At 63.1% G+C, this 57,070-nt stretch carries 51 protein-coding genes (1 of these 51 only partly in view); 33 read left to right on the top strand and 18 right to left on the bottom strand.

Going from position 1 to position 57,070, the window contains the following annotated elements; all coding sequences use genetic code 11:
* Positions 1 to 243 precede the first annotated feature (243 nt).
* The 5 genes from cyoA to cysS all read left to right on the top strand — a co-directional run bounded on the left by cyoA (position 244) and on the right by cysS (position 5,777).
* Positions 244 to 1,143 carry a ubiquinol oxidase subunit II gene (gene cyoA, locus ACQKRQ_RS07355; protein ID WP_427476004.1) on the top strand — a complete coding sequence of 300 codons (900 nt, stop codon included), beginning with the start codon at positions 244 to 246 and terminating at the stop codon, positions 1,141 to 1,143.
* A 3-nt stretch (positions 1,144 to 1,146) separates the two neighbouring features.
* The gene (cyoB, locus tag ACQKRQ_RS07350; protein WP_408179120.1) at positions 1,147 to 3,135 is read left to right on the top strand and encodes a cytochrome o ubiquinol oxidase subunit I; all 1,989 of its coding nucleotides are present in this window, start codon (positions 1,147 to 1,149) and stop codon (positions 3,133 to 3,135) included.
* Positions 3,135 to 3,740, top strand: coding sequence for a cytochrome o ubiquinol oxidase subunit III (cyoC, locus tag ACQKRQ_RS07345; protein WP_427476002.1), 606 nt, complete (start codon positions 3,135 to 3,137; stop codon positions 3,738 to 3,740). The genes cyoB and cyoC overlap by 1 nt, the downstream gene beginning before the upstream one ends.
* Entirely contained in the window at positions 3,741 to 4,073 is a 333-nt protein-coding gene (gene cyoD / locus ACQKRQ_RS07340) for a cytochrome o ubiquinol oxidase subunit IV (RefSeq protein ID WP_408179122.1), read from the top strand.
* 315 nt (positions 4,074 to 4,388) lie between these two features.
* Positions 4,389 to 5,777, top strand: a complete 1,389-nt coding sequence (gene cysS / locus ACQKRQ_RS07335; RefSeq protein ID WP_427476000.1) for a cysteine--tRNA ligase — start codon at positions 4,389 to 4,391, stop codon at positions 5,775 to 5,777.
* A 112-nt stretch (positions 5,778 to 5,889) separates the two neighbouring features.
* Here cysS and ACQKRQ_RS07330 read toward each other — a convergent pair whose 3' ends face one another.
* On the bottom strand, positions 5,890 to 6,138 hold the full coding sequence (locus ACQKRQ_RS07330) for a hypothetical protein (protein WP_132377062.1): 249 nt from the start codon (positions 6,136 to 6,138) through the stop codon (positions 5,890 to 5,892).
* Positions 6,139 to 6,457: 319 nt separating this feature from the next.
* On the opposite strand from ACQKRQ_RS07330, the gene ACQKRQ_RS07325 reads away from it, so the two are divergent.
* Positions 6,458 to 6,850: a carboxymuconolactone decarboxylase family protein gene (locus tag ACQKRQ_RS07325; RefSeq protein ID WP_132377063.1), complete on the top strand. Its 393-nt coding sequence runs from the start codon at positions 6,458 to 6,460 to the stop codon at positions 6,848 to 6,850.
* A gap of 69 nt (positions 6,851 to 6,919) precedes the next feature.
* Here ACQKRQ_RS07325 and ACQKRQ_RS07320 read toward each other — a convergent pair whose 3' ends face one another.
* The 3 genes from ACQKRQ_RS07320 to ACQKRQ_RS07310 form a co-directional block, all read right to left on the bottom strand.
* Positions 6,920 to 7,612: an HAD family hydrolase gene (locus ACQKRQ_RS07320; protein ID WP_408433934.1), complete on the bottom strand. Its 693-nt coding sequence runs from the start codon at positions 7,610 to 7,612 to the stop codon at positions 6,920 to 6,922.
* A 106-nt stretch (positions 7,613 to 7,718) separates the two neighbouring features.
* Positions 7,719 to 9,161 (bottom strand): cytochrome-c peroxidase, encoded by a 1,443-nt coding sequence (locus tag ACQKRQ_RS07315; RefSeq protein WP_427475997.1) that lies wholly within the window; start codon positions 9,159 to 9,161, stop codon positions 7,719 to 7,721.
* Positions 9,162 to 9,360: 199 nt separating this feature from the next.
* Positions 9,361 to 11,127, bottom strand: a complete 1,767-nt coding sequence (locus tag ACQKRQ_RS07310) for a phospholipase C (protein ID WP_427475995.1) — start codon at positions 11,125 to 11,127, stop codon at positions 9,361 to 9,363.
* 401 nt (positions 11,128 to 11,528) lie between these two features.
* Between ACQKRQ_RS07310 and ACQKRQ_RS07305 the strand changes: the two genes are divergently transcribed.
* From ACQKRQ_RS07305 to ACQKRQ_RS07275, 7 genes are all read left to right on the top strand, one after another.
* Positions 11,529 to 11,849, top strand: coding sequence for a YXWGXW repeat-containing protein (locus ACQKRQ_RS07305; protein WP_132377067.1), 321 nt, complete (start codon positions 11,529 to 11,531; stop codon positions 11,847 to 11,849).
* Between the two features lie 301 nt (positions 11,850 to 12,150).
* Positions 12,151 to 12,753, top strand: coding sequence for an RNA polymerase sigma factor (locus ACQKRQ_RS07300; RefSeq protein ID WP_427476111.1), 603 nt, complete (start codon positions 12,151 to 12,153; stop codon positions 12,751 to 12,753).
* Entirely contained in the window at positions 12,750 to 13,178 is a 429-nt protein-coding gene (locus ACQKRQ_RS07295; RefSeq protein ID WP_427475993.1) for a hypothetical protein, read from the top strand. Before ACQKRQ_RS07300 ends, ACQKRQ_RS07295 begins: the two co-directional genes overlap by 4 nt.
* Positions 13,175 to 13,693 (top strand): periplasmic heavy metal sensor, encoded by a 519-nt coding sequence (locus tag ACQKRQ_RS07290; RefSeq protein ID WP_427475992.1) that lies wholly within the window; start codon positions 13,175 to 13,177, stop codon positions 13,691 to 13,693. The genes ACQKRQ_RS07295 and ACQKRQ_RS07290 overlap by 4 nt, the downstream gene beginning before the upstream one ends.
* Before the next feature lie 72 nt (positions 13,694 to 13,765).
* On the top strand, positions 13,766 to 15,394 hold the full coding sequence (locus ACQKRQ_RS07285) for a DUF1800 domain-containing protein (RefSeq protein WP_427475990.1): 1,629 nt from the start codon (positions 13,766 to 13,768) through the stop codon (positions 15,392 to 15,394).
* Between the two features lie 5 nt (positions 15,395 to 15,399).
* On the top strand, positions 15,400 to 16,548 hold the full coding sequence (locus ACQKRQ_RS07280) for a DUF1501 domain-containing protein (protein ID WP_427475988.1): 1,149 nt from the start codon (positions 15,400 to 15,402) through the stop codon (positions 16,546 to 16,548).
* Between the two features lie 100 nt (positions 16,549 to 16,648).
* Complete coding sequence (locus ACQKRQ_RS07275; RefSeq protein ID WP_427475986.1) at positions 16,649 to 16,864, top strand: YXWGXW repeat-containing protein; 216 nt, start codon at positions 16,649 to 16,651, stop codon at positions 16,862 to 16,864.
* 12 nt (positions 16,865 to 16,876) lie between these two features.
* Here the strand turns inward: ACQKRQ_RS07275 and ACQKRQ_RS07270 are convergent, their stop codons facing one another.
* The 3 genes from ACQKRQ_RS07270 to ACQKRQ_RS07260 form a co-directional block, all read right to left on the bottom strand.
* Positions 16,877 to 18,079, bottom strand: a complete 1,203-nt coding sequence (locus ACQKRQ_RS07270) for an MFS transporter (RefSeq protein ID WP_427475983.1) — start codon at positions 18,077 to 18,079, stop codon at positions 16,877 to 16,879.
* A 68-nt stretch (positions 18,080 to 18,147) separates the two neighbouring features.
* Entirely contained in the window at positions 18,148 to 18,693 is a 546-nt protein-coding gene (locus ACQKRQ_RS07265; protein ID WP_132377074.1) for a flavin reductase, read from the bottom strand.
* Between the two features lie 92 nt (positions 18,694 to 18,785).
* Positions 18,786 to 20,177 (bottom strand): LLM class flavin-dependent oxidoreductase, encoded by a 1,392-nt coding sequence (locus ACQKRQ_RS07260; protein WP_427475982.1) that lies wholly within the window; start codon positions 20,175 to 20,177, stop codon positions 18,786 to 18,788.
* A 243-nt stretch (positions 20,178 to 20,420) separates the two neighbouring features.
* Here ACQKRQ_RS07260 and ACQKRQ_RS07255 point away from each other — a divergent pair, with 243 nt between their 5' ends.
* Positions 20,421 to 20,990 carry a helix-turn-helix domain-containing protein gene (locus ACQKRQ_RS07255; RefSeq protein ID WP_132377076.1) on the top strand — a complete coding sequence of 190 codons (570 nt, stop codon included), beginning with the start codon at positions 20,421 to 20,423 and terminating at the stop codon, positions 20,988 to 20,990.
* A gap of 138 nt (positions 20,991 to 21,128) precedes the next feature.
* Here ACQKRQ_RS07255 and ACQKRQ_RS07250 read toward each other — a convergent pair whose 3' ends face one another.
* On the bottom strand, positions 21,129 to 21,491 hold the full coding sequence (locus tag ACQKRQ_RS07250) for a BON domain-containing protein (RefSeq protein ID WP_132377077.1): 363 nt from the start codon (positions 21,489 to 21,491) through the stop codon (positions 21,129 to 21,131).
* A 285-nt stretch (positions 21,492 to 21,776) separates the two neighbouring features.
* Positions 21,777 to 23,582, bottom strand: coding sequence for an acyl-CoA dehydrogenase (locus ACQKRQ_RS07245; protein ID WP_427475979.1), 1,806 nt, complete (start codon positions 23,580 to 23,582; stop codon positions 21,777 to 21,779).
* A gap of 268 nt (positions 23,583 to 23,850) precedes the next feature.
* On the opposite strand from ACQKRQ_RS07245, the gene ACQKRQ_RS07240 reads away from it, so the two are divergent.
* From ACQKRQ_RS07240 to ACQKRQ_RS07210, 7 genes are all read left to right on the top strand, one after another.
* Complete coding sequence (locus ACQKRQ_RS07240; protein WP_427475977.1) at positions 23,851 to 24,624, top strand: SDR family oxidoreductase; 774 nt, start codon at positions 23,851 to 23,853, stop codon at positions 24,622 to 24,624.
* Between the two features lie 86 nt (positions 24,625 to 24,710).
* A complete protein-coding gene (locus ACQKRQ_RS07235; RefSeq protein ID WP_408179138.1) occupies positions 24,711 to 26,393 on the top strand; it encodes a long-chain fatty acid--CoA ligase in 1,683 nt (560 codons plus the stop codon).
* A gap of 176 nt (positions 26,394 to 26,569) precedes the next feature.
* Positions 26,570 to 26,884, top strand: coding sequence for a hypothetical protein (locus tag ACQKRQ_RS07230; protein ID WP_408315133.1), 315 nt, complete (start codon positions 26,570 to 26,572; stop codon positions 26,882 to 26,884).
* A 1,173-nt stretch (positions 26,885 to 28,057) separates the two neighbouring features.
* A complete protein-coding gene (locus ACQKRQ_RS07225) occupies positions 28,058 to 29,236 on the top strand; it encodes a quaternary amine ABC transporter ATP-binding protein (RefSeq protein ID WP_132377082.1) in 1,179 nt (392 codons plus the stop codon).
* On the top strand, positions 29,229 to 30,131 hold the full coding sequence (gene choW / locus ACQKRQ_RS07220; protein ID WP_427475974.1) for a choline ABC transporter permease subunit: 903 nt from the start codon (positions 29,229 to 29,231) through the stop codon (positions 30,129 to 30,131). The genes ACQKRQ_RS07225 and choW overlap by 8 nt, the downstream gene beginning before the upstream one ends.
* A 7-nt stretch (positions 30,132 to 30,138) precedes the next feature.
* Positions 30,139 to 31,137, top strand: a complete 999-nt coding sequence (locus tag ACQKRQ_RS07215) for a GlxA family transcriptional regulator (RefSeq protein ID WP_427475973.1) — start codon at positions 30,139 to 30,141, stop codon at positions 31,135 to 31,137.
* A gap of 65 nt (positions 31,138 to 31,202) precedes the next feature.
* Entirely contained in the window at positions 31,203 to 32,138 is a 936-nt protein-coding gene (locus ACQKRQ_RS07210) for a choline ABC transporter substrate-binding protein (protein ID WP_427475971.1), read from the top strand.
* An 86-nt stretch (positions 32,139 to 32,224) separates the two neighbouring features.
* Here ACQKRQ_RS07210 and ACQKRQ_RS07205 read toward each other — a convergent pair whose 3' ends face one another.
* The 3 genes from ACQKRQ_RS07205 to ACQKRQ_RS07195 all read right to left on the bottom strand — a co-directional run bounded on the left by ACQKRQ_RS07205 (position 32,225) and on the right by ACQKRQ_RS07195 (position 35,411).
* On the bottom strand, positions 32,225 to 32,755 hold the full coding sequence (locus ACQKRQ_RS07205; RefSeq protein ID WP_427475970.1) for a hypothetical protein: 531 nt from the start codon (positions 32,753 to 32,755) through the stop codon (positions 32,225 to 32,227).
* Positions 32,752 to 34,002: a DUF6402 family protein gene (locus ACQKRQ_RS07200; RefSeq protein ID WP_427475968.1), complete on the bottom strand. Its 1,251-nt coding sequence runs from the start codon at positions 34,000 to 34,002 to the stop codon at positions 32,752 to 32,754. Before ACQKRQ_RS07200 ends, ACQKRQ_RS07205 begins: the two co-directional genes overlap by 4 nt.
* Positions 34,003 to 34,328: 326 nt before the next feature.
* Complete coding sequence (locus tag ACQKRQ_RS07195) at positions 34,329 to 35,411, bottom strand: GlxA family transcriptional regulator (protein WP_427475966.1); 1,083 nt, start codon at positions 35,409 to 35,411, stop codon at positions 34,329 to 34,331.
* A 302-nt stretch (positions 35,412 to 35,713) separates the two neighbouring features.
* Between ACQKRQ_RS07195 and ACQKRQ_RS07190 the strand changes: the two genes are divergently transcribed.
* From ACQKRQ_RS07190 to ACQKRQ_RS07160, 7 genes are all read left to right on the top strand, one after another.
* Positions 35,714 to 37,108: an L-serine ammonia-lyase gene (locus ACQKRQ_RS07190; protein ID WP_427475964.1), complete on the top strand. Its 1,395-nt coding sequence runs from the start codon at positions 35,714 to 35,716 to the stop codon at positions 37,106 to 37,108.
* A gap of 56 nt (positions 37,109 to 37,164) precedes the next feature.
* Positions 37,165 to 38,409, top strand: coding sequence for a sarcosine oxidase subunit beta family protein (locus ACQKRQ_RS07185; protein ID WP_427475963.1), 1,245 nt, complete (start codon positions 37,165 to 37,167; stop codon positions 38,407 to 38,409).
* 27 nt (positions 38,410 to 38,436) lie between these two features.
* Positions 38,437 to 38,763: a sarcosine oxidase subunit delta gene (locus tag ACQKRQ_RS07180; protein ID WP_132377090.1), complete on the top strand. Its 327-nt coding sequence runs from the start codon at positions 38,437 to 38,439 to the stop codon at positions 38,761 to 38,763.
* Positions 38,760 to 41,762, top strand: a complete 3,003-nt coding sequence (locus ACQKRQ_RS07175) for a sarcosine oxidase subunit alpha family protein (protein WP_427475961.1) — start codon at positions 38,760 to 38,762, stop codon at positions 41,760 to 41,762. Before ACQKRQ_RS07180 ends, ACQKRQ_RS07175 begins: the two co-directional genes overlap by 4 nt.
* Positions 41,752 to 42,408, top strand: coding sequence for a sarcosine oxidase subunit gamma (locus ACQKRQ_RS07170; RefSeq protein WP_427475959.1), 657 nt, complete (start codon positions 41,752 to 41,754; stop codon positions 42,406 to 42,408). Before ACQKRQ_RS07175 ends, ACQKRQ_RS07170 begins: the two co-directional genes overlap by 11 nt.
* Positions 42,409 to 42,464: 56 nt before the next feature.
* Complete coding sequence (locus tag ACQKRQ_RS07165) at positions 42,465 to 42,728, top strand: hypothetical protein (RefSeq protein WP_132377093.1); 264 nt, start codon at positions 42,465 to 42,467, stop codon at positions 42,726 to 42,728.
* A 142-nt stretch (positions 42,729 to 42,870) separates the two neighbouring features.
* Positions 42,871 to 44,289: an MFS transporter gene (locus tag ACQKRQ_RS07160; RefSeq protein ID WP_427475956.1), complete on the top strand. Its 1,419-nt coding sequence runs from the start codon at positions 42,871 to 42,873 to the stop codon at positions 44,287 to 44,289.
* Between the two features lie 58 nt (positions 44,290 to 44,347).
* On the opposite strand, the gene ACQKRQ_RS07155 is transcribed toward ACQKRQ_RS07160, so the two are convergent.
* The 5 genes from ACQKRQ_RS07155 to betI form a co-directional block, all read right to left on the bottom strand.
* A complete protein-coding gene (locus ACQKRQ_RS07155) occupies positions 44,348 to 44,749 on the bottom strand; it encodes a cupin domain-containing protein (protein WP_427475954.1) in 402 nt (133 codons plus the stop codon).
* Between the two features lie 17 nt (positions 44,750 to 44,766).
* Complete coding sequence (gene ampC / locus ACQKRQ_RS07150) at positions 44,767 to 45,933, bottom strand: class C beta-lactamase (RefSeq protein ID WP_427475952.1); 1,167 nt, start codon at positions 45,931 to 45,933, stop codon at positions 44,767 to 44,769.
* A gap of 146 nt (positions 45,934 to 46,079) precedes the next feature.
* Entirely contained in the window at positions 46,080 to 47,765 is a 1,686-nt protein-coding gene (gene betA, locus ACQKRQ_RS07145) for a choline dehydrogenase (protein WP_427475950.1), read from the bottom strand.
* Positions 47,766 to 47,776: 11 nt separating this feature from the next.
* Entirely contained in the window at positions 47,777 to 49,246 is a 1,470-nt protein-coding gene (gene betB, locus ACQKRQ_RS07140; RefSeq protein WP_427475949.1) for a betaine-aldehyde dehydrogenase, read from the bottom strand.
* Positions 49,247 to 49,288: 42 nt separating this feature from the next.
* The gene (gene betI / locus ACQKRQ_RS07135) at positions 49,289 to 49,876 is read right to left on the bottom strand and encodes a transcriptional regulator BetI (protein ID WP_408179217.1); all 588 of its coding nucleotides are present in this window, start codon (positions 49,874 to 49,876) and stop codon (positions 49,289 to 49,291) included.
* Between the two features lie 281 nt (positions 49,877 to 50,157).
* Between betI and fdhA the strand changes: the two genes are divergently transcribed.
* The gene (gene fdhA / locus ACQKRQ_RS07130; RefSeq protein WP_427475947.1) at positions 50,158 to 51,357 is read left to right on the top strand and encodes a formaldehyde dehydrogenase, glutathione-independent; all 1,200 of its coding nucleotides are present in this window, start codon (positions 50,158 to 50,160) and stop codon (positions 51,355 to 51,357) included.
* A gap of 183 nt (positions 51,358 to 51,540) precedes the next feature.
* Here the strand turns inward: fdhA and ACQKRQ_RS07125 are convergent, their stop codons facing one another.
* Entirely contained in the window at positions 51,541 to 52,536 is a 996-nt protein-coding gene (locus ACQKRQ_RS07125; protein WP_106280835.1) for a GlxA family transcriptional regulator, read from the bottom strand.
* A gap of 443 nt (positions 52,537 to 52,979) precedes the next feature.
* Here ACQKRQ_RS07125 and ACQKRQ_RS07120 point away from each other — a divergent pair, with 443 nt between their 5' ends.
* The 4 genes in view from ACQKRQ_RS07120 to ACQKRQ_RS07105 are tightly spaced (at most 53 nt apart) and all read left to right on the top strand, a layout consistent with a single transcriptional unit that may run on beyond the window.
* The gene (locus tag ACQKRQ_RS07120; protein ID WP_427475945.1) at positions 52,980 to 54,254 is read left to right on the top strand and encodes a serine hydroxymethyltransferase; all 1,275 of its coding nucleotides are present in this window, start codon (positions 52,980 to 52,982) and stop codon (positions 54,252 to 54,254) included.
* Positions 54,255 to 54,272: 18 nt separating this feature from the next.
* Positions 54,273 to 55,244, top strand: coding sequence for a dipeptidase (locus ACQKRQ_RS07115; RefSeq protein ID WP_106280831.1), 972 nt, complete (start codon positions 54,273 to 54,275; stop codon positions 55,242 to 55,244).
* 53 nt (positions 55,245 to 55,297) lie between these two features.
* Positions 55,298 to 55,834, top strand: coding sequence for a DUF5943 domain-containing protein (locus tag ACQKRQ_RS07110; protein WP_408224254.1), 537 nt, complete (start codon positions 55,298 to 55,300; stop codon positions 55,832 to 55,834).
* 48 nt (positions 55,835 to 55,882) lie between these two features.
* Positions 55,883 to 57,070: the 5' portion of an FAD-dependent oxidoreductase gene (locus ACQKRQ_RS07105; RefSeq protein WP_427475942.1), read on the top strand. It continues 876 nt past the right edge of the window; the window shows 1,188 of its 2,064 coding nt (coding positions 1–1,188); its start codon is at positions 55,883 to 55,885; the stop codon falls past the right edge of the window.

Raw genomic sequence — 57,070 nt, 5'->3', positions numbered from 1 at the left:
GTTTTCGCGCTTGTTTAAAGGGGTTTTCGCGTTTCGCCGGCATTTCAATACTCGGCAAGAGGGCGCCGCAGACGCCCACCTGCGCGCAGCCATGCGGCAACGTGTCGCACGGTGCTGCGACGCAATAGATCGTTGCTAAATCGAGTGTTTATTACGGCGGAACGTCCCCCTATTATGCGAGCGCTTACTATTGGAGAGCGGTCGAATGACGTTCGTGGAAGACGTAAAAAAGAGGCAATGGATATGAAAGGAAAGACTCTACGAGGGTCGCTTAGTTTCCTTTCCGGCAGCCTCGTGTTGTTGCTCGCGGGTTGCAGCAACCTCGATATTCTGAATCCGAAGGGGAGTGTGGGTCTGGCGGAACGTGAGCTCATTGCCACGTCCACCTGGGCCATGCTGATCGTGGTCGTGCCGGTTATCGCGCTCACGCTGCTGTTCGCGTGGCGTTACCGCGCGTCGAACAGGAGCGCCGACTATCGTCCGGGCTGGGTGCATTCGACCGGTATCGAAATCGCCATCTGGACGATTCCGACGCTGATCATTCTGTTCCTCGCCGTGTTGACGTGGAAGACCACGCACGAACTCGATCCGTACAAGCCGCTCGAGTCGCAGGTCAAGCCGATCAACGTCGAAGTCGTCGCGCTCGACTGGAAATGGCTGTTCATCTATCCGGACCTCGGCATTGCGTCGGTGAACCAGCTCGCGTTCCCGGTCGGCACGCCGGTGAACTTCACGATCACGTCGGACACGGTGATGAACTCGTTCTTCATTCCACAACTCGGCGGCCAGATCTACGCGATGGCGGGCATGCAAACGCGCCTGCATCTGATCGCGGATGAAGCCGGCAACTACGCGGGCGCCTCGGCGAATTTCAGCGGCAAGGGCTTCTCGGACATGAAGTTCCGCGCGCTCGCCACCTCGCCTGAAGAGTTCAACGCATGGGTTGCGAAAGTGCGCGCTTCGTCGGACAACCTCAGCATGGACCGTTATCACACGGTATCCGCGCCGACCGAGAAGGAGCCGGTGCGCTACTTCTCGAGCGTCGATCCGAAGCTCTTTCACAACATCATTGCCCGATACAACAACGGTAACGTCCTCGACAACATGAAGGACGCCAACTGTGCGCCAAAGGGCAAGGGGTAACACATGTTCGGCAAACTCTCACTAGACTCGATTCCGTACCACGAGCCGATCATCATGGTCACGGCCGTGATGATCGCTCTCGGCGGTGCGACGGTCCTGGGTCTGATCACCTATTTCGGCAAGTGGCGCTATCTGTGGACCGAATGGCTCACGTCGGTGGACCACAAGAAGCTGGGCGTGATGTACATCGTCGTTGCGCTGATCATGCTGTTCCGCGGCTTCGCGGACGCGATCATGATGCGTCTGCAGCAGGCGCTCGCTTACGCGAACCCGGGCTACCTGCCGCCGCATCACTACGACCAGGTGTTTACGGCGCACGGCGTCATCATGATTTTCTTCATGGCGATGGCGTTCATGATCGGCCTGATGAACATCATCGTGCCGCTGCAAATTGGCGCACGCGACGTCGCGTTCCCGTTCATCAACTCGCTCTCCTTCTGGATGACCGCAGTCAGCGCGATCCTGATCAACATCTCGCTGGTGATCGGTGAATTCGCGCAGACCGGCTGGCTGGCTTATCCGCCGCTCTCCGAATTGCAGTTCAGTCCGGGTGTCGGGGTCGACTATTACCTGTGGAGCTTGCAGCTCTCCGGTATCGGCACCTTGCTGACCGGCGTGAACTTCTTCGCGACCATCGTGAAGATGCGCGCGCCGGGCATGACGTTCATGAAGATGCCGGTGTTCACGTGGACGGCGCTCTGCACCAACGTGCTGATCATGGCGTCGTTCCCGATCCTGACCGTGACGCTCGCGCTGCTGGGTCTGGACCGTTACCTCGGCATGCACTTCTTCACGAACGATGGCGGCGGCAACGCCATGATGTACCTGAACCTGATCTGGGCATGGGGTCACCCCGAGGTGTACATCCTGATCCTGCCGGCGTTCGGTATCTTCTCGGAAGTCGTGGCGACCTTCGCCAAGAAGCCGCTGTTCGGCTACAAGACGATGGTGTGGGCGACCTGCGCGATCATGGTGCTGTCGTTCCTCGTGTGGCTGCATCACTTCTTCACGATGGGTTCGGGCGCTGACGTCAATGCATTCTTCGGTATCGCCACGATGGTGATCGCGATTCCGACCGGCGTGAAGGTGTTCAACTGGCTGTTCACGATCTACAAGGGCCGCCTGACGTTTACCCCGCCGATCCTGTGGACCATCGGGTTCATGATTACTTTCACGATCGGCGGCATGACCGGCGTAATGATGGCGATCCCGGGCGCGGACTTCGTGCTGCACAACAGCCTGTTCCTGATTGCTCACTTCCACAACGTGATCATCGGTGGCGTGCTGTTCGGCTATCTGGCCGGCTTCAACTACTGGTTCCCGAAGGCGTTCGGCTTCAAGCTGAACGAAAAGCTGGGCAAGGCATCGTTCTGGTTCTGGCAGATCGGTTTCTGGGTGGCATTCACGCCGCTGTACGTGCTGGGCTTTATGGGCATGACGCGCCGTATCAACCACTATGACAACCCGCTGTGGCACCCGTGGCTGATCCTGGCCGCAGGCGGTGCGGCGCTCATCGCTATCGGTATCGCGCTCCAGGTGGCGCAGATCATCGTCAGCATTCGCGATCGCAATCTGCCGCAAAATCGCGACGTCACGGGCGATCCGTGGGACGGCCACACGCTGGAATGGGCAATCAGCTCGCCGCCGCCGGTGTACAACTTCGCGATCATCCCGACGGTGCACAAGCTCGACGCGTTCTCCGACATGAAGTCGCGCAAGGGCACGCAAGCGAAGCCTGTGTATCGCGACATTCACATGCCGTCGAATACGTCCGCGGGTGTGATTGCAGGTGTGTTCTCGCTGGTGCTCGGTTTCGCCGCTGTCTGGCACATCTGGTGGCTGGCAATCGTCGGCCTGGTCGGCGCGGTCGGCACCGTGATCGTCTACAGCTTCCAGAAGAACGAAGGCTATTACATCCCGGCCGCCACGGTCGCGGAGATTGAAGAGAAACGCTCCGGCGTTGGTGCGCAGGTCGCGTTGGAGGTGGATTGATGATAACCAGGACTATTGACGCCGGCTCGCATCACGACGCGGACCACGTACCGTCGCAATCGGTGTTCGGCTTCTGGCTGTACCTGATGACCGACTGCATCATCTTCGCGGCGCTGTTCGCCGTGTTCGCGGTGATGGGCCATCAGTTCGCAGGCGGCCCGAGCGGCAAGGATCTGTTCGAGATTCCAGGCGTCGCGCTCGAAACGACGATGCTGCTCCTGAGCAGCATCACGTACGGCTTCGCGATGCTCGGCGCGCACAAGAAGAAGAAGGGCGTGCTGCTGTTCTGGCTCGGCGTGACCTTCCTGCTCGGTCTCGCGTTTCTCGTGCTGGAACTGCGCGAGTTTTCGCACCTGATCGCCGAAGGCGCCGGCCCGAGCCGTAGCGCGTTCCTGTCGTCGTTCTTCACGCTGGTCGGCACGCACGGTCTGCACGTCACGTGCGGCCTGATCTGGATGGTGGTGCTCGCCATTCAGGTGATCGGCCATCGCGACCTGACCGAACGCGACATGATTCGCCTGACGTGCCTGAGCCTTTTCTGGCACTTTCTGGACGTCGTGTGGATCGGCGTCTTCACCTTTGTCTATCTCGCGAGCGTGATCTAAATGGACCATAGCCATAACGCCCACGCAGGTGAAAGTCACGGCAGCATCGGCAGCTATACGACGGGCTTCATTCTCTCCGTCATTCTGACCGTCGCCGCTTTCGGCCTCGTCATGACCGGCACGTTGACGGGCGAGAACGCGTTGCTCGCGATCGCGGGCCTCGCGCTCGTGCAGATCGTCGTGCACCTGATTTTCTTCCTGCATCTGAATACGTCGTCGGAGCAGCGCTGGAATGTGATGGCATTTGCCTTCACGCTGCTGACCGCCGTCATCGTGATCGGCGGCACGTTGTGGGTCATGCACAACGTCAGCATGCACATGATGTCGCGCTAGACGAACGACCATTCGTTCGAAACGAAGCCCCGCAAGGCGAGAGTCTTGCGGGGCTTTTTTCGTGCGTCGACCGCAAGCGCGTGGCCTGCACCGAAGTGCGTCGGCGATTGACCGAACCGGCGAACCCGCGTTAGGATCGTTTCCATGACCGCTTCTAACCTTTCCCGTCCGCATTCTTTGCGCGCATGCTGTCACAGCCTGCCGAGGGGAGCTTGCGTCTAGCGTTCGATCTGCATACGTCCGCATCCCTGAGGCCACCCGTCACGCGACCGGTGGCCTTTTTGCTTTTGAACACCCAGCGCCTGGAGACATGACATGCCGCTTCGCCTCTACGACACCTGGTCGCGCGCCGTGCGCGAATTCACGCCGATTCACGCGGATCAGGTCGGCCTGTATTGCTGCGGCCCGACGGTGTACGACCACGCGCATATCGGCAATCTTCGGACCTATGTGTTCGAAGACGTGCTGCGGCGCGCCCTGGTGTTGAACGGATACGACGTGCGGCACGTGGTGAACATTACCGACGTCGGCCATCTGGTGTCCGATGCCGACGAAGGCGAAGACAAGATGGAGAAGGGCAGCCGGCGCACCGGCGAATCGGCGTGGGCGATTGCCGAGCGGTACACGGCGGCGTTCATGAACGACTGGCGCGCGCTCAACCTGCTGGAGCCCGCCCTCTGGTGCCGCGCGACGGATCACATTGCGGAGCAGATCGACTTCATCGTCGAGCTCGAGCGCAACGGCTACACTTACCGCACGGCCGACGGCGTCTATTTCGACACCAGCAGGCAGGATGACTACGGCTATCTGGCGCGTCTCGATGTTGCGGGCCTGCAGGCGGGCAAGCGCGTTGCGCCCGGCGAGAAGCAGCGCGCGACCGACTTCGCGCTGTGGAAATTCAGTCCGCCCGGCGCCACGCGGCAAATGGAATGGGACAGTCCGTGGGGCCGCGGCTTTCCCGGCTGGCATATCGAGTGCTCGGCGATGTCGGCGAAGTATCTGAGCCCGTGGTTCGACATTCATTGTGGCGGCGAAGACCACATCCCCGTGCATCACAGCAACGAGATTGCGCAAACCCAGGCGCGCCACGGCACGCGCCTCGCCAACTTCTGGATGCACGGCCATTTTCTGTTGCTGGACGCCGGCAAGATGTCGAAGTCGGGCGGCGACTTCGTGCGTTTGCAGACGCTGATCGAGCGCGGCAACGATCCGCTCGCGTATCGCTATTTATGCCTTAGCGCGCACTACCGCAGCAGCCTGCGCTTCAGTGAGGCCGCGCTGGATGCGGCACAAGCCGCGTTGGACCGCTTGCGTAGAACCTATGTGCGATGGCCGCAAGGCGGCACGCCGGACGCGCCGAGCGTGGCGCGCTTCAAGGCGGAGGTCGATCAGGATCTGAACTTGCCGCGCGCGCTCGCGGTGCTGTGGGACGTGGTCAGAAGCGATCTGCCGGCGGCGACGCGAAGGGCTACCGTCGATCGCTTCGATACGGTGCTGGGATTGCGCCTCGCCGACTGGCAAGAAGATGATGCGGCCGAGATTCCGGCGGATATTGCGGCGCTCGCTGACGAACGCCAGCAAGCACGCGCCGCGAAGCAATGGACCGAAGCAGACCGTTTGCGTGACGCGTTGGCGGCGGCAGGCTGGCTGGTGGAAGACAGCGCAAGCGGCCCCGTGCTGCGGCAACGCGGCAAAGCGGAGTAGCGCGACAGACAAACAGACGGACAGACGGCGTGGCGGTAGCGTTCAGGCTTGCGCAACCGCCACGCCGTGGCGTGGACGAGCCGCACCGTTTATATCGGGCCTTGCCGGCACGCTATAACGGCACCACCTTCGGTTCCGAGTGCGAAGGCAGTTTGTCGAACGGGAAGTACACCGGTCCGCAACCGAGATGAACCGGCGGAAATGCATCCCAGCCGCGTCGAATGAGTGCGGGCTGTTCCGCGCCGCCACAACCGGAAGGCGCTTCACGTGTCAGGTAGGCAATGCCGCCGCGAATCGATAGCGATGCCGTGCGGTCGAGTTCGTCGATGCGGGCCAGGTCTTTGAGGACGAGGTTTTTCATGGTGGATCTCCAGCGGAGTGAGTGAATCAAGGTGGATCGAGGAGAGCGGAGAAATGCCGCACTCATGCCTGTTGATTGCACACACCATGCCATCGGCGGCAAAGCGCCGCGCCGCGTGCTTCTCCGGCGTTTTTCCAGGCAACTGTGATGGAGATCGGCCAACTGGCTGCAAGGCGATGTCGGCAATTCGCCGACATGCGTCCGCGCGTCATGCAGGCATGAAGCTCGCTGAAAATCACGTCACAATAGACCACTACCGTGAACCGTGCGCATGGAGCGCAGGGTTCGTTGAATCTTGTCAGCAAGGAAAGGAGAACGCATGAGCCAGCTCAAAGCCATCGAATATTCCGCGGCGTCGCCGGAAGTCAAAGCCGTGTACGACGATATCAAGCAGATCCGTCAGGTCGACGACGTCAACAACTTCTGGAAGTACATCGCCCAGCATCCGCCGACCCTCGCACGCACATGGGACAGTCTGAAGGACGTGATGGCGCCCGGCGCGCTCGATCCGCTCATCAAGGAACTGCTCTACGTCGCGGTGAGCGTGACGAACAATTGCGGCTACTGCGTGGCGAGTCACACGGCGGCAGCGCGCCGCGCCGGCATGACCGACGAGATGTTCGGCGAACTGCTCGCGGTCGTGGGCATGGCCAACGAGACGAATCGGCTGGCAGTGGGATACCGCGTGCCGATCGATCCGGCCTTCGAATAAGCGCTGTAGCGGGCGTGGCAGTCCGCGCGGTGTTCTGCGCCGCCGACAATGCGATATTCAGCGCCGTAGTCAGTGCGATACGTCGCGCCATCCCGCCAGCAAGGCGGGCAACGCGCCCATGTCCCTGAACACATGTGTGGCACCCGCGCCATGCAAGGCGGTCGCGCTGCTGTGGCCGAGTTCGATCGGGCAATAGCCGAACACGGTGGCACCCGCGGCAACGCCCGCGGTCGCGCCTGTCACCGTGTCTTCGATCACCGCGCAACGGCGCGGATCCACACCGAGCGCCGCGGCCGCGGCCAGGTAGACATCGGGAAAGGGTTTGCTGCGGGGCATTTCGTGGCCGCTGAAGATGCGTCCTTCGAAGCAGTCGAGAATCCCTGCCTTGGCCAGTTGCATCTCCACCTTGATGCGATCCGCGCCCGACGCGACCGCGATGCGCCCATTCAGCGCCGCATGAAGCGCACGCACCGCATCCGGCGCGCCGGGAATCGCAACGAGTTCGAGGTCCAGCGCCGCATTGCGCCGCTCGCGAAACTGCATGAGCCAGTCTGTCGTGATCGCGACGCCGGTGCGCGCTTCGATCAGCGCGGCTTCGTCCCGGACGGCTTTGCCCACGAAAATGCGCATCGTCTCTTCGACGCTCAAGTGCCAGCCCAGCTCGCCGAGCATCTCGGTGAGCACGCGGTTGGTGATGGGTTCGGAGTCGACGAGCACGCCGTCGCAGTCAAAGAGTACGGCGTCGAAGGGGAAATCGGCCATCGGGCAGGGTACGGATAAAGTTCGCGGAACCGGCAAGGATACCTCACCGGCTCGCTCCCCGCAGTGCAAGGGCCGCGTGAGCGGCCTTCGCACCTGGCTCGCAACGTTAGTCCTTGTACCCGTCGCTCAGCGTCTTCATGAACGCGATGATGTCCTGAATATCCTGATCAGTCATCGCCGGTTGATCGCCGAACTTACGATCGAATGGTGCGTCGGCCACGTCCACGTTGGCATGGTACTGAGCCGGCAGATCGTTGTACTTCTGCACCTTGCCCGACGCATCGCGCGGATAGATTTTCTCCGGCGACGTATTGCGCAGGTTGTAGAAGTCCATCACCTGCTTCAGATCGTGATACACGCCGTTATGGAAAAACACCTTGCGATCAGCGGCATTGCGCAGCGTCGGCGTGAGGAACATGCCGCAATACTGCGTCTGTTTGGCGAGGTCGTCGCGGAACGGTCCGCACACGCCCATATCGTAGAACTTCGGATCCTTGTTGACCGGAATCGCCGGGTTGCGCGGCACGCCGAGCGCTTCGTATTGCGTGTCGGTGAACACCGGCGGCAAGCCGTCCTTGCTCGGCTGGCTCAAATGGCAGCCGGCGCAGTTCGCCTTGTCCTTGTCGTTGAACAACTGCAAGCCGTGCAGCTCGGCATGCGTCAAACGCGCCTTGCCTTCGAGCCAGTAGTCATACTTGCTGCTGAAAGCATGGAACGACGGATCCTCGATCTGATATCGCCCGACGGCGAACATCGCCTCGGAAATCAACAGGCTCGGATTGGTGACGATGCCGGGTCCGAAGATCTGCTTGAATTGATCCAGGTACTTGGTCGCCAGCAGCTTGTGAGCGACATCCTGCGGCGTTGCGTTGGCCATTTCCACCGGATTGGTCAGCGGTCCGAGGGCCTGGTCCTGCAAAGTATCGACACGGCCGTCCCAGAACAATCCGCCTTGCGGCACCATTGCCGGAGCGGTGGGCGCGGCGAGCGCCGTCTTTTGCGCGCGCTGCACGCCGGCGGCTTGCGTCGCCAGTTGCGTCATATCCACCGGCACGTCGGTGTCGCCCTGATCCGGGCCGATGCTGAACGGCGCCTGACGATACAGATACGTGAGCGAAGGCGGCGGACGATAACCCGCCTGGTTCATATGCGCGCCGCCGAGTTGCACCGGGAACGCGTTGTCCGGCCCATACGAATGCTGCGGCGAGTGACACGACGCACACGACTGCGTGCCCGACGCCGACAAACTCTGGTCGAAGAAAATCTGTTTGCCGAGCAGCGCCACCGCGCTCAGCGGCGCGCTCTGTGGACGCAGCAACGTGACCGGATGCGGATTCGCGCCGGTGATTTCCTCGACGATCTCGCCGACCGCGGACGGCGTGCGCTCCGGGTACACGAGCGCGTACGCGCAGTAGACGATGAACGCGAGCACGATACCGGCCGCGCTCCACGCGAGCAGCGTGAGCCACGAGCGGCGGGTAATCACGGGGCCGGGCTCGCCGCCGGCCGGCAGATGCGAAGGCAGGGCGGCGTCTGAAGGAGGGTTCATGACGGTGATGACAGCTAGTTCGATCGGCTGCGATAAAAGCAAAATCGAGCCAGCACGTTTGCACTGGCTCGACGCCCAACTACGGCTTATGGTGCGTGAGGCTTTTCACGACACGCTGCCGCGCGGCGTGAGGCACGCATGGGGCACGTGCATCACTCACCGGCAAGCGGAAGAGGAAAGCGCTCGGCACGTCCGCGGATCAGCTCGCCGGCGCGGCTGCCAGCTTCGTACCCAGGCTCTGATCCAGGAACAGCGCCGGATTGTTGCCGGAGCCCGAGAAGTTGAACATGTTCATGATGCTGCCCGCCGTCGCGTCGAACGAACCACCGCCCAGGCGTTGCCCGCCCAGCCAGTTGTCTTCGATGAAGCGCACCACGGAGGCCTGGGTGATCGGCGTATCGTCGACGAAGTTGACCTTTGCCCACGGCGACACCACGATAAACGGCGTACGCGTACCCGGGCCGCAACGGCCGTTCACCGCGCCGCCGTTCACGCCTTGCGGCTGCACCGCGCCCGCTGCCGTGCACTGACCCACGCCGCTCAGGTTGTCGCTGCCCGCCACCGTCTTGCCGCCCGCGGATTGCGGCGTGGTCGAGTCGAACGATGCGCTCGTCGGCGCCTTGAAGCGGTGGTCGTACCAGCCGTCCGAATCGTCGTAGGCGATGATCACGGCGGTGTTCTTCCAGTCAGGCTGCTGTTGCAGGAAGTTGATCACCTTCGTGACGAAAGCCTGTTCGTCGATCGGATCCGAATTGCCCGGGTGGCCGTCGCTGATCGCCGGCGCCTTCAGGAAGTTGACGGACGGATAGTTGCCCGCCTTCACCGCAGCGAAGAAGTCGTCGGTGTCGTACTGGTGGTGCACCGGCGTTGCCGTGTTGTCGAGCGGATCGGTCGCGCCGATCAGCGCCGTCGACGTCGGACGCGTATGCGCCAGGTTGGCCGTGCTCGCGTAATACTGGAACCACGCGTGATGCTGCACGTAGTCGGCCTTGGTCGCGTTCAGCACTTGCGAGAAGGTCGAGCGCGCGCAGCCGACCGTGCCGTTCGGATTGACGGTCTGCAGATTGAAGCCGCCCATGAAACCGCCCCACGTCAGGCCCTTCGCGTTGAGCAGGTCGCCGATGTTCTTGTTCTTCGACGACATCACCGCCGTCGGCGGGCTGTTCGCCGCGATCGTGCAGACGTCGCCGGTCGGGTCGAGGTCGCCGATCATCGTGAAGCCGCCCGCGGAGTCCGGAATCGCGTTGGGCGAGGTGCCGCCCGTGACGACCGCGCCGTTGTTCTGGCCGGAGACCACTTCGATCGCGCCCGGCGTCGACGGACCGTACGTGTCCGTGTACGCGTTCTGGTTCATCGCGAAGTTCTGCGCGTAGTTCCACATGGCCGTGACCGTGTTGCCGTCGAAGTAGCCGAGCACCTGGCCCTTCGTGGCGAACGCGCCGGTGCTGCCGGCGATCGTCGAGGTGGCGGCCGTAAACAGCGGGAACGCGTCCATCGCGCCGTTGTCATAGGCGAGCTCTTCGGCCGCGTAGGCGTGGTTCTGGCTCGACGTATTGGCTTGCGAACGGTCCAGGCGGAACGGCACCAGATCGGTGGCCGGCAGGCCCAGGCCCGCGATCGCCACACTGCCGACCGTGCGGCCCGCCGTGTTCGGCGAGGTGGCCAGGGCGTTCGGGTTGACCGTGATCAGGTTGTTGCTGATGAGGTTGTTGACCGTCGGCGTGCCCGCGGCTGCCACGAATTGCGGCTCGCCGGTCGGGTTGGCTGCGCTCGGGTAGGTCCCGAAGTAGTGGTCGAACGAAACGTTCTCGCCGAAAATCACCACGACGTGCTTGATCGGCGTGGCCGTGGCCACGGCGTCCTGAGCCGATACCACCGGTGCGGGCGTGTTCACGTTGTTGTTCCCGCAAGCTGCGAGCGCAAGCAGCGCCGCGAACGGGATGGGTAGGAGGGTTCTACGGAACATTTGACAGGGCTCCAGATTCGACTTCGCCGTTCAGCGTTTCCATCGGAATACGTGTGGATGATCGCTGGGGATATCGCTAGAAATACAGCTAGTGCTAGTGGTCTTGCCGCGACGAACTGCGCGCATTGGACCATTCGATAATTAAGATTTCGAGGCGCGAACCTTACCGAAGCCCTCGGTTTTTATTCATTTGCGTAACCTTTCCTGTCGTTCCGCTAACGCAGCGTGGGCGCGCGGCAACAGCTGCGACCCTGCGCCTCGCGTTCCATCGGGTTTTTTCCCGCATCCTTCTTTCCTTTTGAATTTTTCACACGCTCGTGGCGACGGATTTTTTCCGCTGCTGCGTTCAACAGGAAACGGCGCCGCTTTTTCCGGCTTCGGCTCTTATGGGAGAAACCAACATGACATCCACCAAACCGCTTCGCTTGCTCACCTCCGTGCTGGCTGCCGCGCTGACCTGCGCCGCCACGCTGACCGCCGCGCCGGCCTTCGCGCAGGCGGTGATCGTCGCGCCAATGGCGCCGCCGCCGCCGCGCGTCGAAGTGATGCCGGCGCCGCGTGCCGGTTACGCATGGGATCCCGGCCACTGGCGTTGGGCCGAAGGCCGTTATGTCTGGGTGGGCGGCCACTGGCAGGCGGTGCGCGTCGGGCATCGCTGGGTGCCGGGGCACTGGGTGGCGCGTGGCCCCAACTGGCGCTGGGTGGAAGGCCATTGGGCATGACCGGGAAGCGCTGCGGCGCTCGACGTTGTTCGGCGCGCCGCGTCCCCCAACCAGGCAGACTGCTATGAAAACGTTCGTGATGATTCTGCTGGCGGCCATGCTCGCCGGCTGTGTGGTGTACCCGGCGCGGCCGGCCTACTATCGGCCGGCGGTCGTCGTATATTGATTGCGGTTGTGCATGGCAAGGCGTGCTGTCTTCTGTCCCGCGCGCACCGTTCGAACCGGTGCGCGTGCAACCATCCGTGTGAGGTGCAGCCAGCATGAGAGGCATCAGAAGGCGTGACGTTCGTCCCACGGCGCGATCCATGCGGTGCGACGCACTCGCGCTCAGGAGCGTCATGCCTTGAGCGAACGCGACCCCGACGCGGAACTGCTCGAACAGCTCGGCCGGCAAGATCCGGCCGCCGTCCGCTCGCTCGTCTCGCGCAAGCTGCCGCGTCTGCTCGCGCTCGCCACCCGCATGCTGGGCGACCGCATGGAAGCGGAAGACGTGGCGCAGGAGGTGTTCGTGCGCATCTGGAAACAGGCGTCGCGCTGGCGGGAAGGCGAGGCGAAGTTCGACACGTGGGTCCATCGCGTCGCGCTCAATCTCTGCTATGACCGGCTGCGCGGCCGGCGCGAGGAAACGCGCGAAGAGATGCCCGACGAGGTCGATCCCGCGCCGCTGCCTGAGGCCGGACTCGAAGCGCGCGCCGAGGATCAGCGGGTCCGCGTTGCACTCGCCGCGTTGCCGGCACGCCAGCGCGAGGCGTTGGTACTCAACTACTACCAGGAAATGTCGAACATCGACGCCGCGGCCCTGATGGGCATCAGCGTCGATGCGTTGGAAAGTCTGCTGGCACGCGCGCGCCGCAATCTGCGCGCTCAACTGGCCGGCAGCGGCCTTAGCAAGGACAAGTCATGACGCCCGAAAGATTTCAGCAGATCGTCGAGGCCTACGGCGCCGAGCCGCGCCGCTGGCCGCAACACGACCGCGCGGCGGCGCAGGCGTGGGCGCAGTCGCATCGCGCCGAAGCCGATGCGCTGCTGGCGGAGGCGGCCGGCGTCGATGCGTGGCTTGCCGCCGACAAGGTCGAGCCGCCGGACGCGGCCCTGCTCGAGCGCGTGCTCGACAGCGCGCCGGTGCGACAGCCGGCGGCGCCGCGGCGGCGCCTGTGGTGGTCGGGCGCGGCGGTCGCGGGCGTCGGACTGCTGGGCGGCGTGGCCGGCGCTTTCGCCGTGTCGTTCTTCGTGCTGACGGGAACGGGGCCGCAGGCGTCGCAAGCGCATGAGTCGTCTTATTTAACTTCGAGCTTCGGTGGTTCGTCCGCCGATTGGAGCGACGAATGAACGGCCGGTCGTGGAAAATCGTGCTGGTGGCCTCGCTGGTGCTGAATGTGTTTCTGGTGGGCGCGATCGTCGGTGGTGCGTATCAATGGTTCACCGCGCACGGCGCCACGGCGCCCGTGCTGGCGCAACAGCGCGCGCTTCGCTTCGCCGCCGAAACGCTTTCGGCCGAGCGCCAGAAGGCCTTTGTCGAGGGCCTGAAAGACGCGCGCCGCGACGGCCGGCAATATGCCCGCGAAGGCCGCGAAGGGCGTCGCGAAGTGTTGCGTCTGCTGGCGGCGCCGCAGTTCGATCGCGCCGCGCTCGACGCCGCGCTCACGCGTACGCGCGAAGCCGACAGCCATCTGCGCGCGCAAGTGGAAGGCAGTGTGGCCGACTTCGCGGCGAGCTTGTCGCCCGAGGAGCGGGTTCAATTCGCCGACAGCCTGAAAGTGCGCGGGCAATGGCGTGAACCTGCGCCGGCGGCGAATGCGAAGAAACCGGCGAATCAGGCATCGAGCGAATCTTCGGGCGATTAAAAAAACCGCGGCGGCCGCGACGGATCTTCGCGTGGCGGCCGTTCAAGGAATATCACAGCCGAAGAGGATGGTATGGCCAACTCACCGAACCTGAACACCGCGGCGATTGCGCTGAACCGCTTCGGCCTGGGCGCGCGTGCCGACGACACGCCGCCCGCCGACCCCAAGGCCTGGCTGCTCGCGCAGTTCGAACAGTACCAGGCGCGGCCGGCCGCGTGGGCGAACCAGCCCGACTCGGTGGCGCTCTCGACCGAACTGGTGCGGCAGCGCATGCAGTTCAATCAGCAGGTTCGCCAGAATGCGGGCGAGGGCGCGGCGACACGCTCCACGAACGCGCAGAACATGGCGAGACCTGATGGACAACCCGGCGCGCAAGCAGCGAACGCGCAAGACATGACAAAGCCGGGTGGCCAAACCAGCGCTCAGGCGAGCGCACAAGCAAACGCGCAGGCCGACACGCTAAGCCCGGCGCAAGCGAACGCGCAATCTGCCAGGCAAGCCGAACGAAAAGCGCTTCGCGGTGAAATACTCGACATGTACCGCTCGTCGGTGAATGCGCGGGTCACGAGTGCATTGACCACGCAGACGCCGTTCGTCGAACGGCTGGTGCATTTCTGGGCCAACCACTTCGCGGTCTCCACCGAAAAGCCCGGCGTCGCGGCGCTAGCCGGTTCGTTCGAGGCCGAGGCGATTCGCCCGCACGTGCTGGGCCGCTTTGAAGACATGCTGGTGGCCGTCGAGCGTCATCCGGCCATGCAACTGTTTCTCGATCAGACGCGCTCGGTGGGACCGGACAGCATGGCGGCCATGCGTGCCGCGCAGCGAAACCCGGAGCGCAAGCGCGGCCTGAACGAAAACCTCGCGCGCGAAATCATGGAACTGCATACGCTCGGCGTGCGCAGCGGCTATAGCCAGGACGACGTCACCGAATTCGCCCGCGCTTTGACCGGCTGGAGCGTCGCGGGCAATCCGGCCAACGCCGGCAATGTGGGCAATGCGGGCAACGCGGGCCGGCTGGCCATGCAGCAGAACGCCGCGCCGGGCACCTTCGTATTTCGCGCCGCACTGCACGAGCCCGGTTCGCGGATCATCATGGGACGCCGTTACGACCAGGCGGGCGAAGAGCAGGCGCTCGCGATCCTGCATGACCTCGCAAGCGCACGGGCGACCGCGCAGCATATCGGCGGCAAGCTGGCCCGTCATTTCGTCGCCGATAATCCGCCGCCCGGCGTGAGCGAGCATCTGGCCAGCGCGTTCGAGCGCAGCGGCGGCGATCTGCCGACCGTCTACCGCGCCTTGATCGACATGCCGCAAGCGTGGTCGCCCACCGCCGTGAAATTCAAGACGCCGTGGGAGTGGACCATTTCCTCGATGCGTGGGCTCGGCTGGCAGGACCTCGGCAAGCTGCAGGCGGCGCCCATTCTCACGCAGCTCGGCCAGCCGGTGTGGCGCCCCGGCTCGCCCGCCGGTTACGACGACATCGCCGCGAGCTGGGCCGCGCCCGACGCGCTCGTGCGCCGGGTCGAAGTGGCGCAGCGTTTCGCGTCGCAAGTCGGCGACCGGCTCGATGCGCGCGCACTCGGCCAGACCTTGCTCGCCGGTTCGCTCAGTGCGCCGACGGCCACAGCGGTATCGCGCGCCGAAAGCGCATCCACGGCGATCGCGCTGTTGCTGGTCTCGCCGGATTTTCAACGGAGATGAATGCCATGCTGTCACGCCGCAAGTTTCTGAGCGTCGCCGCTGCCGGCGCGGGCGCGATGCTCGTGTCGCCGCAGATCGCGTTCGCGAGCGTCGCCACGGAGAGCCGTTTCGTGTTCGTGATCCAGCGCGGCGCGGCCGATGGTCTGAACATCGTCGTGCCCTACGCCGAACCCACCTACGCAGCATTGCGCGGCGCGCTCGCCATCGACACCTCGAACGCGCCACGCCTGAACGGCACCTTCGCGCTGCATCCCGCGATGGTGCAGAGCGCCGCGATGTACGCGAACCATCAGGCGCTGTTCGTACACGCGGTGGCGTCGCCATATCGCGACCGTTCGCACTTCGACGGACAGAACGTGCTCGAGACCGGCGGCACGTCGCCGTATCAGATGAAAGACGGTTGGCTGAACCGGCTCGTCGCGCAGTTGCCCGCCACGCGCGAAAACGCGATCGCGTTCGCGCCGACTGTGCCGATGGCGTTGCGCGGCCCAGCGGCGGTGACGTCGTATGCGCCCTCGGCGTTGCCGCAAGCGCCCGACGATCTGCTTACGCGGGTCTCGCAACTCTACGACCAGGATACGCAGTTGCGCCCGCTGTGGGAGTCGGCGATGACCGCGCGCGGCCTGGCCGGCGACGCCGGCGCGCGCCAGGATCCGGCGAGTCTCGGCAAGCTCGCCGCCAGTTTCCTGTCGCGCGAGAACGGTCCACGGATCGCGATGATCGAAACCGGCGGCTGGGATACGCACAGCGCGCAGAACACGCGTCTCGCCAATCAGTTGAAGGCGCTCGACACGATGCTCGCGTCGTTGCGCGATGGCATGGGCCCGTTGTGGAGCAAGACCACCGTGCTGGTCGCGACGGAGTTCGGCAGAACCGCTGCCGCCAACGGCACGGGCGGTACCGATCACGGCACGGGTTCGGTGGCGATGGTGCTGGGCGGCTCGGTGCAGGGCGGACGCGTGATCGCCGACTGGCCAGGCCTTGCGCCGCACAATCTTTACGAAGCACGCGACCTCAAGCCGACCACCTCGCTCGATGCGTTGATTGCCGGCACCGCGAGCGAAAGCCTCGGGCTCGATCCGCAGCGCACGGCGTCCGCGCTGTTCGGCCAGACGCCGGCGGGGCGGCCGCTGAGCGGCATCGTGCGTGCGTAACGGCGGTCGCCGCGAAAGAGTGCGCCTTCATCCACGTCGTCAACCAAAGAGCCGGTAAGGGAACCGGCTTAAATCAAATGAAAACACTCAGGAGAGGAACTTGAAAACGATATCGAACGTACGCGCCATATCGCTCGCGGGTCTTTGCGTTGCGCTGTTGTCAGCCTGCGTGGTCGAGCCCGCCAGACCGCCGCAACCCGAGCCGCTCGTCGAAGTGGTGCCCGCCGCGCCCGCGCCGGGCTATCACTCGGTGAAAGGCCACTACCGTTGGGAAGGCAATCATTGGGCGTGGGTGCCGGGGCATTGGAGAGGATGACGAGTAGCGGCCCTAACGCCGGCCGCCCGCAAGCCGTCGCGCATCCGGCAAACGCCGCAAACGCGCCATCGCGACACAGCCGAGAATCGGCCCGATCGCGAGCATGCTGAAGGCGCCGCGCCAACCCGCCAGCGCGACGACGTCCGGCACCAGATGAATGCTCACCAACGTCAACAGAAAGCCCGCGCAAGTCTGCGCGGTCAACAGCGTCCCGATCGACGCCGGCTCGGCGAGCTCGGCAATACTCGCCGAGAACTGCGCGGAATCGGCAATCACGGAAATCCCCCAGCACAGCGCCACGCACCCAACCAGCCAGACCGGCGCGCCGAGCAGCCAGCCCATCAGCGCGGCGCACGCGCCGCTCACGGCCATCGCGCCAATCGTCACCGTCGTGCGGCCGAGCCGGTCCGCCAGTACGCCGCCGAGCCATGCGCCGAGCGCGCCCGCCGCGACCGCGCCGAAGGTCAGCCATTCGGCCGCCGCGCGCGGCTCCGGCATACCGGCCGCCGCAAAGCTCGCTTGCAGGAACACGGCGAGCCATGCCCACATCGCGTACAACTCCCACATGTGGCCGAGATAACCGAGGTTAGCGAGCCGCAACGCGGGGTTGCGCCAGGCGCCGGCCAGCGCGGACCATTCGATGCGCGTCGCGCGCGCCATGTTCGGGCCGACGCCGCACAGCAGAATCGCGACGCCCGCCAGCAGCGCGCAGCACGCCGAGATGCCATAGATCGCGCGCCAGTTCGAACCGCCGAGTGCGGCCAGCAGATGCGGACTCGCCGAGCCGAAGGTCAGCGCGCCGACCAGCAGTCCGATCAACAGGCCCAGGTCGCCCTTCGCCCAGGTCGCCGCGAGCCGCATGCCGACCGGATAGACGCCCGCCATGCAGATGCCCGTCAAGAGCCGCAGCACGATCGAAAGCGGACTTGCCGGCGCGAGGAACACGAGACACGCGGTGGCCGCGCCCGCCGTCAGCGCGCTGGCCATGAAGAGGCGCCGTGGATCGAAGCGGTCGGCGAGGGAGAGCAGGGCGCTCGTGACGGTGCCGGCCACGAACCCGGCTTGTACGGCGCTCGTGAGCAAGGTCGCCTGCAAGGCGGACAGACTCTCCGCCTGCTTGACGATCGCCACGACCGCCGACGACGAAAACCACACGCTCATCGCGCCCACCTGGCAGAGCAGCAGAATCACGAGCGAACGGGTCTTGCCGGCCATCGCGCGGCTCGATCGATGGGGGCTTGCCGAGGCCTCTTTCATGCGTGTGTTGTGCCGTGCATCCTGCGTTAGCCGGCCGATTCAGCGGCGAGCGCGCCGCTGGCTTCTGCCGTATGCGTCGCGTGCACGGAGCGCGCGCCGACTCGGTGATAACGGCGGCCGTAGTAGATCAGCGCGTCGCCTTCGACTTGCGTATGCGCGGCTTTCACGGCGCAGAAGAACACCGTATGCGTGCCGACTTCGGTGACCGATTCGATCTCGCAGTCCAGCGAGGCGAGCGCGCCGTGCAGGACCGGCGCGCCTGTCGCGAGGGTATCCCATTGCGCGGCGGCAAAGCGTTCCGCCATCGGCAGCGTGCTGGTGGCGAAGTGCGCGGCGAGTGTCTGCTGCTCCGCGCTCAACACGTTGACGCAGAGTTTGCCATTGGCGCGGAAAGCCGCGTTGTTGCGGCTGCTGCGATTGATGCAGACGAGCAGCGTGGGCGGCTCGTCCGTCACGCCGCAGACCGCCGATGCGGTGCAGCCGGCCAGACCCGCCGCGCCATCGCTCGTGATGATGTTGACGGCGGCGCCGAGGCCGGCCATCGCGTCGCGGAAGGTGCTTTTGTCAAGCATGGGAGCCTCTGCGGAAAAATCGCCGCGCCGTTGCATGCCGGTGCCGGTGGCGCGGGCCGCGCGAAGTGAAAACGTGCATGACGGCGTGATTGCTAAGCATTGCCTGGAACCGGGGCGGCGGCACAAGCGGGCGAGCGGAATTTCGCAGCCGTGTGGCTGGAAGGCAAACGCGCATGCCCGAAGAGTTTTTCGCGCAACGTGCCCTCACGATACGCTCGCTTGTAGGCGCCGCGTTCCTGCAGAATCGGCACGACGTGCGCGACGAAATCCTCGAAGCATTCCGGCGCGACCGTGCGCGATAGATTGAAGCCGTCCACGCCCGCTTCTTCGGTCCACGCGATCAACTCGCTCGCCACCCGTTCGGCCGAGCCGACGAGCGGCGCCTGGCGGCTGCCCAGCATCATCTGTTCGAGCAGCTTGCGTTTGGTCCACTGCGGACCGGCGGCGCGCGTCATGGCTTCGACGTTCGACACGATGGCCTGGCTCTTGCCGGTTTCGATCGGCTCGTCGAGGTCGTAGCGCGCGAAATCGATACCGAGCGACGCCGCCGCATGCACGAGCGCCGCTTCGGAACTGACATAACGGCGGTACTCCGCGTACTTCTCCTGCGCCTCGTTATCCGTGCGTCCGGTGATGACGGTTTGCCCGAGCAGCACCTTGATGTCGTCCGCGTGGCGGCCACCCGCAACGGCATGCGCGCGAATGTCATCGACAATCGCTTTCACGGCCGGTCTCGCCTGGCCGTTGACGAACACGCACTCGGCGTGCGCCGCGGCGAACTGTTTGCCGCGCGCCGACGAACCCGCCTGATACAACACCGGCGTACGCTGCGGCGATGGCTCGCTCAAATGCATGGCGTCCACCCGATACTGCTTGCCGTGATGATGGATCACATGGACTTTCGACGCGTCCGCATACACGCCCTGGACTTTGTCGCGCAGCACCGCGCCGTCTTCCCAACTGCATTCCCACAGTTTGTAGACCAGTTCCATGTATTCGTCGGCGAGGTCGTAGCGGTCGTCGTGCGCCATCTGGCCGGTCAGGCCAATCGCGCGCGACGCGCTATCCAGATAGCCGGTGACGATGTTCCAGCCGACCCGGCCGCGCGTCAGATGATCGAGCGTCGACATGCGCCGCGCGAACAGATACGGCTGCTCGACCGTGAGATTGGACGTGACGCCGAACGACAGATGACGTGTCACCGCGGCCATGGCCGGAATCAGCAGCGTCGGGTCGTTGACCGGCACCTGCACGGCGCCGCGCAGGGCGGCGTCGGGGTTGCCGCCGTAGACGTCGTAGACGCCGGCGACATCGGCGAAAAAGATGCCGTCGAACAGGCCCGCTTCAAGCGTGCGGGCGTAGTCGGTCCAGTACTGCAGATCCGTATAGCGCGCGGACTGATCGCGCGGATGCGTCCACATGCCTTGCTGGATGTGGCCGACGCAGTTCATGTCAAAAGCGTTGAGAACGATTTCCTTCGGCATGGTGTCTTCCGGCTGGGGTGGACGAATGCTTGCGGCTGCGTTCGAGTCGCGTGGGTCGTGCTGGCTGGGCTTACCACGCGATCTTGCGTTTAATATAGTGGACGAAAAATCACTATGCAAGACTTTGATTTTGACTTTTAATGAGCGGCGAGGCGGCCGCGGGGCGTCAGCGTCCATACCCACACTGCCTCGATATAATTTGCGGTGCCCACTTTCCCGACTCTCGAACTCATCCATCTTTTCATGTCCGAATCCGCTGCCATCGATCTGACCCAGGCGATCTCCTCGCGCGTGAAGACCGAACGCGAGGCGCGCAACTGGTCGCTGAGCGAGCTGGCGGAGCGCTCGGGGGTGTCGAAGGCGATGATCAGCAAGATCGAACGAGGCGAGGCGAGTCCCACGGCGACGGTGCTCGGGCGTCTGTCAGGCGCGTTCGGCCTGACCTTGTCGACTTTGCTGGCGCTGGCCGAGCAGACCGGCGAGCGGCTCGTGCGGCATGCGCAGCAGTCGGTCTGGCAGGACCCCGAGACAGGCTATACGCGCCGGCGCATCTCGCCACCCACGGGCGGCGTGCTGGAATTGCTCGAGATCGAACTGCCGCCTGGCGTGAAAGTACCGTATCCGCCGGATGCTTTCGTGTTCCAGCATCAGCAGATCTGGGTGACGCTGGGCGTGTTGACCTTCCGGGAAGGCAAGCAGGTTTACCGGCTGGAAGCGGGGGATTGTCTGCAGCTTGGCGCGCCGCTCGAATGCGAGTTCTTCAATGCGGGCGAAGACGTGTGCCGCTACGTGGTCGGCCTCGTTCGACGATAAGCGCTTCCATGTACGTTTCAATGGGCGCTTCAATAAGCGGTTCAAATACCAGGACGACAGGCAACGCCTCACGCTCGCATCGAGCGACGAGCGGCGTTGCCTGTCGTGACCGGCAAGTCACCGGGTGAAAGCAGGCGCTTAACCTCCGCCGCCGCCCTGCGTGCCGATTGTGAGCTTGTTGTTCACCGACTTCACGCCGGCCACACCCTTCGCCACTTCTTCCGCCTGCGGAATCTGCGCGCCGTCGGGCACCGATCCCGTGATCGTCACCGCACCGCCACGGGCCCGCACGAACACGTTCGACACGTCAAAACCCTGCGCTTTCGATAGAGCCTTGCGCACTTGCAGACCCAGCGCGCGGTCCGTCTTCTTCACCGTTTTGGCACTGGGCGCCGACGCGTCGCCGGTGGCCATCGCGTCGCTCGACTGCGCATAGGCGCTGGCCGCCGTTGCCAAACACAATGCGATGCCGAGCGCCTTCAAAAGATTGACTGTTTTCACGTTTTCTCCATCCTCGAAAAGTTGATGTCGCTTCGTTGCATGCAAAAAACCACGCGCTTGCGAGCACTTTTCCGCCCACGAGGAGCACCCTGTCTTGTAGAAGAGTGATGCCGCGACGCTCCCGGCGCGCTTAAACAATACTCCAGCCGAAGCGCTCATGCTGGAAAAACTGGCCGGAATGCCGCATTGGCAGCCATTCCGGCAATCATTGCGACGACTTCCGTTGCGCACGTGTGACGAGGATGTTCCACATATCGGGCTGCGAGTCTGTTAATGCGGCGGAGCTTAGAACCATTGTGGCGCCATGCTGAGCGTGGTGTCGTCAAGACTGCGCAGCGTGGCGAGCATCAAGGCGACGCGCGGCAGTTCCCAGCGGAAGAACCATTGGCACGCCTGCAGCTTGCCGCGATAAAAGTCCGCGTCCGCTTCGCTATGCGATGCGGGTAGCGCGGTGCTCGCGACGATCGCCTGGCGCAACCATGTCCACGCAATCACGATATGGCCGAAGGCTTCGAGAAACGCATTCGCGTTGGCGAGCGCGCGTTCGCTGTCGTGAGCCAGCGTGGGCAGCAACGCTTCGACCGTGGCAGTCAGATCGGTCCATGCTTCGCCGAGCGCATCGGCGTGCGCATGCAATGCCGGGCGTTCGCGCGCCGCGTCGATCGTGTGCTGGATTTCGCGCGCCAGTTGTTTGAGCGCGGCGCCCTGTTTCATCGTCACCTTGCGGCCGAGCAGATCGATCGCCTGAATGCCGTGCGTGCCTTCGTGAATCATGTTCAGCCGATTGTCGCGATAGAACTGCTCGACCGGATATTCACGCGTATAGCCGTAGCCGCCGTGAATCTGGATCGCGAGGCTGTTCGCTTCGAGACACCATTGAGACGGCCACGATTTCACCACCGGCGTCAGGAGGTCGAGCAGCAAGCCGGCTTCGGCGCGCGCGGCCTCGCTCTCGCCGGTATTCTGTTCGTCGACGAGACGTGCTGCGTACAGACACAACGCGTAAGCGCCTTCCACATAGGCTTTTTGTGCGAGCAGCATGCGGCGCACGTCGGCGTGTTCGATCAGCGGCAATTGCGGATCGAGCGGGTTCTTGTTGTCGGGGCGGCGTCCTTGCGGCCGTTCGCGCGCGTAATCGAGCGATGCCAGATAGCCGCGGTAGCCAAGCATGACCGCACCGAGACCGACGCCGATGCGCGCCTCGTTCATCATGTGGAACATATAGGCGAGACCATGATGCGGTTCGCCCACCAACTCGCCGATGCATTCGCCGTGTTCGCCGAACGACAGCATGGTGGACGTGGTGCCGCGCCAGCCCATCTTGTGAATCAGTCCCGCGAGCGCGACGTCGTTGCGCGCACCGAGGCTGCCGTCTTCGTTGACGTGGAACTTCGGCACGGTAAAGAGGGAAATGCCCTTGACGCCCGGCGGCCCGCCTGGAATGCGTGCCAGCACCAGATGAACGATGTTCTCGCTCAACTCGTGATCGCCGCCGGAAATGAAAATCTTGTTGCCGCGAATCGAATAGGTGCCGTCCGCATTGGGCGTCGCGCTCGTGACGAGATCGGACAGGCTCGAGCCCGCCTGCGGTTCCGTCAACGCCATGGTGCCGAACGCGCGTCCTTCGAACAGCGCTTGCAGATACTTGCGCTTTTGCGCCGCGCTGCCGAAGCGTTCGATCACGTTCGCGTTCGCCGTGGTCAGCATGGCGTACGACGCGGTGGCAATGTTCGCACTCTTGAAGAGCGACAGGCACGCGAACGAAATCACCGACGGCAACTGCATGCCACCCCATTCGTAGTCCTTGCCCGCGGCGAGAAAGCCGGTGGCGCGCATCGCGTCGAGTGCGTCCTTTACCTCGGCGGGCAAGGTGACCCGTTCACCGTCGAACTGCGGTTCGTTCTCGTCCGAGAGACGGTTGTGCGTCGCGAACTTTTCCACGCCGACCGCATGCGCGGTTTCGAGCGCGGCGTTGAAGGTCTCGCGGCTGTGATCGGCGTGTCGTGCACGGCGTGTCAGCGTCTCTGCTTCGAGCAGTTCGAACAGCTGGAACTCGAGATCGCGTGAGTTGATGATCAGCGCATCTTGCATAAGAGAAAACCCGTGGAAAGTGAGCGGCTATGCGGAACCGCTGCGTAAGACACGTGTAAAAAACGGCCCTCGAACGTATCGGCACAGCGCGGTTGAAATGCGCGGTATTCGGGTAATTCCGGATGCTCCGCCACTCGATGATGCGTACCAGTTTATAACGAAAGTGAATGATCGTGCTTTTATTTACAGGCTGAATTTCGGCACGTATGATGGGCGCAAAAGCGGCATACCGATCTGCATAGCAGAACAAAACTGGAGGAGCGACGCAATGTCTGTGAAGGACCTGTTTCAACTGGATGGCAAGGTTGCAATCATCACCGGCGGCTCGCGCGGCCTCGGTCTGCAAATGGCCGAGGCACTCGGCGAAATGGGCTGCCGTGTCGCCATCACCGCGCGCAAGGCCGACGAACTCGCCGAGGCGAAAACGCATCTGCAACAACTCGGCATCGAAGTGCAAACGGTGGTCAACGACCTGCAGCGCTTCGAAGGTATCCCCGGCCTCGTGGATGAAGTGCTGGGCGTGCATGGCCGCATTGATATTCTCGTCAACAACGCGGGCGCGACATGGGGCGCGCCCGCCGAAGACTATCCGGACGAAGCGTGGCACAAGGTCATGAACCTGAACGTCAACGCACCGTTCTTTCTCGCTCGCGAGGTCGGCAAGCGCAGCATGATCCCGCGGCGCGCGGGCAAGATCGTCAATATCGCTTCGGTGGCGGGCTTGAAGGGTTCGCCGCCGGGCATGAACACGATTGCGTACAACACGTCCAAGGCCGCTGCGATCAATTTCACGCGGGCGCTCGCCGCGGAATGGGGCAAGTACAACATCAACGTCAACGCGATTTGCCCAGGCTTTTTCCCTTCGAAGATGTCGGCGGGTCTGCTCGGCAAACTCGAAGACACGATCGTCTCGCGCACGCCTTTGCAGCGTCTGGGCGGCGACGAAGATCTCAAAGGTCCGATCGTGTTTCTCGCGAGCGAGGCATCGCGTCATATCACCGGCCAGGAGTTCGCGGTGGACGGCGGCGCGATCATCGTCTGAGTGTCACGCTGTTCGGACGCGGCGATGTGAACGAAGCGCCCGGCAAAGACCTGGCGCGCACCGACAGTGAAAAGCAGGAGACGCTGATGAACGAACGCCATCACCCGCACTGGCCACCGCAAGTGCCGCTGCATCTGACGCTGCCCGAGACCAATCTTTTCTACAACGCCGAAGTCTCGGCGGCGCGCTATCCTCACAAGCCGTTCATCATCTTCTACGGCACTACGATCACGTTTGCCGGATTCAAGGACGAAGCCGAACGGATTGCGGGTTTTCTGCAGCAGGAGTGCCAGGTCAAGGCAGGCGAGCGCGTACTGCTGTATATGCAGAACAGTCCGCAATGGATCATCGCTTACTACGGCATCCTGAGGGCGAACGCGGTAGTGGTGCCGGTCAATCCGATGAACATGACCGGCGAGCTCGCGCATTACGTGGAGGACAGCGGCGCGACCACGATCATCGCGCCGCAATGCCTGTTCGCGAACGTCGAGCCGTTGATCGGCAGCGGGGCCGGCCAGGGCCTCCAGCACGCCATCGTGGCGACGTATAGCGATTATCTGAAACAGGCGTCGCCGATTCCCGTGCCTGAATTCGTCGCTGCGCCACGCAAGACGTTCGCGATTCCCGGCGTCACGCCCTGGCAGGACGTGCTCGAACGGCGCATCACACCGGGGCCGCTCACCACCGGTCCCGACGATCTGTGCGTGATGCCTTATACGTCCGGCACCACCGGCAAGCCGAAAGGCTGCATGCATACGCACCGCAGCGTGATGAGCACGGCGCTCGGCGGCTGCGTGTGGTTCTCGTCGCCGCCGGACGGCGTTTATCTATCGGTATTGCCGCTCTTTCACGTGACCGGCATGCAGGGCGGCATGAACAGCGCGGTCTTCTCCGGCGCGACGATCGTGCTGTTGCCGCGCTGGGATCGCGAGGCCGCTGCGCTATGCATGCAGAAATATCGCGTCACCGCATGGCAGTCGATCTCGACGATGATGGTCGATTTCCTCTCGAACCCGAAGCTCGGCGAATACGATCTGTCGAGCCTCACCGGCACGCGCGGCGGCGGCGCGGCGATGCCGGACGCGATCGCCAGAAAGCTCAAGGCGCTGACCGGGCTCGATTATGTCGAAGGCTACGGCATGACGGAGACGATTGCCGGCACGCACATCAATCCGCCGCATCGCCCGAAGCCGCAGTGCCTGGGCATTCCCGTGTTCGACGTGGACTCGCGCGTGATCGATCCGGTCTCGCTGCAAGAGCTGCCGCAAGGCGAAACCGGCGAGATCGTCACTCACGCGCCGCAGGTCATGCAGGGTTACTGGGGCAATCCGAAGGCAACGGCGGAAGCGTTCATCGAACTCGACGGCAAGCGGTTTCTGCGAACCGGCGATCTCGGCCATATCGACGAAGACGGTTATTTCTTCATGACCGACCGTCTCAAACGTATGATCAACGCGTCCGGTTATAAGGTGTGGCCGGCCGAAGTCGAGGCGCTGATGTACCGGCATCCGGCGATTCACGAGGTTTGCGTGATCGGCGTGAAGGACGAGAAGCGCGGCGAGACCGTGAAGGCGCTGGTGGTGCCCGATGCGGCGCATGCAGGCACGATTACTGCGCAGGAGATCATCGACTGGGCGCATGAGCAGATGGCCTCGTACAAGGCCCCGCGCATCGTCGAGTTCGTGGCGTCGCTGCCGAAGTCGGGCAGCGGCAAGATCTTGTGGCGGAAATTGCAGGAAGAGGATGCGGCGCGCGCGGCTGGCTCGTGAGACTCGTCTGCTTGATGCAACACCCGCTCGCGGCGCTGAAAATACTCTTGTGATGGTTTGCCTGTAAGCTTTGAGCGCGAGCCCGTACTGAGCGTCGTGCGCGCCTGGCGGAGGTGAACAGAAGACTCGCAGACAAGCTTGAATGCTATTGCCAACTTTCGAGAGGGGAATTGAAAATGAAGAGCTTTGCCATTAGACAGATCATGCTCGGACTTGCCGTCACGGCCATGGTAGCCGGCAGCATTCCGCTCGCCGCGGCTCAAGGCGCCAGCGACGCCGCCACGACGGCTGCGCCCGCCGCGGCGAGCACTGCGAAACCCACCAAAGCCGAGCGTAAAGAGGCGCGCAAGCAAGCCAGAGCCAAAAAGAATGCCGAGTTGAAAAAGCTCGAAGACGCAGGCTACCAGCCGGGTCAGAACGACCCGAACTATCCGGACAAGCTGCAGAAAGCGCAGAAGAAGGCCGGTATTGGAACTGGCGCGAGCCAGTAAGCGCGGACTGTTGCGGCTACGCTGCGCCGACGTCGCGTTCGGCGCAGTGGGCCGTGAGTGTCGCGAGGGTGATGCAGGAGGCCGGCGCGCAGCTCTAGTGCGTCGGCACAACAAATGACGGCTCACTGTGCCAACTGCATTACGTGCGTGCCGATTGATCACTCATCGACTGGCGCGCGCGTCGACCCGCTTGCACGCGATTGACAGATTCACACAAGTCGCAGTCGGGACGCGAATAGGCTCGAATCCTCTCCATTGAGTAAAGAGGATTCTATGAGCCATTCGTACGCAAGCGGTCGACAGTTAAAGTGATTCAAAATAAATCCAGGCGCCTTCTGTCCATTGTCGTGTTATGTGCCGTCCTTGTACTACGGTGCAATCAACCTAAGCAATCTGGTGGAGGCTTACGGCAGTGACGCGCCTTACTATTCCCGGTCGGCGAACATGGACAAGTGGACCGGCCCATTGCCAATGCTTGGCGCCGTAGACACTGTTGTGCTGTTCGCTGTCGCACTCTGGGCGTGGCGGTGGCGACGCACCGCTTCTCGGACGTAGATGTTTGCCCCCGCATAGGACGACGGCGCAGCACCAGCGCGTACGTCCCCGACTCGCTGACGATGAGCGTGTCGTGTTTCCCGGAATGGCCTCGGTCGAACTGATGCTCCTGATTTTGAGTCATCCAACGCCCACCGTTGGACGGGTGACCACAGTTTTTTCAACCGACGTCCGCCGGCCAGCGCCTTGCTGCACTGCGACACCACACCCGGCCAGCCCCACCGACCTGCATTTTTTTGCCGCGCACTGGCTCCACTTGCTCTGGCGCGACACGCCTCAACACGCCCCCGACCCCCGCCAAACCCTTACCCCACAAGGCTCCAGCCCCCATCGCCCGGCACGCCCAAAAAACGGGTGTCGCATTTCCACATGTGCCTGTCGCAAATAGTCGGCTAGCCATACTTTTTTCTGGCAACTATGTATGCACAGCGCGGACGGACGTCCGCCACTGCAGCAACTATCTTGCATGGGACCGGAGTAAGCATTAAAGCGTCAACTCCGGTCGAAGCGGTGCATGGGACCGGAGTAAGCGCTAAAGCGCCAACTCCGGTCGAAGCGGTGCATGGGACCGGAGTAAGCGCTAAAGCGCTAACTCCGGTCGACAAAGGAGAGCATTCAATGAATTCCCCCAAGGTCGTGGTCGAAGGGCTGTGCAAGGTGTTCGGCACCAACCCGAAGCAGGCGATCGGCATGCTGGCAGGCGGCGCGACGAAAGAGGAAGTGTTCGCGCGCACCGGTCAGATTGTCGGCGTCCACAACGTATCGTTCGAAGTCAAGGAAGGCGAGATCTTCGTGCTGATGGGCCTGTCCGGCTCCGGCAAATCGACACTGATCCGCCTGATCAACCGGCTGGTCGAACCGACGGCCGGCAAGGTGCTGATCGACGGCCGCGACGTGGCCAGCGTGCCGCGCTCCGAGCTGACGGCGCTGCGCCGCAAGGACATGAGCATGGTGTTCCAGTCGTTCGCGCTGATGCCGCAGCGCACCGTGCTGTCGAACGCGGCGTTCGGCCTCGAAGTGGCGGGCGTTGGCCGCAAGGAGCGCGAGAAGCGCGCGATGACCGTGCTCGAACAGGTCGGCCTCGCGCCGTTCGCGGAAAAGCTGCCCGCGCAGCTGTCCGGCGGCATGCAGCAGCGCGTGGGTCTTGCGCGGGCGCTGGCGGTGAACCCGTCGCTGATGATCATGGACGAGGCGTTCTCCGCGCTCGATCCGCTCAAGCGCAAGGAAATGCAGAACGTGCTGCTCGATCTGCAACGCGAACAGCAGCGCACCATCCTGTTCGTGTCGCACGATCTGGAAGAGGCGATGCGCATCGGCACGCGCATCGCGATCATGGAAGGCGGCCGGGTCGTGCAGGTCGGCACGCCGCAGCAGATCATCACCAATCCCGCCGACGATTATGTGCGCGCGTTCTTCGAAGGCATCGACACCAGCCGTTATCTGACCGCCGGCGATCTGATGCAGACCGACGCCGTGCCGCTCATGCAGCACTCGCCGCAGATCGATGCATCGAGCGTGGCCGCCACGCTCAACGGCAGCGCCGACTACGCATTCGTGCTCGACGGCGAACGCAAGATTCGCGGCTTCGTGTGCCGCGACGCGATGGGCAGCGCCTCGCCGCAGCTCAACCAGATCGAATGCATCCGCCGCACCACGCCGCTCGACGACGTCGTCGAACTCGTGGTGGCGAGCCGCGCGCCGCTGCCGGTGGTCGAAGCCGACGGCTCCTACTGTGGTTCGGTCAACAAGACGAACGTGCTGAACGTTCTCACACGCCATCGGAGTTCCCATGTCTGAAGTCATTCCACTTGGCGCCTGGGTCGATCACGGCGTTCACTACCTGCTCGACCACGACGCAAAAACTTTCGATTCGATTGGCAAGGTGATCGAGAGCTTTGCCGCGGTGATCGAACACGGCTTGCAAGCAGTGCCGATGTGGGCACTGATGGTGTTTTTCGTCGGCATCGGCCTGTGGCGGGTGGGCTGGCGCTTCGCGCTATTTACGCTGCTGGCCATGCTGCTGATCTACGGCACCGGCTTCTGGGATCAGATGGTGATCACGCTTGGCCTGACCTTGTCGTCCACGTTGATCAGCCTGCTGCTGGGCGTGCCGCTCGGCATCTGGACCGCGAAGAGCCGCACCGTCGAGATGATCGTGCGGCCCGTGCTCGACCTGATGCAGACCATGCCGGCCTTCGTCTACCTGATTCCGGCCGCGATGCTGTTCGGCCTCGGCCGTGTGCCGGGGATTCTCTCCACCGTGATTTTCGCCATGCCGCCGGCGGTGCGTCTCACGTCGCTCGGCATCAAGCACGTGAACCGCGAGATCGTCGAAGCGGGGCAGGCGTTCGGCTGCACGCCGTGGCAATTGCTCTACAAGGTGCAGTTTCCGAACGCGCTGCCGTCGATCATGACCGGCGTGAATCAGACCATCATGATGGCGCTCTCCATGGTGATCATCGCGTCGATGGTGGGGGCCGGCGGTCTCGGCAACGACGTGCTGGCCAGTATTCAACGGCTCGACATCGGGCTCGGCTTCGAAAGCGGACTGTCAGTGGTGATGCTCGCGATCATTCTGGACCGCATCACGGAAAGCTTTGGCCGTTCGCCGGGCATGGCGCGCGCGCCGCTGCTGTCGGGCTTGCGCAGCGTCATGAAAGTGCGCCGCGAGCCGGCCGCGCAACACGGCTGAGCCGCCTATGAAGCGCGACGCGCTCACGCCAGTCGAGCCCGAGGCTGATTCGCCGCTATCCGGGCTCGCGCACGTCGGCTTTCTGACGCTGCCGAACTTTTCGATGATCGCCTTCACCAGCGCGGTCGAGGTACTGCGCATGGCCAACTATGTGGGCCGCGCGCAGCACTACAGATGGTCGGTGATCACGCCGGACGGCGAGCCGGCGCGAGCAAGCAACGGCATCACGGTGAAACCCACCACGACGCTGGCCGAAGCCGGCATGCCGGATGTGCTGATCGTCTGCGCCGGCTGGCATGTGCGCGATTACGTGGACGACACGGTGATCGCGCTGCTGCGCGACGTCGCCGACAAAGGTATTCCGCTCGGCGGCATTTGCACGGGACCGTATGCGCTGCTGGCGGCGGGCCTGCTCGACGGTTATCGCTGCACTGTGCACTGGGAAGACATGTCGCCGTTGCACAAGAGCTACCCGCACGTGCGTTTCGCCGACGAACTGTTCGTGATCGACCGCGACCGCATGACCTGCACGGGCGGCACCGCGCCGCTCGACCTGATGCTGAAGCTGGTCTGCATGCGGCTCGGTCACGCGGTGGCGGCGCAGGTGTCGGAGCAGTTCATCGTCGAGCGGATTCGCGGCTCGACCGATTATCAGCACATCCCCGTCGACGCGCGGGTCGGTTTCTCGCGCGCGGAACTGGTCGAGGTGGTGCGGCTGATGGAAGCGAATATCGAGGAGCCGTTATCGCTCGACGAGCTCGCGCGGCTCGTGCATCTGTCGCAACGTCATTTGCAGCGCATGTTCAAGATGTTCCTGAGCGTGTCGCCCACGCACTATTATCTGACGCTGCGGTTGCGGCGCGCGCGTGAGTTGCTGCGCAATACGGATGCGTCGATTGCGCGCGTGACGGCGGTGTGCGGTTTTCATTCGGCGTGTCATTTCAGCAAGGCCTATCGCGCGCAGTTCGGTCACGCGCCGAGCGTCGAGCGGCGCTTATCCGCGTGACGCGCGGCGCAAAACAATCCGCTTCATCAGAACCAGTCAAACATCAATCACCCTGAGGGAACGCCATGAAACGTTTGTGGGCTGCGTCGTTGTGCGCGCTGTCTGTGTCGTCTGTGTTTGCCGCGGAACCCGCCACCTGCCGCGACGTCCGGTTCGCCGATGTCGGCTGGACCGATATCGCTGCGACCACCGGGCTTGCATCGACCGTGCTCGAAGGGCTCGGCTACAAGCCGACCAAGACGATCGCCTCGGTGCCGATCACCTTCGCCGGTGTGAAGAGCAAGCAGATCGACGTGTTCCTCGGCTACTGGTCGCCGACCATGGACCCGATGATCGACCCGTTCAGGAAGTCCGGCCAACTCAGCGTGTTGCCGACGCCGAACCTGACCGGCGCGAAATACACGCTGGCGGTGCCCGATTACGCGTATCAGTCCGGCATCAAGACGTTCACCGACATCGCGAAGAACTACGACAAGCTTGACGGCAAGATCTACGGGATCGAACCGGGTAACGACGGCAATGCGTTGATCAAGAAGATGATCGACAGCAATCAATACGGGCTCGGCAAGTTCAAGCTGGTGGAGTCGAGCGAGGCGGGCATGCTGGTCGAGGTGAACCGCTCGATCCGTGACAAGAAGCCGATCGTTTTTCTCGGTTGGGAGCCGCATCCGATGAACGTGCAGATGAAGATCGATTATCTGTCCGGTGGCGATGCTGTGTTCGGCCCGAATTACGGCGAAGCGAAAGTGCTGACGGTCACGCCGAGCGATTATTCGGCGCGCTGTCCGAACGTCGCTAAGCTGGTGTCGAATCTGCAATTCACGACCGACATCGAGAATCACGTGATGCTGCCCATCATGAACAAGACCGATCCGAACAAAGCCGCGCGCGAATGGCTGAAGGCGAATCCGGCGGTGTTGGACAAGTGGCTGGCGGGGGTGAAGACGTATGACGGGAAGGATGGGTTGCCGGCTGTGAAGGCGTATGTAGCGGGGAAGTGAGTGGTGAGAAGGGCAGCGTTAGGGCTGGGGCCGTGCGGGGCTGGCTAAGCGGTCTGACTTGACCGTTTAGCCATCAACATCTTCCGTTATAAGCGCGGACGTGCTGCCAGCAAACGGTCCCACATCGAGGGCGGGAGCGAGATATACGCGGAGTCGTCGCCGCCGTCCCCTATCGAAAATCCAACGGAAGGACCGATATAACGGAGAGGTCCATCAGGTTCCAAGGAATAGGTCACGCCGGAAGACCAGGACAGGTCAGGGACTGGCGTGCTAAAGGTATGCTGCGCAAGCAGCTTCCCGTTCTTTGCATCTAAAACCCTGCCAACGTATTCGGAGTTTCCGCCTGGAACCCAATCTAATAGACAACGTTCACCCACGTACAAGCCGTCTGGAGATGCCGATTTCTGACATTCGGTGCCGTGCGGCGTATGATTAAAAAGGCCGAAATAAAGCACGCCGACGACGACAACTATCGCCGTCAGCCCGGCAAACCTCGCGATCCATGCGCGCGACTTGTCTTTTGAAGTGATCCACTTGACTAGCACGGCAATGATGACAACAACCGCAACTAGTGCGCCGATCAGCGCACCAGCCGCAGCACCGTAGTCAAGCCTCATAGGTACACCTTGACTGGAGGTGCGACCGGAACAAAACGACGATCAGAGAAAACAACAAAGTCGCCGCCCTGCTGATGCTTGATCGCCCACTGTCGAAAGTCGCTGTTGTGCACCGGGTAGTAGACGTTGCCTTTGATAACTGGGTTGCCTATTGTGACGGATGCGTCGATATAAGGAAGGGTGATGGGGGTTTCGATGTAGGGGATATAAGAAGAGATTGCTGCGGCAGCGTCGAGTGGCATGACGATAACGCCATCGCGGCTCCAATGACCCAGATACTGTGATCGATCATCTTGCTCGTTGTCGGTGAATGTGTAGTTGTCTTTCACATACACCCAGATACCGGTCACCTCGGCTGTTGTTTTCCGCGAATTGACGTCTCTGGAGAGGCGGGCATGTCCAATGGCAGCGTAGAAGTTGAACGAACCGAGCGCGCCGGTGAGATCGTCGGGGGCACCGCCGCGCTCAAGATTGTCTGTCAGCAACAGGCTTATCTTCTGTCCGAATGTGCCATCGACACCGGCACGTTGAAACTGAAAGTGACGGTGAAGGGAAATCGGATCGTTTTTGCAAATATCCGAAGCAAAAATATCAGTCACCTGGTCCTGATAGCGAGCGACGATGTCGTGGAGGGCCTTGATCGCTTTCGGCGCGCGAATAGCTTCCTTCACCAGGTAGTCGTATTTGGCTTTTGCCCGAGGAAATTGGAGTATCCAGTCCAGCTTAATCGTGGTTGTGTCGTACATATCACGCGGGTAAGGCTTTCCGTCCTGATTAATTTCCTCAGTTTCGGCCGTGCCCGTTGGAGAATAATTGAGCCTTCCCTCGAACCACCGCTCCATAAGAGCGGCAGACTTCGTCAGGTAGGTTTTGCGCATCGCGGCAGGAATCTCCTGTATGTCGAACGGCGGCACCGTTTCCTCCTGTTTGACAGGCTTCAGCGGGTTGGGCGTTTCCAGCCAGGTTTTGAAGCGCGAACGCAACTCCATCATTTTCAGCAGGCCGTCGCCCGCCTGTGACTTTGGTTTTCTGGAAGGTGCCGCGGGCGGTGGCTTCAGGATCTCACGTGTGGGTGCTGGAGCGTCTAATGACAGCCAGACACCGCCCACGATCCGGGCACCATCCTCTTTTCTCCAGCGCCATAGCAGCTTGTTGATTCTGTAATAAGACAGAGCCACTAACCGATGCTCCTTGATCCAGTTGTCGATTTGTGACGATATCGATTGAATGCTTGTCCAGAGACTCATGCCGATAGCCGGAAAGTCAATACTTCCCGGTGCGCCCGAAGGATCGTGCAACGCGGGCGTACCGCGTGACGCAGTGGTAACGCCAATCGAACCTGTGACGCTCGCGCCGGTGTCATACCGCCACTCACACCTTCAGCGAGTCTCGCTCATTGAATACCAGTGCCGTGAATTAGCGCAGTATGGTTTATGAATGGTGCAGCATACGCCTTACGTTCACGCCGATGTGTCAAGATTTATTGTGATGGCGCAGAGTGCCGAAACGCTCAATAAAATTCGCATTCGAGTGGTATTAATTTGCGAGCATTTCACACGTGCCACAGACACCCTCAAATCGCCTGCGCCCGCCCCGGAAACGTCTCGTCATAATCCCCACTATCTTCCGCCTCAGCCGCCGTGCCGCGCTGCTCGCGATACATCATCGGCGGCAATCCGAATTGCTTGCGGAATTCGCGGCCCAGATGCGAGGCATCGGAAAACCCGCAACTCGACGCAATGTCGGCCACGGTCTTATCCGAACTCGTGAGCAACCACGCGGCGGTTCGCAAACGCACCTGTTTCGCGTAGGCCTGCGGCGCCTTACCCGTTTGCGCCTTGAAGAGCCGCTCCAACTGACGCGGCGAGAGATCGAGCTTGCGCGCGAGTTCGTCGAGCGACAGCGAGCGCCCCACGTGCTGCTCCATCAGCAGAATCGCGCGCTTGACCTTTGGATGCGCAGCGGGCGCGAGGCCCGGTGGATGCGGCTGCGGCGCGTTGCCTTTCTGCATGTCGTCGACGAGCAGAATGCGCAGCGCCTTCTGCACCGTGGCGGTTTCGAAATGTCGCAACAGGATCGCGGCGGCCACGTCGATCGACGCGCGTCCGCCGGAACACGTAATGCGCCGGCGGTCGATCACGAATAGCCGGTCGGCGACCAGCGCTTCCTCGTTGACCGACGGAAAGCGTTCGATGAAATCCCAGTAGTGAAACCAGCTCACGCAAATGCGGTGGCCTTCGAGCACGCCCGCGCGCATCAGCGAGAACACGCCCGTGCACATGCCGACGAGCGTCGCATCGGTGGCGGCGGCGCGGCGGATGAAGGCAAGCGTGGCGTCGTTCGCGGCGGGCCCGGAATGCAGCAGACCGCCCACCACCACGACGTAATCGAACGGCTCGGCGCTGTCGAATGTCTCCCACGGCGTGATCTGGATGCCGCAACTCGCGCGCACCGGAGCAAGGGTTTCCCCTATCACGCTCCACGAACAGCGCACGGGCTTGCTGAAATCGCCTTCGTCCGCGGACAGGCGCAGCAGGTCGACGAAACCCGAAAACGCCGTCAGCGTGAAATTCGGCAACAGAATGATGCCGAAGCGGATGCGCTGCTTCGAGGTGCCGTCAATCGATTGAGGGGGAAGCGGTTCAGCGGAATTCATGCATGCAGCCAGCAAGGGAAAGGGTTGGATCAAGCATAGCACCGGGGACGGCGGCCACCGCGTCCGGGCGCGCCGGCGGCATGACCGGTTGCGCGCCCGGCATCGTCAGCATCGCCAGCCACAAGCCGGACGCATGTCGCAAATGCGTCAGAAGTCTTCGTAAATACGCCGCGGACCTTTGCCGGCGGCCCCGTTGACGCCACTATCCCACTGTCATGCCGTTTTTATTCTATCGATTCAATTTGACGTGCGGTGCAATAGAGGCAAATCCACCCAAGGCATCGCAACGCACAAGGCACGCCATGAACGTCAGCGTCTTCGATCTGTTCAAGATCGGTATCGGTCCTTCAAGCTCGCACACCGTGGGGCCGATGATCGCTGCATGCCGCTTCGCTTCGCATATCGAAGACGCGAATCTGCTCGGCTTCGTGCGCGGCGTGAAGGCCGACCTGTTCGGCTCGCTCGGCGCGACCGGCAAGGGGCACGGCACGGACAAGGCGGTGCTGCTGGGACTCGAAGGCAATCTGCCCGATTCTATCGACCCGGACCTGATCGAGCCGCGCCTGCAGACGATCCGCGCGACCAGGCAACTGGTGCTGCTCGGCAAGCATCCCGTGAAATTCGACGAGCGCGAGCATCTCGGTTTTTTCCGCAAGCTGATGCCGGGCGCGCCGGGTTCGGGCATCGTGCATCCGAACGGCATGCGCTTTCAGGCTTTCGACGAAAACGGCCAATTGCTGGTGGAGAAGGAGTATTACTCGATCGGCGGCGGCTTCGTGGTGAATCGCGAAGGCGATCGCGTGAACGGCGTGCGCGCCGTCGCGGACGTGCCGTATCCGTTTCGTACCGGCGACGATCTGATGCGCGTTTGCCGCGAGACCGGTTTGTCGATCGCGCAGATCACGTTGCGCAACGAATGCGCGGCGCGTCCCGAACACGAAGTGCGCGAAGGCTTGCTGGCGATCTGGCGCACCATGTCCGCGTGCGTCGAACGCGGCTGCAAGGTGCGCGGCGAGTTGCCCGGTCCGATGCATGTGAAGCGCCGCGCCGCCGATTTATGCGGGCAATTGCGCTCGCGCTCGGAAGAGTCGCTGCGCGATCCGCTCTCCATGCTCGACTGGGTCAACCTGTACGCAATGGCCGTCAACGAAGAAAACGCGGCGGGCGGGCGCGTCGTTACGGCGCCGACCAACGGCGCGGCCGGCGTGATTCCCGCCGTGCTGCACTACTACGTGAAGTTCATGCATGCGTCGAACGACGAGGGCATCGTCAACTTCCTGCTGACGGCTGCGGCGATCGGCATCATCTACAAGGAAACGGCGTCGATTTCCGGCGCCGAAGTGGGTTGCCAGGGCGAAGTCGGCGTGGCGTGCTCGATGGCCGCCGCGGCGCTCGCCGCCGTCATGGGCGGCACGCCGACGCAAGTCGAAAACGCCGCCGAAATCGGCATGGAACACAACCTCGGCATGACCTGCGACCCGGTCGGCGGGCTCGTGCAGATTCCGTGCATCGAACGCAACGCGATGGGCGCGATCAAGGCGCTGAACGCCGCGCGCATGGCAATGAAAGGCGACGGCCAGCATTACGTGTCGCTCGACAACGTGATCAAGACGATGCGCGAAACCGGCGCGGACATGAAGACGAAATACAAGGAGACGTCGCGCGGCGGGTTGGCCGTGAACGTCATCGAGTGTTGATTCCGCTTTTAGCCAATACGAAACACCAGTAAAGACAGCACCAACAAGGACCCACGATGAGCCGCTATTCGATATTCAGCCTGTTGCGCAACGGGATGTCGTATCACGAGAACTGGGAGCGACAGTGGAAGAGCCCCGAGCCCAAGCGTGAGTACGACGTCGTGATCGTCGGCGGCGGTGGGCATGGTCTCGCCACGGCGTATTACCTCGCCAAGGAACACGGCGTGCGCAATGTCGCCGTGCTGGAGAAGGGCTGGATCGGCGGCGGCAATACGGCGCGCAATACGACCATCGTGCGCTCGAACTATCTGTGGGACGAGTCGGCCGCGCTCTACGAAAAAGCGATGAAGCTGTGGGAAGGGCTCTCGCAGGATCTGAACTACAACGTCATGTTCAGCCAGCGCGGCGTGATGAACCTCGCGCACACGTTGCAGGACGTGCGCGACACCGAGCGCCGCGTGAATGCGAACCGGCTGAACGGTGTGGACGCCGAATTTCTCACGCCCGCGCAGATCAAGGAAATCGAGCCGACCATCAATCTGAACAGCCGCTATCCGGTGCTCGGCGCGTCGATCCAGCGGCGCGGCGGCGTGGCGCGCCACGATGCGGTGGCTTGGGGTTTCGCGCGCGGCGCGGATCAGGCCGGTGTCGATATCGTGCAGAACTGCCAGGTCACGGGCATTCGCCGCAACGGCAGGCAGGTGATCGGCGTGGACACCACGAAGGGTTTCATCAAGGCGAAGAAAGTCGCGATCGTGGCGGCGGGCAATACCTCGTCACTCGCCGACATGGCCGGCGTGCGGTTGCCGCTGGAGAGCCATCCGTTGCAGGCGCTGGTGTCGGAACCGATCAAGCCGGTGGTCAACACGGTGGTGATGTCGAACGCGGTGCACGCGTATATCAGCCAGTCCGACAAGGGCGATCTGGTGATCGGCGCGGGCGTCGACCAGTACACGGGTTTTGGTCAGCGCGGCAGTTTCCAGATTATCGAAGGCACGCTTGAAGCGATCGTCGAAATGTTCCCAGTGTTCTCGCGCGTGCGGATGAACCGCCAGTGGGGCGGCATCGTGGATGTGTCGCCGGACGCGTGCCCGATCATCAGCAAGACCGATGTGAAGGGGCTGTACTTCAATTGCGGCTGGGGCACGGGCGGTTTCAAGGCGACGCCGGGTTCCGGGTGGGCTTATGCGCACACCATTGCGAAGGATGAGCCGCATCCGCTGAACGCGCCGTTCTCGCTGGAGCGTTTCTATACCGGCCACCTGATCGACGAACACGGCGCCGCCGCTGTTGCCCACTAACGCTCGCACTGCGACTAGGAGAACGAGATGCTATTGATCGAATGCCCGTGGTGCGGGCCACGCGCCGAAACCGAATTTTCCTGCGGCGGCGAAGCGGACATTGCCCGTCCGCTCGACACCGAGAAACTTACCGACAAGGAATGGGGCGACTACCTGTTCATGCGCAAGAACTCGCGCGGCGTGCATCGCGAGCAATGGATGCATACGCAAGGCTGCCGCCGCTGGTTCAAGGCGCAGCGCGACACGGTGAGCTACGAGATCCAGGGCTACGAGACGTTCGAGCGTCCTTTGCTCGCCATGGACAGCACTGACGCTAAAGCACAGAACAAGGCACAAGAGGGCAAGGCATCATGAGCCAGAAAGACCGACTCCCCAACGGCGGGCGCATCAATCGCGCAATGCCGCTGACGTTCACCTTCAACGGCCGCCAGTACCAGGGCTATCAGGGCGACACGCTGGCTTCGGCGCTGCTCGCGAACGGCGAGCATTTCGTCGCGCGCAGCTGGAAATACCACCGGCCGCGCGGCATCGTCACGGCGGGGGTGGAAGAGCCGAATGCCGTCGTGCAACTCGAAACCGGCGCGTACACGGTGCCGAATGCGCGAGCCACCGAAGTCGAGCTGTATCAGGGTCTGGTGGCCACAAGCGTGAACGCGAAGCCGAGCATCGAGAAAGACCGCATGGCGGTCAATCAGAAGTTCGCGCGCTTCATTCCGGCGGGCTTCTACTACAAGACCTTCATGTGGCCGCGCAAATTCTGGCCGAAGTATGAAGAAGTGATCCGCGACGCCGCCGGTCTCGGCAAGGCGCCGGAACACACGGATGCGGACCGCTACGACAAGTGCTTTGCGCATTGCGACGTGCTGGTGGTGGGCGGCGGCCCGACCGGCCTTGCCGCCGCGCATGCCGCCGCGTTGTCCGGCGCGCGCGTGACACTGATTGACGATCAGCCGGAACTCGGTGGCTCACTGCTGTCGTGCCGCGCGGAGATCGACGGCAAGCCCGCGCTGCAATGGGTGCAGAAGATCGAAGACGAACTGCGGCAAATGCCCGACGTGAAGATCCTGTGCCGCAGCACCGCGTTCGGCTATCAGGACCACAACCTCGTGACGGTGACGCAGCGGCTCACCGAGCATCTGCCGGTGTCGCAGCGCAAGGGCACGCGCGAACTGATGTGGAAGATCCGCGCGAAACGCGTGATTCTCGCGACCGGCGCACATGAGCGGCCCATCGTGTTCGGCAACAACGATCTGCCCGGCGTGATGCTGGCGTCCGCCGTGTCGACCTATCTGCATCGCTATGCGGTGCTGCCGGGCCGCAACGCCGTGGTGTTCACCAACAACGACGATGGCTATCAGTGCGCGCTCGATCTGAAATCGGCCGGCGCCCACGTGACGGTAGTCGATCCGCGCGCGAGCGAATCGAAGGGCACGCTGCCCGCGCTCGCACGGCGCTATGGCGTCAAGGTGATGAACGGCGTCGTGATCACGGCGGCGCACGGCAAACTGCGCGTGGCCTCGGTGGACGTCGCGCCGTATTCGAACGGACAGGTCGGTGCGAAGCAAGGCGAACTGTCCTGCGATCTGCTCGCGATGTCCGGCGGCTGGAGCCCGGTGCTGCATCTGTTCGCGCAATCGGGCGGCAAGGCCCACTGGCATGACGAGAAGGCCTGCTTCGTGCCGGGCAAGGCGATGCAGCCGGAGACGAGCGTCGGCGCGTGTGCAGGCGACTTCACGCTGGGCCAGGGCATCCGCTTTGCGGTCGATGCCGGCATCGAGGCGGCGCGCGCGGCGGGCTTTATCGTCGCGCGGCCGAATCCGGTGCAGGTGGCCGAGATCATGGAAGCGAAGATGCAGCCGCTGTGGCTGGTCGGTGGCCGCGAGTTGGCTACGCGCGGGCCGAAGCAGTTCATCGATTTCCAGAACGACGTGTCGGCCGCGGATATTTTCCTCGCGGCGCGCGAGGGCTTCGAATCGGTCGAACACGTAAAACGCTATACGGCGATGGGCTTCGGCACCGACCAGGGCAAGCTCGGCAACATCAACGGCATGGCGATTCTCGCGCAGGCGCTCGGCAAGACGATTCCCGAGACCGGCACGACGACCTTCCGGCCGAACTACACGCCCGTCACGTTTGGCACGTTTGCCGGCCGCGAACTGGGCGAGTTTCTCGATCCCGTGCGCAAGACGGCGGTGCATGAATGGCACGTGCAAAACGGCGCGGCCTTCGAGGACGTGGGCAACTGGAAGCGTCCGTGGTACTACCCGAAAGCGGGCGAAGACATGCACGCGGCGGTGGCGCGTGAATCGCTCGCGGTGCGTACGAGCGTCGGCATTCTCGACGCCTCGACGCTCGGCAAGATCGACATTCAGGGCCCTGATTCGGCCAGGCTGCTGAACTGGGTCTACACGAATCCGTGGAGCAAGCTGGAAGTCGGCAAGTGCCGCTACGGCCTGATGCTCGACGAAAACGGCATGATCTTCGACGACGGCGTGACCGTGCGCCTCGCCGACCAGCACTATATGATGACGACCACCACCGGCGGCGCGGCACGCGTGCTGACGTGGCTCGAACGCTGGCTGCAAACCGAATGGCCGGACATGCGCGTGCGGCTCGCGTCGGTGACGGATCATTGGGCGACCTTCGCCGTGGTCGGCCCGAACAGCCGCAAGGTGCTGCAGAAGGTCTGCCAGGACATCGACTTCGCGAACGCGGCGTTTCCGTTCATGAGCTATCGCGAAGGCACCGTTGCTGGTGCGGCCTCGCGTGTGATGCGCATCAGCTTCTCGGGCGAACTCGCTTATGAAGTGAACGTGCCGGCCAACGTCGGACGCGCGGTGTGGGAAGCGCTGATGGCCGCGGGCGCGGAGTTCGACATCACGCCGTACGGCACCGAAACCATGCACGTGCTGCGCGCGGAGAAGGGCTACATCATCGTCGGCCAGGATACGGACGGTTCGATGACTCCGTACGATCTCGGCATGGGCGGGCTCGTCGCGAAGTCGAAGGACTTTCTGGGCAAGCGTTCGCTGACCCGCTCGGATACGGCGAAGGCAGGGCGCAAGCAGCTGGTCGGCCTGCTCTCGGACGACCCGTCGTTCGTGATACCCGAGGGTTCGCAGATCGTCGCGGGTCCGTTCCAGGGCGAGACGGCGGCGATGCTCGGCCACGTCACGTCGAGCTATTACAGCCCGATCCTGAAGCGTTCGATCGCGATGGCGGTCGTGAAGGGCGGCCTCGACAAGATCGGCGAGACGGTCACGATTCCGCTTTCGAGCGGCAAACAGATTGCAGCGAAGGTCACCAGTTCGGTGTTCTACGACAGCGAAGGAGCACGTCAACATGTGGAATGAAACCAGAGGGACGGCGTCGGTCGTGGATCGTGCCGTCGGCAAGCAGACCGGCGTGTGGCAGGAGTCGCCGCTGGTGGGTGCGGACGCGCTGCTGAAGAAGCATCAGGCGACGGCATCCGCCGCGTTCAGGTTGAGCGAGCGGCCGTTCCTGGAACTCGTGAACGTGCGCGGCGATACGCGTGACGCCGCGTTCGTGCGCGCGGTGGAGAGTGTGATCGGCTGCCGTCCGCCTGAAAAGGCGAACACGGTGGCGCGCGGCAACGGCTACGACGTGATGTGGCTCGGCCCGGACGAGTGGCTGGTGCGCTCGGCCGCCGCGCACGACGCGACGCGTACCGCTCCGCTGCAGGCGAAACTCGGCGCCGCGTTCGCGGGCCTGTTCGCCTCGGCGGTGGATATCGGCAGCGGTTATACGGTGCTAGAAATCAGCGGCACGCGTACGCGTGAAGTGCTGTCGCGCGGTTGTCCGCTCGATTTGCACCCCAAGCTGTTTGGCGAAGGGCAATGCGCGCAGAGCCACTATTTCAAGGCATCGATGACGTTGCTGCCCACCGGTGCGAGCAGTTTCGACATTGTCGTGCGCCGCAGCTTTGCGGACTACTTCGTCAAGATCATGCTCGACGCGGCCGAGCCGCTGATGTCGTAAGGCGCGGCGAGCGGCAGTCCCTACGCCGCTCGCGCCTTTCACGCTGAATCATCGCCATGACGTCGACACGTCTAGCCACCGCGCGTCTCACCGAGCGCGCGTGCCTCGAAGGCGATGCCCATGCCGCGCTCGCGCTGCTCGATCAGAGCATCGTGCTGCGGCATAGGCGCATCGCGCTGATCCGTTATCTGCTTGCGCAGCAACTCGGCGCGCCGCTGCAGGCGCGTCACCACGCATACGTCGAAAAAATCGCCGCACGGTTGAGCGCGGATGCGCTCGCGCGCATTGCCGGCGCCGCGCGGGCGCGTCTGCGGTCCTAAGCCTCGCGATCCGCGTGTGTGGAACGACGCACCCGTTCCATCCCGATGACGTATTTCTTCTATGTGGCCGATTTATGTCGGCGTCTACTGAAAACGCCTCGGAGCACTCACGCGGCATTCGCCGCATCAACCAGGGGATGACATGTCTACCGCTTATCAGCCGCGCGCGAGCGCAGCCGCCCGACTCGAACGACTGCCGTTCTCCGGTTATCACCGGACCATTTTCATCATCATCGCCATCGCATTCTTTTTCGATTCCGTCGATCTCGGCACGATGACCTTCGTGCTCGGTTCGATCAAGACGGAATTTGGTTTATCCACCGCGACGGCAGGGCTGGTGGCCAGCGCGAGCTTCTTCGGCATGGTGATCGGCGCGGCGATTGCAGGGTTGCTGGCGGATCGCTTCGGACGCCGGCCCGTGTTTCAGTGGAGCATGGTGTTGTGGGGGCTCGCGTCGTATTTGTGCTCGACGGCGCAGAGCGTCGAAGCGTTGATCTTTTATCGCGTGCTGCTCGGCTTCGGCATGGGCATGGAGTTTCCGATCGCGCAGACCTTGTTGTCGGAGTTCGTGCCGGCTGCGTCGCGCGGCCGTCTGATTGCGCTGATGGACGGCTTCTGGCCGCTCGGTTTCATCGCCTCGGGCGTAGTGTCCTACTTCGTGCTGCCGACGTTCGGCTGGCGTACGGAGTTCGCGTTGCTCGCGATTCCTGCGGTGTTCGTGCTGATCGTGCGCCGCGTCGTGCCGGAATCGCCGCGTTGGCTCGAACACCGCGGACGTCTCGGTGAAGCGGACAAGATTCTCGCCGAGGTCGAAGTGAAGGTGATGAAAGCGGCTGGGCTCAGCCAGCTGCGCGCGCCGGCGATGCTCGCCGAGCCGCCGGCCGCGAAGGGCACGGGGGCGTTTCGCGAGATCTGGAGCATGGCTTACCGGCGTCGCACGATCATGGTGTGGGCGCTGTGGTTCTTCGCGCTGCTGGGTTTCTATGGGCTGACGTCATGGCTCGGCGCGTTGATGCAACAGGCAGGCTTTGCGGTGACGAAGTCGGTGCTGTACACGGTGCTGATTTCGCTCGGCGGTATTCCTGGTTTTATTTGTGCGGCGTGGCTGGTCGAACGTTGGGGACGTAAGCCGACTTGCATTGCGTCGCTCGCGGGTAGCGCGGTGATGGCCTACGTCTATGGGCAAACCGCGCTGCACGCGCAGACGCCGACCTTGCTGATCTGCGCCGGGCTGGCGATGCAGTTCTTCCTGTTTGCGATGTGGGCGGTGTTGTACACCTACACGCCGGAGCTGTACGGGACCGGTGCGCGGGCGACGGGTTCGGGCTTTGCGTCGGCGATCGGCCGCGTGGGTTCGCTGATCGGACCGTACGTGGTGGGCATAGTGCTGCCGATGTTCGGCCAGGGCGGGGTGTTCTCGCTCGGCGCGATGTGTTTTGTGATCGCGGCGGCGGCGGTGTGGATTCTCGGCATCGAGACGCGCGGGTTGGCGCTCGAGACGCTGGTGTCGGAGGCGGTTGAGACGGATGCGCGTGGGGTGTTGAGTCCGGTGCGGGATTGAAGGTTGATTGGGCGCGTAATCAATGGTGCGTTCCAGTGCGAACAGCACCCCTATTCGCTCAATTCTGAACCCGCACATTAAACGGCTTCCCAGGCACCCAAGCCCACGTCGCCAACACTTTTGCGCCCGCCGGTCCGGCGGTCGTTACATGGACGACATTCGCCGGCATCCGGTAACTCTCGCCGGTGTGAACGATCTGCGCGGGTCGACCCTCGACCTGCACCGTGATTTCACCTTCGAGAACATAGGCGACCTCCGGTCCGGTTGCCTTGTGCTTCGGCTTGGCGGCGTTGGGCGGGAATTCGGCGATACCCATGCCCATTTCCCGATCGGTTGCCGGAACGGGGACGCGCTGAAGCACCACGGTCTCTTTGGCATCGGGTGCCTTTTCGCCGGCATTGGCCGAAGGCAGATTCATGAGGATCGCGGCGAGCAGCGGCACGCGACGCAAGTTGTTCATGATCGAGTCGGCCCTATTCAATGCGAGGGCTCGGCAAGCGCCGACAGAATCTTATAGGCGGCCGCCACCCGGTCTTCGTTCGGGAAGTTCTTGTTGGCGAGCATCACAATGCCCAACTGCTTCTCCGGAACGAAAGCCACGTACGCGCCGAACCCATTAGTCGAACCGGTCTTGTTGATCCAGACATCCTGTCGGGGCGCGAGCGGCGGCTTGAATTCGACCGCGGGTGTCGCCTTCAAAACCATCGTCGATGAATTGCCTGCCAGCAATGTCTTCAACGCGACCGGATACGCGTATTGCTCCCAGATCAGATCCTGCGTCAACACGCCAGCCTTGAAGTAGCCGGTGTGCGTCTCCGTGATGGCGCGCTGCAACTTCGCATCGAGCTGGAGCAGATCCATGTTGGCTTGCATGAAGCGCGTCATGTCGGCGGCCGTGGATTTGACGCCATACGCTTCGGCGGACAGCACGCCAGGCGCCATGCGAATCGGCGCGCCGTCCTTCTTATAGCCTTGCGCGTAATCCGGCATCCGCGATTGCGGAACGTCGATGAAACTGTTCTTCAATCCCAGCGCGGAAAACACGCGCTGTTCCATCAACGGCGTGAAATCCTGCCCCATGCTCTTTGCCGTGATCAAGCCAAGCGTACCGATGCCGGGATTCGCGTAAGTCCGGCACGTGCCCGGCGCACAACTGGGCTTCCATGCCTTGAAAAAATGCATGAGTTCGCCGTTGTTATGGATATCGTCCGGCACTTGCAACGGCAATCCGCCTGGCGTGTGCGTGCCCAGGTTGACGAGCTTCACATTGCCGAACTGGCTGCCCTGAAGCACGGGCAGATATTTGCCCGTCGTGTCCGACAGCGAGAGATCACCGCTGACCTGCGCATACGATGCCAGCGTGGCGGTGAAGGTCTTGCTGATCGAGCCGAGTTCGAACAGGGTGTCGCGTGTCACGGGCTTGCCCGTTTCCATCGACGCCACGCCGTAGTCGTACACATAAGGCTTGCCCCCAACGACGATGCCGACCGCCATGCCGTGAATACCGTCTTTCGCCATGAGCGGCCGGATCGCCGCGTCGACCGTTCGTTTGATACTGTCTTGCGTGGTATCCGCTGCGTGGCTCATGGGAGCGGCCAACGCAAAGACCACGGTCGCCGTGAGGCTGAGGGCTTTGAACTTCATCTCTCGCGTTTCCTTGAATGTCTGTCGGCGGATGCGCTCCTTCATTCGGAGCGCGTTGAGGCCGAACTATCCGGCTTTTGCCACACGTTGACAATCGAGGATAAGTTGCACGAGGGTAAAGAAAAACTTGTGGGCCGGCAGCGGCCTCAAACCGCCGCGATCTCCCGCTTTCTCGATGCCACGCCGTTGGCCACGAAGTAGGGCGTGTCCACCCGCGCCAACGCCTTGCGTCCGCGAATCCGGTCGGCGATCTTCTCCGCCAGCATGATGGTCGGCGCATTCAGATTGCCGGTCGTGATGCGCGGCATGATCGACGCATCCACCACGCGCAGCCCTTGCATGCCGTGCACACGCCCCTCGTTGTCCACCACGGCCATATCGTCATAGCCCATCTTGCACGAACACGACGGATGAAACGCCGTCTCCGCCCGCATGCGCACGAAGGTGTCGAGCTGTTCGTCGGTGGTCAGCTCGACGCCGGGATTCAGTTCGCGGCCGCGATAACGGTCGAGCGCCGGTTGCCGCATGATCTCGCGCGTGATCCGAATACCGTCGCGGAACTCGCGCCAGTCGAGCGGATCGGCCATGTAGTTGAACAGGATGCTCGGATGCGCGTTCGGATCGCGCGACGTGAGCTTCACCCGCCCGCGGCTCGGCGAGCGCATCGAACCGACGTGCGCCTGGAAGCCGTGCATTTTGATCGCGTTCGAACCGTTGTAGTTGATCGCGACCGGCAGGAAGTGATACTGGATGTTCGGCCACAGATCGTCGTCGCGCGTGCGGATGAAGCCGCCGGCTTCGAACTGATTGCTCGCTCCGATGCCCGTACCCTTCATCAACCATTCGAGTCCGATGGCCGGCTGATTCCACCACTGCAACGCCGGGTAGAGCGAAACGGGTTCCTTGCACTCGTACTGGATATACATCTCCAGATGGTCCTGCAGGTTTTCGCCGACACCCGGCAGATCGTGAACGAGCGGCACGTCGAGTTCGCGCAGCCATGTCGAGCGGCCCACGCCCGAGCGCTGCAGCAATTGCGGCGAGGCGATCGCGCCGCTGCACACCAGCACCTCGCGGCGCGCTTGCGCCGTCACCGCATTGCCATGATGCAGATACGCGACGCCGACCGCGCGCTTGCCGGAGAACAGCACGCGATCCGTCACGGCATGCGTGACGATGGTGAGATTCGGCCGCGTCTTCGCGCGATCCAGATAGCCGCGCGCCGTGCTGGCGCGCCGGCCGTTCGCCGTGACCGTGCGATCCATCGGGCCGAAGCCTTCCTGCTGATAACCGTTCAGATCGTCGGTGCGTGGAAAGCCGGCCTGCACACCGGCGTCGACCATCGCGGCAAAGAGCGGGTTGTTGCCGGGTTTGCTGGTGGTCACGTGCACCGGACCATCGCCGCCGTGGTACGCGTTCGGGCCGACATCGCGCGTTTCGGCCTTGCGGAAATACGGCAGGCAATCCAGATAGGTCCAGTTTTCCAGACCGGCTTGCGCGGCCCAGCCGTCGTAATCGAGCGCATTGCCGCGGATATAGCACATGCCGTTGATCAGCGACGACCCGCCGAGCCCCTTGCCGCGCCCGCATTCCATGCGACGGTTGTTCATGTGCGGCTCGGGGTCCGTTTCGTACGCCCAGTTGTAGCGGCGTCCCTGCAACGGATAGGCGAGCGCGGCCGGCATCTGCGTGCGGAAGTCGAAGCGGTAGTCGGGGCCGCCTGCTTCGAGCAGCAGCACGGTCACGTCCGCGTCTTCGGTCAGGCGCGAGGCGAGCACATTGCCCGCCGAACCCGCGCCCACGATGATGTAGTCGTATTCGTTCGCAGCCATCGCGCCTCTCCTTAGAACACCGGTTGATACGGGCCGAGTTCGACCTGCACGGACTTGATGCGCGTGTAGTGCTCGAGCGTGGTGATGCCGTTTTCGCGGCCCACGCCCGACTGCTTGTAGCCGCCCACCGGCATTTCCGCGGGCGACTCGCCCCACGTATTGATCCAGCAGATGCCCGCTTCCAGTCGATGAATCACACGATGCGCCCGCGCCAGGTTCTCGGTCACGACGCCCGCGGCAAGGCCATAAGCGGTGCGGTTCGCGCGCGCGATGGCTTCGTCTTCGTCGTCGAAAGCGAGGATGCTCATCACGGGGCCGAAGATTTCCTCGCGCACGATGCGCATGTCGTCGTGGCAGTCCGCGAACACGGTTGGTTCGACGTACTGGCCATTGCCGAAGTGGCCTTCGGTGAGACGCTTGCCGCCGGCCGCGAGCCGCGCGCCTTCCTGCTTGCCGCTTTCGATGTAGCCCAGCACCTTGTGCAATTGCGCGGCACTGACCAGCGGGCCGAAGTTGGTGGCGGCGTCGGTAGGCGGGCCCACGCGAATGCGCTTGACGCGTTCCAGCACCAGCGCTTCGAAGCGTTCGAGCACGCCGCGTTGCACGAATACGCGTGTGCCGTTGGTGCAGACCTGGCCGGAGCTGAAGAAGTTGGCGCTCATCGCGATGTCGGCGGCGCGTTCGAGATTGGCGTCGGCGAATACGAGCAGGGGCGACTTGCCGCCGAGTTCCATCGTCACGTCTTTCAGCGACGAAGCGCCTGCCATCGACATCACCTTCTTGCCGGTTTCCACGCCGCCGGTGAACGAAATTTTCTCGATGTCCGGATGCGCGGCGAGCATCGCACCGACGCGTCCGTCGCCTTGCACGACATTGAACACGCCTGCGGGCACGCCGGCTTCGGTGTAGATCTCGGCGAGTTTCAGCGCCGACAACGGCGTGATCTCGCTTGGCTTGAAGATCATCGCGTTGCCGGCCGCGAGCGCGGGCGCGGACTTCCAGCACGCGATCTGGATCGGGTAGTTCCATGCGCCGATGCCCGCGCAAACGCCGAGCGGCTCGCGCCGCGTATAGACGAACGACGTGGGCCGCAGCGGAATCTGCTGTCCTTCGATTGCAGTGGCGAGCCCCGCGTAGTACTCGATCACGTCCGCGCCGGTGACGATATCCACCGCGAGGGTTTCGGCAATCGGCTTGCCGGTGTCGCGTGTTTCTAGCGCGGCGAGTTCGTCGTTGCGCTCGCGCAGAAGTTCCACCGCGCGGCGCAGAATGCGTGAGCGCTGCATGGCGGTGAGCGCGGCCCATTCGCGTTGGCCTTCCTGCGCGGATCGTACCGCGCGATCGACATCGGCTGCCGAGGCCTGCTGCACGCTCGCTAGCGTCTCGCCGGTGGCGGGGTCGAGCGTGTCGAAGGTTTCGCCGCTGGTGGCGTCGACATAGCCGCCGCCGATATAGAGACGTTGCGTTGCGAATATCGCCATGACTTGCTCCTTTCTGGATATGTCGCCGGTCTGCTTGTGTCCTTAATCGCGCGAGGCGAGGACCAGATCGATATAGTCGTTGGCCACGCGCAGCGCGGCCTTGGTGTCGAACGGCTCGCCCGACAGCGCGCCGCGCAGCCACAGGCCGTCGATCAGCGCCGCGAGGCCGCTTGCCGCGCGGCGCGCCGCCGCACGTGGCATGGCCTTCGAAAAATCCGCGCACAGGTTCGAGTTCAGGCGGCGCGTGTTCACGTATTGCAGCCGCCGCAACTGCGGCTTGTGCATGCTCTCGGACCAGAACGCGAGCCAGGTTTTCATGACCGGGCCGCTGGTCTGCTCGGCGTCGAAATTCGCGGCGACCACCGCGCGAAGTTTCGAGCGCGGGTCCGCTTTCGCCGCCCGGCGCCGGCGCGACGTGGCCTGCCACAGGTCGCGCAGCACGTGACGCATGGTGGCTTCGAGCAAACCGTCCTTGTCGCCGAAATAGTGGCTGACGATACCGGTGGAAATGCTCGCGCGCTGCGCGACCGAAGCCAGCGTCGCCCCCGCGAGACCGGTCTGGTCGATCGTGAGAAGCGTGGCGTCGATCAACTGCGCGCGGCGGATTTCGCGCATTCCGAGTTTGGGCATGGTGCGGGCGCTGTTGCTGGCGTTGGCTTCGGGCGAACCGCGGAAGACGAAAACGATCCGCCCCGAGTGATTTCGAACGGCCATGGTAGTTTTTTTATATTGAACGGTCAATCAATAAAAAACCGGTTGCATCAAGATGGACACGGGCTCCGCTCGTCGTGTCGGTTACGGCCAAACCCATGTCGTGTTCGACACATGCGCTTTGTTCAGCGGGCGCTACGCTCGTTGAACGGCGTGCCTTGTCCAACAGGCGCGCCGCTCACAAGACATGGAGACAGACAATGAGCAGCAATCGCGGCGTTGTGTATCTAGGGCAGGGCAAGGTGGAAGTGCAGTCGATTGACTATCCGAAGATGGTCGATCCGCGTGGTCGGTCGATCGGTCACGGCGTGATCCTCAAGGTGGTGAGCACGAATATTTGCGGCTCCGATCAGCACATGGTGCGCGGTCGCACGACCGCGGAAGTCGGCCTCGTGCTCGGCCACGAGATTACCGGCGAGGTGATCGAAGTGGGCCGTGACGTGGAAACCCTCAAGGTCGGCGATCTCGTTTCGGTGCCGTTCAACGTGGCCTGCGGACGCTGCCCGACTTGCAAGGCGCAGCACACCGGCGTGTGCCTGAACGTGAATCCGTCGCGTGCCGGCGGCGCGTATGGCTACGTGGACATGGGCGGCTGGATCGGCGGCCAGGCCGAATACGTGTTGGTGCCGTACGCCGACTTCAATCTGCTGAAATTCCCCGACCATGCCCAGGCGATGGCGAAAATCCGCGACCTCACGTGTCTCTCCGATATTCTGCCGACCGGCTATCACGGCGCGGTGATGGCGGGCGTCAAACCAGGCGCCACCGTGTATATCGCGGGCGCGGGGCCGGTGGGCATGGCGGCGGCCGCTTCGGCGCGCTTGCTGGGCGCGGCTTGCACGATTGTCGGCGACATGAATGAGGAGCGTCTCGCGCACGCGCGCAAAATGGGCTTCCAGACCATCGATCTGTCCAAGGACGCCACGCTCGGCGAACAGATCGAACAGATTCTCGGCAAGCCCGAAGTGGATTGTGCGGTGGACTGCGTCGGCTTCGAAGCGCATGGCCACGGCAGCAGCGGCTCGCACGAGGAAGCGCCGGCCACCGTGCTCAATTCGCTGATGGAAATCACGCGGGCCGCGGGCGCGATCGGCATTCCGGGCCTTTACGTCACGGACGATCCGGGCGCCGCCGATGCCGCCGCGCGCAAAGGCAGCTTGAGCATCCGTTTCGGGCTGGGCTGGGCCAAGTCGCACTCGTTCCATACCGGGCAGACGCCGATCATGAAGTACAACCACAATCTCATGCAGGCGATCCTGTGGGACCGTTTGCCGATCGCGGATATCGTCAACGTGACCGTGGTGTCGCTCGATCAGGCGCCTGATGGTTATCGCCAGTTCGATGGTGGTGCGCCGAAGAAGTTTGTGATCGACCCGCATGGGTTGTTGAAGGCGGCTTGAGGCAGATCTGATGCGAAGGCGGGACTGCATACGCGGTCTCGTGTTGCGCCGTCGTGCTGGAAGGTAGGCGGACGAACAGAAACTGAGAAGGTCGAGGCACAAAAACAAACGCGTTGAGCGGGTTTCCGTTCAACGCGTTTTTTTGGGCTGGACAGTGAGTCCAGCGAGGCCGTCAAGCAGTCATCAAGCCGCCAGCACCGGCACCGCAGCCAGCGACGGCGCCTGCTTGCGTCGTTCGCGCGTCGGCGCCGTACCGAATGCATCGCGATAGCTCTTCGAGAAGTGGCAAGCCGACTGGAAGCCACACGCCATCGTGATGTGCATGATCGACATGTCGGTTTGCAGCAGCAACTCGCGCGCGCGCCGCAAACGCAGCGTCAGATAGTAATGCGTCGGCGTCATGCCCAGATGTTCGCGGAACAGACGCTGCAATTGCCGTTGCGACATGCCCGCGAGCCGCGCGAGTTCTTCGCGCGAGAGCGGCTCTTCAATGTTGTTCTCCATCAGCGAGATCACTTCGAAGAGCGACTTGTTGGCCGAACCGAGCCGCGCCACCAGCGGCATTTTCTGTTGCGCGCTGGTATCGCGCACATGTTCGACGATGAACTGCTCGGCGATCTGCGTGACGCGTGCCGTGCCGACGCGCGGCGCGATCAGGTTCAGCATCATGTCGAGCGGCGCGACGCCGCCCGTGCAGGTGACGCGATCGCGATCGATCACGAACAGTTCTTTCAGAAAACGTGTGTCGGGAAACTCTTCCTTGAGCGCCGACATGTTTTCCCAGTGAATCGCGCACGCATAACCCGCCAGCAGACCGGCACGCGCCAGCGCATAGGTGCCGGTGCAGAGGCTGCCGAGCACGCAGCCCAACCGGGCGAAGCGACGCAGTGCGGAAAGGTGGGCGGGTGTGGTCGCGCGCTGCACGTCGATGCCGCCGACCACGAACACGATGTCCGGTTGGCCAACGCATTCAACCGGTCCTGTATCGACCGACAAACCGTTGCTAGCCGTGACCGGGCCGCCGTCGGGGCTCACGATCGACCAGCGGTAAAGCGTTTGGCCCGTCAGGTAATTCGCCATGCGCAGGACTTCGATCGCGTTGGTGAACGCAATCATGGTGAAGTTGGGAACCGGCATGAATGCGAAATGCGACAACGACGCCGTGCGATCGGTGGACATGGGAGGAATGATTCCTTCGAATCTGTAGTGTCACGTCGCCGTGGGGAGCAGCGACTCCTTCAATTTTGAGGACTAGGGCAACTACCGTGCCATCAGGCTAAACCCTCGGTTGGCCCGTATTCGACTCGGATAGCTAAACAAGTGGCACCAGAACGGAGCCGCGGAGGTCCGCTCTCGCACCTGAAGCGCGCACGGGCGTTCGCGTGCAGTGCAGCACGACCCCGCGTTCAGCACGCTCGTTCGACCATTAACGAAAGCGCGGCGGCGTCGACTTGTGAAAAAAGGACGCGTATGGCGGAAAAGGCAAAGAACGCGTCTGAATTCATAAATTGACGTGCGGGTCGAGCGTCAAGAATAGACGCAATGCACACCGGCAGTAGCAGGGGCGAAGCAAGGCCCTGGCGCGGCTTCCGGCCTTCCGTCAACGACTCCACGGACCTTCCATGTCGAACCCGAATCCTTTCTTCGAAGCATCGCTGGCCACGCGCGACACGGCGGTGCGCGGCGCCATTCTGAAAGAGCTCGAGCGCCAGCAGTCGCAAGTCGAACTGATCGCGTCGGAAAACATCGTGTCGCGCGCGGTGCTCGAAGCGCAGGGCTCGGTGCTGACCAACAAGTATGCGGAAGGCTATCCGGGCAAGCGTTACTACGGCGGTTGCGAATACGCCGACGTGATCGAAACGCTGGCGCTCGATCGCATCAAGCAGCTCTTCAACGCGAAGTTCGCCAACGTGCAGCCGCATTCCGGCGCGCAGGCGAACGGCGCGGTGATGCTCGCGCTGGTGAAGCCGGGCGACACGGTGCTCGGCATGTCGCTAGACGCCGGCGGCCACCTGACGCACGGCGCGAAGCCGGCCATGTCCGGCAAGTGGTTCAACGCGGTGCAGTACGGCGTGAATCGCGACACGATGCTGATCGATTACGAGCAGATCGAGGAACTCGCGCAGCAACACAAGCCCGCGCTGCTGATCGCCGGCTTTTCGGCTTATCCGCGCGCGCTGGACTTCGCGCGGCTGCGCGCGATCGCCGACGGCGTCGGCGCCAAGCTGATGGTGGATATGGCGCATATCGCCGGGGTGATCGCGGCGGGGCGTCACCAGAATCCGGTGGAACATGCGCACGTGGTCACGTCGACCACCCACAAGACACTGCGCGGCCCGCGCGGCGGCTTTGTGCTGACGAATGACGAAGACATCGCGAAGAAGATCAACTCCGCCGTGTTCCCCGGCTTGCAGGGCGGCCCGCTGATGCATGTGATCGCCGGCAAGGCGGTCGCGTTCGGCGAGGCGCTGGAACCGGGCTTCAGGACCTACATCGACAGTGTGCTCGCCAATGCGCAGGCGCTCGGCGAGGTGCTCAAGGCGGGCGGCGTCGATCTGGTCACGGGCGGCACGGACAACCATCTGCTGCTGGTCGATCTGCGGCCCAAGGGCCTCAAGGGCAACCAGGTCGAGCAGGCGCTGGAGCGCGCGGGCATCACCTGCAACAAGAACGGCATTCCTTTCGACACCGAGAAGCCGACGATCACCTCCGGCATCCGCCTCGGCACGCCCGCGGGCACCACGCGTGGCTTCGGCGTGAGCGAATTCCGCGACATCGGCCGGCTGATCGTCGACGTGCTCGACTCGCTGCGTGAGCACCCCGAAGGGCATGCCGCCACCGAACAACGCGTGCGCCGCGAGATTTTCGCGCTGTGCGAGCGCTTTCCCATTTACTAAGCACGCCTGGAGCAAACGATGAGCACTTTGCACGACAACAGCATCATCATCGATGGTCTGAACATTTCGAAGTTCGAGCGCTCCGTGTTCGAGGACATGCGCAAGGGTGGCGTGACCGCGGTGAACTGCACGGTCTCGGTGTGGGAGAGCTTCCAGAAGACCGTCGACAACATCGCCGAGATGAAGCAGCAGATCCGCGAGTACGGCGAGATCCTCACGCTCGTGCGCACCACGGACGACATCTTCCGCGCGAAGAAAGAGAACAAGACGGGCATCATTTTCGGCTTTCAGAACGCGCATGCTTTCGAGGACAACCTCGGCTATATCGAAGCGTTCAAGGACCTCGGCGTGAACGTGGTGCAGCTTTGCTACAACACGCAGAACCTGGTGGGCACGGGTTGCTATGAACGCGACGGCGGTCTGTCGGGCTATGGCCGCGAAGTGATCCAGGAGATGAACCGCGTCGGCATCATGGTCGATCTCTCGCATGTGGGCGGCAAGACTTCCTCTGAAGCGATTGCGGCGTCGAACAAGCCGGTGTGCTACTCGCATTGCTGCCCGTCGGGTCTGAAAGAGCATCCGCGCAACAAGAGCGACGAGCAACTGAAAGAGATCGCGGACGCAGGCGGATTCGTCGGCGTGACGATGTTCGCGCCGTTCCTCAAGCGCGGTCCGGACGCGACCGTCGAGGACTATATCGAAGCGATCGAATACGTGGTGAATCTGATCGGCGAAGACCAGGTCGGCATCGGCACCGATTTCACGCAAGGCTATAGCACCGAGTTCTTCGACTGGATCACGCACGACAAAGGCCGCTATCGCCAGTTGACGAACTTCGGCAAGGTGGTGAATCCGGAAGGCATCCGCACGATTGGCGAGTTTCCGAACCTGACGGCCGCGATGGAACGCGCCGGCTGGAGCGAGACACGCATCAAGAAGATCATGGGTGAAAACTGGGTACGGGTGTTTGGGGAAGTGTGGAAGGTGTGACCTCGCATCGCTAATGAAATCTCACTCGTACACATAAAAAACGGAGCCTCCACATGCAACCCCAACTGCCTATCGACGTCGATGCGAACACCGGCGTCTGGACCACCGACGCGCTGCCGATGCTATATGTGCCGCGTCACTTCTTCACGAACAACCACACCGCCGTGGAAGAAGCACTCGGCCTCGATACGTATGCCGAGATTCTCTACAAAGCCGGCTACAAGTCCGCGTATTTCTGGTGCGACAAGGAAGCGAAGCAGCACGGCATTGCCGGCATGGCCGTGTTCGAGCATTACCTGAAGCGTCTGTCGCAACGCGGCTGGGGCATCTTCACGATCACCGAAGCCGATCCGTCGAGTTCGCATGCGCGCATCGAGTTGCATCATTCGTCGTTCGTGCTGGCGCAGCCGGGCAAGGTCGGCAAGCTCTGCTATATGTTCGCCGGCTGGTTCGCGGGCGCGATGGACTGGGTCAACGACACCGCGCCGGACGCCTCGCGCAAGGGGCCGCCGTCCCATTCGAGAGAAGCGCAATGCGCGGCCGAGCACCACGACCACTGCGTGTTCGAAGTGTCGCCGCGCGCTTCCTGACCGCGCACGACACAGCGCAAAAAGTACTCCATTCCGAGGTCGATCGCGATGCGTTACCCGAACCTTTTCAAGCCTCTCACGCTGAACAAGCTGACCTTGCGCAACCGCATCGTCAGCACCGCGCACGCGGAGGTCTATGCGGAACCGGGCGGGCTGCCCGGCGACCGCTATATCCGTTACTACGAGGAGAAGGCCAAGGGCGGCGTCGGCCTCGCGGTGTGCGGCGGCTCGAGCCCGGTGTCGATCGACAGCCCGCAAGGCTGGTGGAAATCGGTGAACCTCTCGACCGACAAGATCATCGATCCGCTCGCGCGGCTCGCCGAAGCGATGCACACGCATGGCGCGAAAATCATGATTCAGGCCACGCACATGGGACGCCGCTCGGCGTTTCATGGCGAGCATTGGCCGCATCTGATGTCGCCGTCGGGCGTACGTGAGCCGGTGCATCGCGGCAATGCGAAGATCATCGAGGTCGAGGAAATCCGCCGCATCATCAGCGATTTCGCAGCGGCTGCGAAGCGCGTGAAAGATGCGGGCATGGACGGCGTGGAAATCTCGGCGGCGCACCAGCATCTGATCGATCAGTTCTGGAGCCCGCGCACCAACTTCCGTACCGATGAATGGGGCGGTTCGCTCGAAAACCGTCTGCGTTTCGGCACCGAAGTGTTGAAAGCCGTGCGTGAAGCAGTGGGCGCGGATTTCTGCATCGGCTTGCGGATGTGCGGCGACGAGTTCCACGAAGATGGGCTCGACCACGAACAACTGAAGGAAATCGCCCAGGCGATGAGCGAAACCGGCCTGATCGATTACCTCGGCGTGATCGGCTCGGGTGCGGACACACATAACACGCTGGCCAACTGCATGCCGCCCATGGCGCTGCCGCCCGAGCCTTTCGTGCATCTCGCGGCGGGCATCAAGTCGGTGGTGAAGCTGCCCGTCATGCACGCGCAAAGCATTCGCGACGCGGGCCAGGCCGAGCGGCTGCTGGCCAGCGGCATGGTCGATCTGGTCGGCATGACGCGCGCGCAGATTGCCGATCCGCATATGGTCATCAAGATCCGCGACGGCCGCGAGGACGAAATCAAGCAGTGCGTCGGCGCGAATTATTGCATCGACCGCCAGTACAACGGGCTCGACGTGCTCTGTGTACAGAACGCCGCGACCTCGCGCGAAGAAACAATGCCGCACGTGATCGCCAGGACGCGCGGGCCGAAGCGCAAGGTGGTCGTGGTCGGC

This window comes from Paraburkholderia sp. NPDC080076, assembly GCF_050281145.1.
Classification (GTDB): domain Bacteria; phylum Pseudomonadota; class Gammaproteobacteria; order Burkholderiales; family Burkholderiaceae; genus Paraburkholderia.
Note: the sequence above shows the minus strand (reverse complement) of the source record. Positions and strands in the feature narration are given on the sequence as shown.

Bases quoted from the DNA above. Each gene is read 5' to 3' on its own strand.
- ACQKRQ_RS07320 (WP_408433934.1), bottom strand. From the start codon at position 7,612: ATGGCCGATTTCCCCTTCGACGCCGTACTCTTTGACTGCGACGGCGTG.
- ACQKRQ_RS07195 (WP_427475966.1), bottom strand. From the start codon at position 35,411: ATGAATTCCGCTGAACCGCTTCCCCCTCAATCGATTGACGGCACCTCG.
- ACQKRQ_RS07180 (WP_132377090.1), top strand. From the start codon at position 38,437: ATGCTATTGATCGAATGCCCGTGGTGCGGGCCACGCGCCGAAACCGAA.
- betB (WP_427475949.1), bottom strand. From the start codon at position 49,246: ATGGCGATATTCGCAACGCAACGTCTCTATATCGGCGGCGGCTATGTC.
- ACQKRQ_RS07325 (WP_132377063.1), top strand. From the start codon at position 6,458: ATGAGCCAGCTCAAAGCCATCGAATATTCCGCGGCGTCGCCGGAAGTC.
- cyoB (WP_408179120.1), top strand. From the start codon at position 1,147: ATGTTCGGCAAACTCTCACTAGACTCGATTCCGTACCACGAGCCGATC.
- betA (WP_427475950.1), bottom strand. From the start codon at position 47,765: ATGGCTGCGAACGAATACGACTACATCATCGTGGGCGCGGGTTCGGCG.
- ACQKRQ_RS07285 (WP_427475990.1), top strand. From the start codon at position 13,766: ATGGCCAACTCACCGAACCTGAACACCGCGGCGATTGCGCTGAACCGC.
- cysS (WP_427476000.1), top strand. From the start codon at position 4,389: ATGCCGCTTCGCCTCTACGACACCTGGTCGCGCGCCGTGCGCGAATTC.
- ACQKRQ_RS07210 (WP_427475971.1), top strand. From the start codon at position 31,203: ATGAAACGTTTGTGGGCTGCGTCGTTGTGCGCGCTGTCTGTGTCGTCT.
- ACQKRQ_RS07155 (WP_427475954.1), bottom strand. From the start codon at position 44,749: ATGAACAACTTGCGTCGCGTGCCGCTGCTCGCCGCGATCCTCATGAAT.
- ACQKRQ_RS07190 (WP_427475964.1), top strand. From the start codon at position 35,714: ATGAACGTCAGCGTCTTCGATCTGTTCAAGATCGGTATCGGTCCTTCA.
- choW (WP_427475974.1), top strand. From the start codon at position 29,229: ATGTCTGAAGTCATTCCACTTGGCGCCTGGGTCGATCACGGCGTTCAC.
- ACQKRQ_RS07165 (WP_132377093.1), top strand. From the start codon at position 42,465: ATGACGTCGACACGTCTAGCCACCGCGCGTCTCACCGAGCGCGCGTGC.
- ACQKRQ_RS07240 (WP_427475977.1), top strand. From the start codon at position 23,851: ATGTCTGTGAAGGACCTGTTTCAACTGGATGGCAAGGTTGCAATCATC.
- ACQKRQ_RS07160 (WP_427475956.1), top strand. From the start codon at position 42,871: ATGTCTACCGCTTATCAGCCGCGCGCGAGCGCAGCCGCCCGACTCGAA.
- ACQKRQ_RS07185 (WP_427475963.1), top strand. From the start codon at position 37,165: ATGAGCCGCTATTCGATATTCAGCCTGTTGCGCAACGGGATGTCGTAT.
- ACQKRQ_RS07265 (WP_132377074.1), bottom strand. From the start codon at position 18,693: ATGCTTGACAAAAGCACCTTCCGCGACGCGATGGCCGGCCTCGGCGCC.
- ampC (WP_427475952.1), bottom strand. From the start codon at position 45,933: ATGAAGTTCAAAGCCCTCAGCCTCACGGCGACCGTGGTCTTTGCGTTG.
- ACQKRQ_RS07235 (WP_408179138.1), top strand. From the start codon at position 24,711: ATGAACGAACGCCATCACCCGCACTGGCCACCGCAAGTGCCGCTGCAT.
- ACQKRQ_RS07290 (WP_427475992.1), top strand. From the start codon at position 13,175: ATGAACGGCCGGTCGTGGAAAATCGTGCTGGTGGCCTCGCTGGTGCTG.
- cyoD (WP_408179122.1), top strand. From the start codon at position 3,741: ATGGACCATAGCCATAACGCCCACGCAGGTGAAAGTCACGGCAGCATC.
- ACQKRQ_RS07255 (WP_132377076.1), top strand. From the start codon at position 20,421: ATGTCCGAATCCGCTGCCATCGATCTGACCCAGGCGATCTCCTCGCGC.
- ACQKRQ_RS07315 (WP_427475997.1), bottom strand. From the start codon at position 9,161: ATGAACCCTCCTTCAGACGCCGCCCTGCCTTCGCATCTGCCGGCCGGC.
- ACQKRQ_RS07125 (WP_106280835.1), bottom strand. From the start codon at position 52,536: ATGTCCACCGATCGCACGGCGTCGTTGTCGCATTTCGCATTCATGCCG.
- ACQKRQ_RS07205 (WP_427475970.1), bottom strand. From the start codon at position 32,755: ATGAGGCTTGACTACGGTGCTGCGGCTGGTGCGCTGATCGGCGCACTA.
- ACQKRQ_RS07115 (WP_106280831.1), top strand. From the start codon at position 54,273: ATGAGCACTTTGCACGACAACAGCATCATCATCGATGGTCTGAACATT.
- betI (WP_408179217.1), bottom strand. From the start codon at position 49,876: ATGCCCAAACTCGGAATGCGCGAAATCCGCCGCGCGCAGTTGATCGAC.
- ACQKRQ_RS07330 (WP_132377062.1), bottom strand. From the start codon at position 6,138: ATGAAAAACCTCGTCCTCAAAGACCTGGCCCGCATCGACGAACTCGAC.
- ACQKRQ_RS07295 (WP_427475993.1), top strand. From the start codon at position 12,750: ATGACGCCCGAAAGATTTCAGCAGATCGTCGAGGCCTACGGCGCCGAG.
- ACQKRQ_RS07245 (WP_427475979.1), bottom strand. From the start codon at position 23,582: ATGCAAGATGCGCTGATCATCAACTCACGCGATCTCGAGTTCCAGCTG.
- ACQKRQ_RS07225 (WP_132377082.1), top strand. From the start codon at position 28,058: ATGAATTCCCCCAAGGTCGTGGTCGAAGGGCTGTGCAAGGTGTTCGGC.
- ACQKRQ_RS07215 (WP_427475973.1), top strand. From the start codon at position 30,139: ATGAAGCGCGACGCGCTCACGCCAGTCGAGCCCGAGGCTGATTCGCCG.
- ACQKRQ_RS07230 (WP_408315133.1), top strand. From the start codon at position 26,570: ATGAAGAGCTTTGCCATTAGACAGATCATGCTCGGACTTGCCGTCACG.
- cyoA (WP_427476004.1), top strand. From the start codon at position 244: ATGAAAGGAAAGACTCTACGAGGGTCGCTTAGTTTCCTTTCCGGCAGC.
- cyoC (WP_427476002.1), top strand. From the start codon at position 3,135: ATGATAACCAGGACTATTGACGCCGGCTCGCATCACGACGCGGACCAC.
- ACQKRQ_RS07170 (WP_427475959.1), top strand. From the start codon at position 41,752: ATGTGGAATGAAACCAGAGGGACGGCGTCGGTCGTGGATCGTGCCGTC.
- ACQKRQ_RS07110 (WP_408224254.1), top strand. From the start codon at position 55,298: ATGCAACCCCAACTGCCTATCGACGTCGATGCGAACACCGGCGTCTGG.
- ACQKRQ_RS07280 (WP_427475988.1), top strand. From the start codon at position 15,400: ATGCTGTCACGCCGCAAGTTTCTGAGCGTCGCCGCTGCCGGCGCGGGC.
- ACQKRQ_RS07260 (WP_427475982.1), bottom strand. From the start codon at position 20,177: ATGCCGAAGGAAATCGTTCTCAACGCTTTTGACATGAACTGCGTCGGC.
- ACQKRQ_RS07120 (WP_427475945.1), top strand. From the start codon at position 52,980: ATGTCGAACCCGAATCCTTTCTTCGAAGCATCGCTGGCCACGCGCGAC.
- ACQKRQ_RS07175 (WP_427475961.1), top strand. From the start codon at position 38,760: ATGAGCCAGAAAGACCGACTCCCCAACGGCGGGCGCATCAATCGCGCA.
- fdhA (WP_427475947.1), top strand. From the start codon at position 50,158: ATGAGCAGCAATCGCGGCGTTGTGTATCTAGGGCAGGGCAAGGTGGAA.
- ACQKRQ_RS07270 (WP_427475983.1), bottom strand. From the start codon at position 18,079: ATGGCCGGCAAGACCCGTTCGCTCGTGATTCTGCTGCTCTGCCAGGTG.
- ACQKRQ_RS07305 (WP_132377067.1), top strand. From the start codon at position 11,529: ATGACATCCACCAAACCGCTTCGCTTGCTCACCTCCGTGCTGGCTGCC.
- ACQKRQ_RS07200 (WP_427475968.1), bottom strand. From the start codon at position 34,002: ATGAGTCTCTGGACAAGCATTCAATCGATATCGTCACAAATCGACAAC.
- ACQKRQ_RS07310 (WP_427475995.1), bottom strand. From the start codon at position 11,127: ATGTTCCGTAGAACCCTCCTACCCATCCCGTTCGCGGCGCTGCTTGCG.